Genomic DNA, 57,671 nt, shown 5'->3' with positions numbered 1-57,671 from the left:
TAAATTCGAACCCGGCACACCAAATATCAGTGGCGTGTTAGGGCTAAGCGCTGCCGTCGATTTTATTAAGGCGCAAGATAATAGCGCGATGCACAGCTATGAGAATGAGCTGACTAGCTATTTAGCCAGTGAGCTAAGAAAAATCGAAGAAATAACCATTATCGGCGATGTTAGCGACAAGTTATCCGTCATTAGCTTTATTGTCGAAGACGAACATCCATCGGATATCGCCACTTTACTCAATCAACACAACATAGCCGTACGCTCTGGCCATCACTGTGCAATGCCATTGATGGAACACCTCAACATCGACGGCACCATTCGCATCTCACTAGCGCCTTACAATACGCTTGAGGAAGTGGATAATTTACTTGAGGCAATTAAGAAAACTCTAACCTTCTTGATCTAACTGACTGTAATTTAGCCACCTTTCATTAATTTTATATTCAGATTAATACCAATAGACTCTTCCCATGCGCTAATTATTAATTTAAATTAGCGCCCTGATAGCAAGGATATAAATTTCAGGGATTGAAGTTTGACTTTTCCAACTCTTCCAAAGATTTACGTTTCTTACTTCTCTATCGTTTTAAATGCACATTGAGCCGCCCTATCAATCTGCATTTCTTTTAAGTTTGGGCAAGGAAATTTCACATGAAAAAATTATTATTAGGTTCAGCGCTACTACTGGCATTCTCACAAGTTTCAGCAAATGAAGGTCCTAAATGGGATTCTCTTACTGTTGCATATCAAGATGTTGACCTAGCTGGCATCGATGTATCAGGCTTTTCTTTTTCTGGTTCAAAACTAGTCAATGATAACGTATTTGTATTCGGTAATTTATCGATGAATTCTGACACTATTGGTGGCGTTGACTTTGATCTCGACACTACCTCATTAGGATTAGGCTACCGTCACGGTTTTAGTGCACAAACAGACTTTTTCGGTACACTTAGCTATGAAAAAATCGAAACTGAAGTTTCTGGTCGCGGCTTATCGGAAAGTGCTGATGGCAATGGTTACGGTTTATCGGTTGGTGTTCGTTCAATGGTCACAGATAAAGTGGAACTATTGGGCTCTATTGGTTACCTAGATATTGAAGATGATTCAGAAGGCGAATTTACATTAGGTGCTTCGTACCACTTCACCGATAACTTCTCAATGGGCTTACATTACAATAAAATCGATGAAATGAAGACCACATCTTTATCTGCAAGCTGGAATTTCTAAGCTGCCATATAAAAAAGGAACTCAATCGAGTTCCTTTTTTGTTTTATACTAAGCCTTCTTAACAAAAGCCGCCGTAATCATCATGTCGCCAGTGCCGTCGACCTTGCAATCAAGCTGGTGATCTTTACCTTCCACCATCCGCTTGATAACAGCCTTAGTGCCAATCTTAAGCACCTGAGAACTGCCCTTAACTTTTAAGTCTTTGGCAAAGGTAATTTTATCGCCTTCACTAAGCAGCGTACCGTTGGCATCTTTGATATTGAGCTGACTCTCTTCAGCCAGCTCTTGCGGGCTCCATTCAAAAGCGCACTCTGGACAAATCAGTAAGTCTTGATCTTGATAGACGTATTCAGAATTACATTTCAAGCAAGCTGGCAATGACATCGCAATTACGCCTTTCGCACAAACTTAGATTTCAGCATCATGTTACCGTGACCATCAACTTTACAATCGATGTCATGATCCGCATCAACGAAACGCTTAATCACCGCTTTAGTACCCACTTTCAATACTAATGATGAACCTTTAACTTTCAGATCTTTTATTAAAGTGACTTTGTCATCTTCAGCTAGCAGATTACCTACTGCATCTTTTAAAACGATAGCATCAGGATCTTCAACAACTTCATTAGGATTCCATTCATGAGCACATTCAGGACAAATCAATAGCGGCTGATCTTCATAAACATATTCAGAATTACATTGTGGGCATGGAGGTAATGACATAGGAATTTACTTATTTTGACGAATACTGTGGCTATGGTAAATCGCGAGATGCATTTTGGCGAGTGATTTAGCGCAATAAGAAGAGAATTTAGCCTAAATAACCTTTGATTACGAACTATCACACAAAATTACTTAGAATAACCATTAACAACACGAAAATACTCAACCTTTGCGAAGGCGCAATCTAAGATAAGCCACCGAACTAAAATTGAACTAAATTTATGAAATTATTTATTAAAATAGTCTGCTTTGCTGTGCTGTATTTGATGACGCACTCGTCCTCTGCGACAAGTATCAACAATGGTTATGAGACAGTCGATGATTGGCCCAATTTTCCAGGACTTAAATCAACCAGTTTTCTTAGTCTAACGAATCAAGATGTATTTATCGGCGTAGCATCTGCTGCAGCTCTTTCCTACTATTTGTCTGAGTATGTATTTGAGGATGAGCAAGACATTACTTTCTACAACTTTCGCTCAGGATTTAGCCAAGGAAGCGGTAAACGTATTTATCTCAATAACTTTGGAATCGAAAAGAAGCTGTCATCTTGGTTTAGTGCAGGCATCGAGCTAAACAGTCAATATTGGAAAGATTACCAAACTGCAGCATCAGGCAACCGTGAAGGCATAGGTGGCGGCGCATTAGCTGTTTTGCGGTGGTACCCTTATCATTTTGGTAAAGCGAGTCTCTATGCAGAATATACAACTGGACTTTTTTACAGCGATAAAAGATTTCCGTTTGACGGAACAAAATTTACTTTCAATCACTCTTCGCACATTGGGATTGAATATCATATCAATGCCAAACAAAAACTGAGATTTGGTTATGGCAATTTCCATCAATCTAACAATAACTGGATTGACCCAAATCCAGGTTCAAATTCCAATGGATTTGCAATCTCATATTCGTGGCAAAGCGAATAACGCGCCCACAGGTCTGCAAAAGCAGACCTTATAAACCAATTAAGCATCGATTAATTTAACCACCTCTAAACTCTCTACTAACTTCTTTAAGCGCCGACAGATTTTGTCATTAAAGAAACAAAAGTGTGATTAAAGATAACAAAAGTTCGTGATAAGATTGAATCCTATTACGTGATTTAGTTACTAAACTCGCATCAACATTTGAGAAAACCATGACCTTAAAGACTTTAAAACTTGCAGTATTATTCATTGGCATCGCACTAAGCGCTCAAAGCTATGCGTTTGATATCAGTGAACGCAAGGCTTCTCAGCTAGTTCAAAGCAAATACAAAGCGAAGAAGCTGCTTAAAATAGAGTCTATTTCAAGCCGTGGTACCAAAGCTTTTAAGATTAAAATCTTACTCGATAGTGGGCGCTTAAAAACGGTTTATGTAAACAAGAAAAGCGGCAAAATCTCAGAACGTCAGCCGTAATTAAATTAAATCATCGCTTTACAAGGATTATCATGCGCATTTTAGTAATTGAAGACGAACCAATTTTACAAGAACAACTCGCCGCTATTCTCATCAAACAAGGCTACGCTGTCGATTGCGCTAGCGATGGTGAAGAAGGCCTTTATCAAGGTACAGAATATCCTTACGATCTAGCTATTATCGATTTAGGTTTACCAAAAATCGACGGTATCGAAGTGATTAAACGCCTGCGTAAAGACAACAAAAACTTCCCTATTTTAATTTTAACCGCCCGTGATCAATGGCAGGAAAAAGTTATCGGTTTAGATTCAGGTGCTGATGATTACCTAACAAAGCCGTTCGAAATGGATGAGCTGTTAGCTCGCGTTAAAGCACTACTACGCCGCAGCGTGGGTATGGCAAGTGCCACTCAAAGTTTTGGCCCATTAACACTAGATTTGAATGCGCAATCAATTGCCGTTGACGGCAGTGAAGTTGAACTAACAGCCTATGAGTATAAGGTGATGGAGTATTTACTCACCCATCCACACCAAGTCATTTCAAAATCTGTTTTAACCGAACACATTTACGATCAAGATTACGATCGCGATTCAAATGTTATCGAGGTTTTCGTGCGTCGTTTGCGTTTAAAGATCGATCCAGAGAACAAAATCTTGCCAATCGAGACGCTACGCGGCCGCGGCTATCGCATCAACCCAGCGATTGCCAACGGTTAGCATTTTAATAAAGTGAAAAACTACTCGCTTCGCACCCGAATTCTAATAATGGCCAGCTTTTTAATGCTGGTCTTTTTTAGTATTACAGGCGCCATTTTAGATTCAGCATTTTCTAACGCCGCCAAAACCGCGGCACAAGAAAAAATGCAGCTACAAATCCTCAGCCTCATTTCTAGCGCCGAGCAGCAAGGCCGTAATCTAGTCATTCCAAACTACCAATCTGATCCACAGTTTAATGAGGCCAGCTCAGGTTTATATGGTTATGTGTTAGATAGAGCAGGCAAAGAGTTGTGGCGCTCTCGTTCGGCAGTCTTGATTTCGCCTCGTACCGCAAGACCAACGCTGCCGGGTAAGCAAACGTTCGGCGTCGACGATACCAATCCCAACACAGAGCTTTTTGTTGCAACCTACGGCACTATTGAAGAAAGTCAGGGTAAAGATTATCAATACACATTTGTGGTGATGCAAGACAATCACAGCTATCGTCAATCTATAATCAGCTACCGTGAAAGTTTATGGTTATGGCTCACCGTTGTTGCGCTATTGCTACTAGCAACACAACATTTATTACTCAGTCGCGGCTTGCGTCCACTGCACGACTTAGCACATCACCTAAAAGAAATTGAGAACGGCGATGCCCAGTCACTTAGCGGCAATTACCCCCAAGAGTTAAGTCGCTTAACAGGTAATCTCAACCGCCTTATTGATAGTGAGCGCCAACAGCGTGAACGCTATCACCAACGTCTTGGCGATCTCGCTCACTCACTAAAAACGCCGCTAGCAGTGATCAGCAATGCAGCTAGTGAACCAACCGATGAACTGCGCGATATCGTCAAAGAACAGAGTAGCCGCATGGATCAAATCGTTCGCTATCAGCTACAACGTGCAGTGGTTAGTCAGCAAGTGACTAGCATCACCAAGGTCAATATTCTTGAGCAAGCCAAACAAATAAAAAGCGCGCTGGATAAAGTCTATAAAGCCAAAGCGGTGATGTGCGATATTCGTATTCCGCAAGCAAGCGTTTTCCAAGGTGACCAAGGTGACTTATTAGAAATGCTGGGTAACTTCATGGATAACGCCTACAAATACGGCGCGGGTGAAGTGCGAGTCACCGTTGAAGACAATAACGAATCCATTAGCTTTATTGTCGAAGATAACGGCGTTGGCATCGACGAATCACAACGCGAAGAAATCACTCGCCGCGGCGCACGCCTCGATACTCAAGAACACGGCCAAGGTATTGGCATGGCAGTAGTGGTTGATATCGTTAAAGGCTATAAAGGTACTATTGAGATCAGCGATTCCGACTTATTAGGCGCAAAATTCACTGCCACCTTCCCAAAACATCATTATTAACGCCCTCGCTCTGTGGGTGATAAGACCAGTAAAATGCTGCCAAAATCGGCGATTTGTATATACTATGTCGCGATAAGGTAATCTTTGCGACTTGTGCGCCTTGGACAAGCTAGCTAAACTAGATTTTTACGAAACTTTTCCAAAACTGTGCAAGTTTAAAGATTTACTAAGAGGATCACTGCAAGATGAGCGAAAATAAACAGATTTTATTGGTTAATGGTCCCAACTTGAATATGTTAGGTCGACGTGAACCTGGTCATTACGGTGCGAATACACTGCCAGAAATCGTCGAACTACTAACAAATCAAGCTAGCGAATTAGGCATCACGTTAGATCACATTCAATCTAACGCAGAACACGAACTAATCGATGCTATTCACCAAACCAATGCTGATTTTATTATCATCAATCCAGCCGCCTTTACCCACACCAGTGTGGCATTGCGCGACGCAATATTAGCAGTGGATATTCCTTTTATTGAAGTTCATTTGTCAAACGTTCATAAACGCGAAGCATTTCGCCATCACTCATATTTCTCCGACGTAGCCGTTGGCGTAATTTGTGGGCTAGGTGCAAGTGGCTATGAATACGCATTACAAGCGGCAGCGAAATCGCTGGCGTCTTCTTAAGTCTTAAAAATTACATAGAGAACAGTTATGGATATTCGTAAAATCAAAAAACTAATCGAGCTTGTTGAAGAATCAGGCATTACCGAATTAGAAATTTCTGAAGGTGAAGAATCTGTACGCATCAACCGTACTTCTGGCGTTGTTGCTACAGCTCCAGTTGCAGTAGCAGCTCCTGTTGCTGCACCAGTTGCGGCTCCTGCTCCAGCTGCAGCACCTGCGGCGGCCCCAGCTGAAGCGGCTCCAGCTGTAGTTTCTGGTCACCACGTAAAATCTCCAATGGTTGGTACTTTCTACCGCGCTTCTTCACCAGATGCTAAACCATTTGTTGAAGTAGGCAGCAAAGTTAATGTTGGCGACACTTTATGTATCGTTGAAGCCATGAAAATGATGAACCAAATTGAAGCTGATAAAGCGGGTACTGTTGTTGCAATCGAAATCGACGATGCACAACCAGTTGAGTTTGACCAAACTCTTGTAATCATCGAATAAAGGCCACTTACTTATGTTAGATAAAGTAGTTATCGCCAACCGTGGTGAAATTGCCTTACGCGTATTACGTGCCTGTAAAGAGATGGGCATCAAAACCGTAGCAATTCATTCAACGGCAGATCGCGACTTAAAACACGTGTTGCTAGCAGACGAAAGCCTGTGTATCGGCCCAGCGCCAGCGACACAAAGTTACCTAAATATTCCTGCGATTATTAGCGCGGCTGAAATCACGGGTGCAGTAGCTATTCACCCGGGTTACGGTTTCCTAGCGGAAAATGCTGACTTTGCAGAGCAAATCGAACAATCTGGTTTTACTTTCATCGGTCCTAAAGCTGACACAATTCGCCTAATGGGTGACAAAGTATCTGCTATCGAAGCAATGCGTAAAGCTGGCGTACCTACAGTACCAGGTAGTGACGGCGTATTAGGCGATGATGATGCGACAAACATCAAAATTGCTAAGCGCATTGGTTACCCAGTTATCGTTAAAGCTTCTGGCGGCGGCGGTGGTCGTGGTATGCGTGTTGTTCGCAGCGAAGAAGAATTAGTTGAAACAATTAAGCTAACGCGTGCAGAAGCGATTGCTTGTTTCAACAACGGTGATTTATACATGGAGAAGTTCTTAGAGAACCCTCGCCATATCGAAATCCAAGTATTAGCTGACGGCCAAGGCCATGCTATCCACTTAGGTGAGCGTGATTGTTCTATGCAACGTCGCCACCAAAAAGTTGTTGAAGAAGCTCCAGCACCAGGTATTACCGAAGAAATTCGTCGTTTCATCGGTGAGCGTTGTGCCAAAGCTTGTATCGACATCGATTACCGCGGTGCAGGTACTTTCGAGTTCTTATACGAAAACGGCGAGTTCTACTTCATCGAAATGAACACCCGTATTCAGGTTGAGCACTGTGTGACTGAAATGGTAACTGGCGTTGATTTAATCAAAGAGCAATTACGCGTTGCAGCTGGCCAACCATTATCTATCACGCAAGATGAAGTACAAATTCGTGGCCATGCCATCGAGTGTCGTATCAATGCTGAAGATCCTGTGACATTCATTCCATCACCGGGTGAAATCAAGCGTTTCCACGCGCCGGGTGGCTTAGGCATTCGTTGGGATTCTCACATTTATGCTGGCTACAAAGTGCCACCACATTACGATTCAATGATTGGTAAATTGATTACTTACGGTGAAAACCGTGGTATTGCCATTGCTCGTATGCGTAATGCACTTAGCGAAATGATTGTTGAAGGTATTAAAACGTCAACAGCGCTTCAAGAAAGCATTATGGAAGATGAAAACTTCCAAAACGGCGGAACCAACATTCATTACCTAGAGAAAAAACTAGATATGTAATATGAGTTTTTCCTGCTAAAAAATCCCACAGCTGTGGGATTTTTTGTTTTTGGGATTCAAAAATATTTATTTCATGGCATCAACAACGGCTAATAATTTACGCATCGATTGCTTGCTCCTTTAATTGGTTAATCACTTGGTCGAGATGCGCTTGCCACGCACTAGCATTGTTGTAATAACGAGTATGCGCTAGGCGCTGTAACTTGCCTCGATATTCGATAATAAAGGTTGGAAATCCTTGCACCTGCCACTGATTCATCAAGCCGTGTGATTGCGCGATATGCTGCTTGATGTCGACACTTGCATCAAATAAGCTGCTTTCATCACTTTCTTGCACCAACTGCTGCGCTACTTGCGCTAACACCTGCGGCTGACTGACATCTAGCCCGAGATAAAAATGCGCCTGTTGCACCGCTTTAAGCATCGCAATTCCCTGCCCGTAACGCTGCTGCATATTCGTAATGGCGTGCGCAGTTACGTAAGAATCTAGCGTGATTTCTGACTCATTGCGTAGGCGAGCATTATAAGCTTCTGAGAACACCTGCCCTGTCATCGCCGCTATCTTGGCATCGTGCTCCTGTGCCATGGCTTTAAATGACTCACTCATGGCTCGGCGCTCAATCATGCCACCAGCGTGCATCGTCAGTTCGATATCAGGATGCGTCGCTAACACTTCCACTAATGGGGTGGCGCCGTAGCACCAGCCGCACATTGGATCGTAAAAGTAATGTACCTTTACCATTTCATTTCTCCCATGTGAACTTTAGAGCCAATGCCTAATGCCAATGGAAATATCGCTTGCGGGAAAGCTTTGTTCATCGCATCCGCTAGTTCCTTCGCATTTTTCGCGCTTTGTTTTTCTTTAGCGAATCGCTGTAAGTAATTCTTGGTAAACTCAATGCTTTGCGCCGTTAATGGTAATTCTGGCTTCATGTGTCCTGGTACAACAATTTGTGGGTTTAGCGCCGCCATTTGATCTAATTGTTCAAGCCATAATTGCCATTGCTTTGTATCTTGCACATCGGCCGTCCACGCGTGCAACTCGCCGTAGATACCAACGTTACCAACCACAGCTTTTACAGACGGGATCCATAAATACGGACGATGCGCGAGTGGGCCAGTAGTGCCTTTAACTTCGATACGCTTGCCATCAACGGTGAAGTAATCTTGCTGATAAGCTTCTGGCAATGTCAGCGAATCTGGTGCATTCGCTCCCATCTTAGGGCCCCAGAAAGCAATCTTGTGTGCCATCTTCTTCTTAATCACCTTTAAGACTTCAGGCGTCGCTATTACCTTCGCATTTGGGAAAATTTCCTTAAGCTCAGTAACACCAAAGTAATAATCAGGATCCGCTTGGCTCACGAAGATGGTCGTTAGTTGCTTGCCGCTATCTAGCACATTCGCCGCGATGCGCAGCGCGTCTGCTTTAGTAAAGCCTGCGTCGATAACAACAGCTTCTTTATCGCCATAAACTAGCGTCGAGTTAACATGGAAGCTAGCTTCGTTGGCGTTGTAAACCTTTACATTTAACGGCGCTTGTTCGGCGGCAGAGCTAGCGCTGCTCATGGCGCTAGTAACAGATAATAGTGCTGCAAGTAGTGCAAATTTCTTCATTGTTTTGTCCTCGGTATTTTTAATCCTCCCCATAATAGAAAATTGATCTGCGCAGATATATCCACAATAATAAGCATCATTATTTCTTATTTCGGACAAATAGAATGGATAGAGTGACGGCAGCTCAAGTATTTGTAGATATCGCACGTTCAGGAAGTTTTACCGCCACAGCTGACAGACTCTCGATGTCACGCTCGATGGTGACTCGCTATATTGAAGCGATAGAGCAATGGTTCGACGCGCGATTACTACATCGAACCACTCGCAAAGTCAGTCTGACCAGCGCTGGCGAGCAGTGCTTAGCGGATATTGAGCCGTGGCTAGAGCAAGCGCAGCAATTTGTCGCCGATATTAATCCCAGTAATGAACTATCTGGCAGTATCCGCCTATCCACCAGCATGTCATTTGCACACGCCCAGTTAATGAAAGCTATTCACCAATTTATGCAGCAGCATCCCAAGGTAAGTGTCGATATCGATTTGGGCGATCAAGCGGTCGATTTAGTGAAAAGCCGCATCGATTTAGCCATTCGCATCGCCACTAATCCCGATCCTGCGCTCATCGGTAAGCCCATTGCACTGTGTCGTTCCGTGTTAGTTGCCAGCCCTGACTATCTCACAAATGCACCAATTATCCATCACCCAAGCGATTTAAGTCAGCATCACTGCCTAGGCTATAACAACTTTGGCAATCCCGTGTGGCATTTTCAGCAAGGAGATACACACGCTTCGGCCGAAGTGAGCTGTCGTTTAACTGCAAACGAAGCGACAGCATTATTACAGGCAACTATTTGCGGTGCGGGTATTTCGATGCAACCTACTTATATGGCCAATCAATACATTGCTCAAGGCGAGTTAGAAGCCATACTTCCAGAATGGCAACTGCAAGATATGAAGATCTATGCCCTTTACTCATCGCGTAAGTTTTTGTCGCCAACAGTGCGTGCGCTTATCGACTTTTTAGTGCAATACTTTGAGCAACATCCGTGGGATGTCGCCAAATCATAGGTAAGTATTGGTGCAATGGGTTATAATCGCCGCAAATTTTCTAATAATGGTATGAGCTATGCCTTGGATCCAACTAAAAATTAACGCAACTGATAAAAACGCTGAGGCCCTTGGCGATGTATTATCAGACAGCGGCGCGGTATCAGTGACTTTTATCGATGCCAAAGACAACCCTGTATTCGAGCCAATGCCAGGTGAAACATTGTTATGGGGCGAAACTGACGTTGTTGCTTTATATGAAGGCGAAACCGACATGGTACAAGTGATGGCCTACCTTAACGATCAGTTCGGCAACGACTTTAGATACAAGCTAGAGCCACTAGAAGATAAAGACTGGGTGCGTGAATGGATGGATCAATTCCACCCGATGCAATTTGGCAAGCGCCTATGGATTTGCCCAAGCTGGCGCGAAGCTCCAGATCCTGATGCCGTGAATGTCATGCTAGATCCAGGGCTGGCGTTCGGTACTGGTACTCACCCAACGACGGCGCTGTGTTTACAGTGGTTAGACAGCCAAGATTTAACAGGCAAGACCGTAGTTGATTTCGGCTGTGGCTCAGGCATTTTAGCCATTGCCGCATTAAAACTTGGCGCTGCCCGCGTTGTTGGTGTCGATATCGACCCACAAGCAATTCAAGCCAGTAAAGAAAACGCTAAGCGCAATGGCGTCGAAGACAAAATCGAACTGTACCTACCACAAGATCAACCACAAGATTTAGTGGGAGACGTATTAGTCGCCAATATCTTAGCCGGTCCATTAGAAGAACTTGCTCCACTGATGCAAGGCTTAGTAAAAAGCGGCGGCCCATTAGCATTATCTGGCTTATTACCATCACAAGCGGAAAAACTACGCGAAGTTTACGGCCAATGGTTCGAGATGGAACCAGCCACCGAACAAGACGAGTGGATCCGTTTGAACGGGATTAAGCGCTAATCAACCTAAACAAACCTCATGCGATAAAGGACAATTCTTTTATCGCATTTTTACCAGTTGTTGTTTTTTAACCACATATATATTTTTATTTGTCATTTTTATAGAACAATCTCTCAACAAAACCGTGACAAATTTCACTCAATAAAGCGCTAAAAAAGCATGACAAGGCGATTTTTAGTGAAATTCACACTTCCAAAACTGTCATAAATCACATTTTTCTACAGTCAAGTTTTTTAATTGAATTTTGATTAAATATTGAGCTTTGCAATCTGATAAAAAATGAGTAATATACGCTCCCCTGACGAAATAGAGGTAAATATCGTATGAAGATTGGTCAGTACCAATTAGCCAATCCAATCATTTTAGCCCCGATGGCCGGTATTACTGATAAACCATTTCGCGAGCTGTGTTTTAAACTCGGCGCCGGAATGACCGTCTCGGAAATGTGTTCTTCGAACCCTAAGGTTTGGGCCAGCAGCAAATCAACGCATCGCATGACTCACACCGACGAAGCAGGTATCCGCAGCGTGCAAATTGCAGGTAGCGATCCCAGCGAGATGGCAGCCGCCGCTCAATTTAATGTTGAGCAAGGTGCGCAGATAATCGATATCAATATGGGTTGTCCCGCCAAAAAGGTGAACAAGAAACTCGCTGGTAGCGCGTTATTACAATATCCCGACGTTGTGGAAAGTATTCTCGATGCCGTGGTAAACGCTGTTGAAGTTCCAGTGACACTAAAAATTCGTACTGGTTGGGATCCTGAAAACCGCAATGGCGTAGACATTGCGAAGCTGGCACAAGATGCCGGCATTCAGTCACTCGCCGTACACGGTAGAACCCGTAAGTGTATGTACAAGGGTTTTGCCGAATACGACACCATTAAAGCCATCAAGCAGGCGATTTCGATTCCTGTGGTTGCCAATGGTGACATAACAACACCGGAGAAGGCCCGTGAAGTATTAGATTACACCGGTGCTGACGCCGTTATGGTTGGTCGTGGTGCCCAAGGTAACCCTTGGATATTCCGGGAGATCAATCATTACCTAACAACGGGAGAGAAACTCGCCCCAGTAGCTGCTACTGAAGTGAGTGAGACATTACTCAACCATGTGCGCGCGTTGCACGAGTTTTACGGCGACTATCAAGGCGTTCGTATAGCTCGCAAACACATAGGTTGGTATCTCAAGGAGCAGCGTAACGAGTTACGCCAAGAGCTATTTAAGATAGAAACTGCCGACGAACAATTGGCAGTGTTAAATCGCATTTTTACAGATAATATTTAATTAAGAAGAGCAAATTTCACATGTTTGATCAACACAACAACGCTACCACTGACAATCCATTAACAGTTGAACCAATCCAACTAGCCAACGGTACAGTACGTCCACAATTATTACGTGACTCAGTAAAGCGTGCAGTTAGCAACTTTTTTGCTCAATTAGACGGCGAAGAACCAACTGAAGTTTACGAAATGGTTTTATGTGAAATGGAACGTCCACTATTAGACCTAACTATGCAATTTACTCGCGGTAACCAAACTCGCGCAGCTAACTTACTAGGTATCAACCGTGGTACTTTACGTAAGAAATTAAAGAAATACGGCATGAACTAAGCACTGCTTAGCCATTGCAACAAAAAGCCCATTTAGTTTTGCTAAATGGGCTTTTTCTTTAGCGTTATAAAATACAACTTATAACTACTAGGTTCGACCATCATTTCATATTAGTATGCTCAGTAAGCTAATTGACTGATAATATAACATTTTCAATGCAATCTTATTCTAATTCCCAACAATTCAACCGTGGTGTTATCGATTCGATTCCCTTGGTATTAGGCGGTCTGCCCTTTGGCGTAATTTTCGGAACGCTAGCGATGAATGCGGGTTTTGATATTTGGCAGACTATAGGCATGTCGAGTATTGTCTTTGCTGGTTCGGCGCAATTTGTGGCAGTGGGAATGCTCGCCGCAGGTACATCAATGGGCTTTATCGTCGGTGCGACTATTATTATCAACCTGCGCCATCTCATATACGCTGCTAGCATGTTGCCTCACGTTAAGCATTTACCACAGAAATGGCGTATTCCTTTAGGTTTCCTATTGGTCGACGAAGTATTTGCCGCCACCTATCCGCGCTATTTACAAAACCCTCAAGCCGATAATAATCATTGGCATTACCTCGGTGTTGGCGTGTCATTTTTTGTCAGCTGGAATATCGCGACCGTCGTAGGTATTTTCTTTGGTGCCAATGTCGAAGGAATTGGTAATTGGGGCTTAGATTTCGCTATGTCGGCGACTTTTATTGGTATGGTGATGCCGCATTTGGTCAACAAGCCAATGGTCGCGGGAGTACTAACCAGTGCCATTGTAGCTGTTGTTACTTATTCACTGCCTCATAAACTCGGCTTAGTCATCGCATCAATCAGCGGTATGGCAGTCGGATATCTGCTTGATTCTCGCCGAGTACAGGAGGCGAACTAATGAATATTTGGCTGTTAATCGCCTTAATGGCATTGGTCACTTTTAGTATTCGCTATGCGCTTTATGCTAAGGCAAACAACATCGCGCTACCAACCAAACTAGAGCGTGCATTAAAGTTTAGCGCGCCTTGTGTGCTCACTGCGATCTGGGTGCCCAGTGTTGTGATGCCAACTGGTGAGCTAGATATATCGCTTAATAATCCCTATTTTGTCGGCGGTTTGATTGCGGTGATTATTGGTCTGTGGAAGAAAAACACCTTGCTAACCATTGTTGTCAGCATGGCGTGCTTCTTCAGTTACAAGTGGTTTATTGGCTAAGCATATATTCGTAAATGTCTCCTTGGATCGGTAAGCGCTTCACCCAATAGATACTTTTTTGATCAGGCGATATTGTGTATTGATGGACGAATTCCGCAGTTGTTGCCATCATCATCTCTTCCGTACCAGAATTTAAATTGCTGCGCCAAATTCCCGATTTAGGCCGATAAAAGTACAGGTTATCACCGACAATACGCCAGTTGAGCCAGTTAATACGATCAAAATCCTTAATTATTAACTCTTCATTACTGCCTTTGCCATCAAGCCGTTTACGCCACAAGCCATCAACGGCGAATTTGGAATAGTAAAGATATTCTTGCCAAATCCAGCCACTATAACCACCTTGTTCGGTAAGCTGAGTGTGATCTTGTCTAGTTCGGTCAAAGCGCCAAAGTTGCCACTGTCCCGTATGATTACTGCTATAAATAACACTTCTTTCATCACTGCTAACATCATAGTTAACGACATAGCTCGATTGCGGCGACGCAAATAATTTGTGTAGCTGTTTAGAATCCAGATCTATTTCGTAAATCGAACCTTGTTTACTAAAGACTAAGTACTTACCGTCTGACGAGAGCTCATAACGCACGAACTGTAAATTGAAAGGCAAATTTATGTCTAAAAGCTGAGCCTGTTGTTCTGATACTTGCCACCATTGATGGTTATTAAAGCGTGTAGACAACACTAGCTTTCTATCTTTTTGTACACGAGGAAGAAGCTCAATTTGCCCACTTTCTTGCCACACTCTTTGCTGCTTGGAGTCAATGTCAAACTTAACGATTTCGCTATTTACTAGCGCCGAGCTAAGCAAAAGATGATTCTGGTTAGCCCCCTGATAGATAGCAAGGGAGTTAATATTGGTGGTTAACTCTTTAAGTAGTTGTAACTCATTATCGACTTGAAAAAGCGCATGATCATTCGCCACCATCAGTTTTTCAGAATTTGGTATCCAAGCGAGATGCTTAAGGCGCTTGGCAAAACTACGACGTTTTAGTAATTGCTGTTGTTTAAAGACCAATAGCTCTGTTTCTTCTTCACTTACATAACGCAGTACAGCAATCAAATCACTATCAAGTTGCGCCGCCACCTTAAAGTCGCCACGGGTATTGTTATCACTCGTTGGGTTGGTAATTTGCTGCAAACGTGAGGTATCAAGCTGATAGTTATAAACTTGATAGGGATGAGATTTACTAAATCGCTTGTTGAAATAAATCGTATTGTTACCGCCCCAAACCAATGTACTTGGCAATTCGCTGCAAGATGCAATGGTTTTAGATTCCCGCGTAGCTAAATCCATCACGTAGATTTCACACTGCTTACTATCTTTCGCGTACACAACCTGTTGGCCATCCGGTGAAAGTGCAGCCAAAGCGTTTTCTAGAATAATCTGTTTAGTGTGGGAGCGCGTATTATACAAATACACCCGTTGCCGATGTTCAGCATCGAGATGATGAAATAATAAAAATGCGCCATCCAGACTTGTCGAAATTTTGTATTCCCAGCCTTTAAGCCCGATCAAAGGGCCGTGTTTTAGCGTCAATTGAGGGATTTCAGTGCGTGGCGAATATTGTTTAACAGCAAATACACCGCCAATAATTACTGCGATTAAGATTAAAGCCAATGCAAAAATCCAATTGGCAGGCCGTTTTGAACTAGCAGCGTCAATAACTACGTCAGATTGAGGTTGCAATGCTTCAACTGATGCCACCAATCGATAACCTTGAGTCGGCACCGTTTCCACAACATCTCGATCTGTCAATGCTGAAAAATGTCCTCGCAACAAAGACACAGTTCGATTAATGGCACTTTCCCCCACCACTCGATTATTCCAAACATCAACAATCAACTGTTCACGGGTGACGATTTGTCCTTCTGCCTCAATTAACGTTGATAACAAGGCAAAAACTTTAGGCTCAAGATGACGAGTTTCATCGTCCTTTTTCAAAAAACGCTGTGTAGAATCAAAGATAACACCTGCAATAACACAGCTCATAATAATACGTATTCCATTGAATTTATTAAACTTTTAAAAACATAACACAAACATAATAAAAACATAAGCTCAAACTATGTCACCTAATACTCTCTCGTGATGCTATGAGTATCACCACAATAACTAACAACAACTATCAACAAAAAGAGAGAGATTATGCGTCGACATACCTACTTATTAAGCGCCCTGCTCGCCACTTCTTGGCTTATTTCAGGATGCAATGGCTCGGTGAAAACTTCAAGCACCTCTAGCAACGCAACCTTACCGCCAAACCTTGAATCAGTCGCTATTCAAGATAGAAAATATTACATTGCAAAATCCGAAGCGGGATTGAACCCCAACAAATCTTATAAACTACTACTCGCTTTGCATGGTTCAATGCAAGGAGCCATTAGCATGCAAGAAATGGCCATTTTGGAGAGTGAAGCAAACAACTATTTAGTTGTCTATCCTCAATCAAAAGTAGAAGAATGGAACGAAGGTTGTAACTGCAACAAGCCACATCGATTGGGCGTCGATGATCTCGGATATATTGAAAATATCGTCAAAGACATCAAAGAAGATTACAACATTCTCGAAGATGAACTCTACGCGGTTGGCTTCTCCCAAGGTGGACTCTTTGCACAAAACCTCATGTGTAATAGCCAGTTGCAATTTAAGGCCATCGCAACTATCGCTGCGCCAATGTCTAAGCAGCTATCTGAAAGCTGCCAGATTGAAAACGATACTAACTACCTTATCGTTCAGGGTAAAAAAGACACAGTGCTTCCTTATCAAGGCCAACCCAATGGCAACTTCGCGCTTATTAGTAGCGAACAAGCTATCGACCTTATCGCCAAGCAAAACAATATTGAAACCGAAGCTGAGCTAACTAGCACGGATAAAATGGAGCAGCGTGTTTATCAAAATGACGAGCACATCAATAAACTTGTGGCGATTGAAGATGGTCAACACAGCTGGTCGTTTGTCGACTACAACACCACAAAGGAAGTGATTGCATTTTTTGACTCTGTCAGTAGCAAAGCAATGGATGCGCAATCGAGTCTTTATCGAGTAGATACAGATGAAGGTAGTAAAGAAGTTCACGTGCGCAGTATGGGGCTTAACCATCAGGGGCCGGCGGTAATTCTACTCTCAGGCTTTAACAAGAATTATCACGCCGACAGCGCCTGGTTTGCCTTGTTGCAACCGCTAATCGCCAAAACCCACCGCGTTCATGTTATTGAGCGCTTAGGCAATGGATTTAGTAGCCTGAGCGACAAACCATCTTATACCTCTTTTGCCCCACTGCTAGAGCAGACCCTCAAGCATCTTGGCGAGCAAGAAATTATTATGGTGAGTTACGCCAGTAGCAATCTGTTATCACAGGCGTGGTACAACTTACCCGATACATCTACAACAGCAGTAAAAGGCATGGTTTGGATCGACCCTGATGTACTGTTACCTCACTCAATCGCCCACTATCAAGATTATCCTGTTTCTTGGTTCCGACAAGTTGAAGAGCACCTTATTCCGCACATAGAGGCTGGAAAATGGACTGAGCGAACGTTGGGAAAACTCGAAGCAGAGCGCACAGAACATCAAGCCTTGGTAAGTGATAAATACACAAATGATGTTGATTGGAGTTACTACGATGCCATCAGTCAAAGTCGCGCTTCAATCGATAAACAAATAATCCGTGCAAGAGAGGTTATAAATTACCACGACGATCTAAACACTGTATCTGAGTTTGAAATCACGGACGCTGTGCCTATCACCATCATCGACACCGATTTTGAACTCAAAGAAATCGAAAACGCTGAGCCAGAATACGTGGAAGGCCTGACTAAATGGCATCAAGAAGGAACTCAGTGGAGCCAGATGATAGCTAAACGTACTCATGGTCAGTACATTCCCTTGGAAAATAGCAGCCACATGGTGACATTCCAACATCCAGAGGTAATTATCGAGGCGATAACCCACCTACTAAAATAGCCAATAAGTTCCGTGTCCCTTTTGCGTCACAAGGCAACTTGTGGCGCCTTTTTGCTAACTTACTGTTTCAAAAATAAAGTGCTGTCTCAAAACAAAGATGCAAAGGTAAGGAGCTAAAACAACGTCACCTCATCGCTGTCTTCTAATTTGCTCGATGCGATAGCCGCTTTTCCCGTGAGCTGTTGATACGCCATTCGCTCATCTTCGGTGGTATAAGTCGCCGAGTTAATATGTAAGAACTCATCGATATCGATGGGATAATGACTTTCACACTTAAAGCTAAGCTCAGTCATCGAGGCGCTCATGTGCGACATGATTTGCGAAACTCGATCTTGAAATTGAATAGATTCAATCCCTTGTTCGGCGTTATGGACAATTTGATTTGAAATAAGCTCGAATTCCCCTTCCATCAACTGACCGTGCGACAGCTGCCCTCCAGCTTTTAAATGTTCGATGGTGTTAGTGAAATACTGACAAACTCGATTGATCTCGCGGGTAGATAAATCAATGCAATCTTGAATGTGCTGTGACCACAATGGAAACACTTTACGGCCAAACTGCGGCACCGAATTGGCAAGTTCTTCGGCTTTTTTCTTGTCTTTTGTCAGTTGAACTACCTGTTTTTGAAGATGATGGTTCTTAGCTAAGAGCGAGTTCATTGCTTGCTGCTTGATATAACCAAGTACGATGTCGGCAAATACTAAACAAACCGCAATCACCACCAGAATCAATGGGGGACTATAGCTAGCTAATAGCACTGCGATTAAACTCAATACACCAGTAGGTAATTTTAGAATGTATTGCTCAACACTTTTCATGATTCAGTCCCTTTTTGACCGCAGTATTAAATTCGCTCCCGAATTCACCAACATAAAGCATGAGATTTTGATATGCAATCATTCGCAAAAACTCTCAAAAATAAGCTGTTAGCCTAGAAATCCACTTTAATTGACGAAAACACGAATTTTTTTGCCAAATAGATCACGTTTTCTTGTAAAATGAGCGCCGAATTTTTGAGGTGACTCACAAAGTGTCATCAGATAGAGCTTTTATGATTAGCATCTTCTACATAAGATACTGAATGATAAAAACTTTTAATCAACTTACTCAACGAGGCTTCATCCTAATGTCAGCATCAAGACCTATCAAACGCGCATTACTGAGCGTTTCAGATAAAACTGGTATCGTCGAATTCGCTAAATCGCTTAGCGATCGTGGCGTAGAAATTCTTTCTACCGGCGGTACGGCCAAATTGCTGGAAGCAAACGGAATCACCACCATCGAAGTATCTGACTACACAGGTCATCCAGAAATCATGGACGGCCGTGTTAAAACGCTACACCCTAAAGTTCACGGCGGCATCTTGGCACGTCGCGGTACTGACGAAGCAGTTATGGAAGCCAATAACATCAACCCTATCGACATGGTTGTTGTTAACCTTTACCCATTTGCTGATACTGTTGCCAAAGAAGGCTGCACATTAGAAGACGCTATCGAAAACATCGATATCGGCGGCCCAACTATGGTTCGTTCAACGGCGAAGAACCACAAAGACACTACTATCATCGTTAACGCTAGCGATTACGATCGCGTCATTGCGGAAATGAACGAAAATGACGGTGCAACAACTTACGAGACGCGCTTTGACTTAGCTATCGCTGCATTCGAGCACACTGCGGCATACGATGGCATGATTGCGAACTACTTCGGTACTATGGTGCCATCACACCGTGAAGCAAGCAGCGAAGATTCTAAATTCGCACGCACTTTCAACACGCAATTAATCAAGCAACAAGATTTACGCTACGGTGAAAACAGCCACCAACAAGCTGCTTTCTACGTTGAAGCCAATCCGACTGAAGCATCAGTATCGACCGCTAAGCAGCTACAAGGTAAAGCGCTATCGTTTAACAACATCGCTGACACAGACGCTGCACTAGAGTGTGTTAAAGAATTTAGCGAACCAGCCTGTGTTATCGTTAAGCACGCTAACCCATGTGGCGTTGCTATTGGCGACGACATCCTAGGTGCTTACGATCGCGCGTTTAAGACTGACCCGACATCAGCATTTGGCGGTATCATCGCCTTTAACCGCGAGCTAGATGCTAAAACAGCGCAAGCAATCGTTGATCGTCAATTTGTTGAAGTGATTATCGCACCTACCGTTAGCGATGAAGCAGTGGCCATTGTCGCGGCGAAGAAAAACGTTCGCTTACTCGCCTGTGGTGAGTTCAGCACTAAAGACGCTGGCCTTGACTACAAGCGCGTTAACGGAGGCATGTTAGTACAAGACAAAGATCTTGGCATGGTGACCGAAAGCGACTTAAAAGTTGTTTCAAAACGTCAACCAAGCGAGCAAGAATTAAAAGACTTAATGTTCTGTTGGAAAGTAGCTAAGTTCGTTAAATCAAACGCTATCGTTTACGCCAAAGACGGCATGACAGTTGGTGTTGGCGCTGGCCAAATGAGCCGCGTTTACTCAGCTAAAATCGCAGGCATCAAGGCAGAAGACGAAGGCTTAACAGTACCGGGTAGCGTAATGGCATCAGATGCATTCTTCCCATTCCGCGACGGTATCGACGCAGCAGCTGCTGCTGGCATCACTTGTGTGATTCAGCCAGGTGGTTCGATTCGCGATGAAGAGATTATTGAAGCGGCTGATGAGCATGGCATGACGATGATATTTACCGGCATGCGTCATTTCCGCCACTAGATTAATGTTTGGTTACAAACCCAACATTTAATAGCATTAGAAAGAATTTAAATTTAGGTAACTTTATGAATATTTTAGTTATTGGTAGTGGCGGCCGTGAGCACGCATTGGCGTGGAAAGCGGCACAATCTAATAAAGCAACACAGGTTTTTGTGGCTCCGGGTAACGCAGGTAGTGCGTTAGAAGATAAGATCACTAACGTTGATATCGATGTCTGTGATATCGACAAGCTTATTGCGTTTGCCAAAGACAACAACGTTGAAATGACCATTGTTGGTCCAGAAGCGCCGCTAGTTATTGGTGTAGTTGATGCTTTCGAAAAAGCAGGCTTAAACTGTTTCGGTCCACGTGAAGGCGCAGCACAACTTGAAGGCTCTAAAGCCTTCACTAAAGACTTCTTAGCCCGTCATGACATTCCAACGGCGTGGTATCAAAACTTTACTGAAATCGATCCAGCCATTGCTTATGTGCGTGAAAAAGGTGCGCCTATCGTGATTAAAGCCGACGGTTTAGCGGCTGGTAAAGGCGTTATCGTTGCCATGACATTAGAAGAAGCAGAAGAGGCTATCAAAGATATGCTCGCGGGCAATGCTTTTGGTGAAGCAGGCAGCCGCGTAGTTATCGAAGAATTCCTCGATGGCGAAGAAGCGTCGTTTATCGTGATGGTTGATGGCAACAATGTGCTACCTATGGCAACTAGCCAAGATCACAAGCGCGTTGGTAATGGTGATACGGGCCCTAACACTGGCGGCATGGGTGCATACTCTCCTGCGCCTGTAGTGACACCAGAACTGCACGATCGCATTATGGAGCAAGTCATCTACCCAACGGTTAATGGTATGAAAGCCGAAGGCAATACCTACACAGGTTTTCTCTACGCTGGCCTGATGATCATGAGCGATGGCACACCTAAGGTCATTGAATACAACTGCCGCTTTGGCGATCCAGAAACGCAACCTATTATGATGCGCCTCCAGTCTGATTTAGTTGAACTAGTACAAGCGTCATTCGACAAGCGCTTAGATCAAGTTGAAGCAAAATTTGACGAGCGCGCTGCGGTAGGTGTTGTCCTTGCAGCTGGTGGCTATCCAGCTAGCTACAACAAAGGCGATGTAATCACTGGCATTAGCGATGCAACCGACAACGCTAAGGTATTCCACGCTGGTACTAAGATGGTTGACGGTAATGTGGTTACTGCTGGTGGCCGCGTATTGTGTGCAACAGCATTAGGTAATAGCGTAACCGAAGCACAACAAAGTGCTTATGAGCTAACTAAAGCTATTGAATGGAAAGATGTTTTCTATCGCACCGATATCGCCCACCGCGCGATTGAGCGAGAGGCATAGGTTCCAATAGGCGCTTAATACATCTCTGTGTTAAGCGCTTTTTATCCCCTCACTAAAGCTATTGATTTCGACAGTAAAAACCACCCAAACCAGCTCAATGACCTATTGAGAATGCACTACAGAACGTGTATAAATTAGGTTAGATTTTGAATAGTTAGTTGTCCTGATTTACCCAATACCAACACCGCAATCGAGGCTCATCGAATATGAGTCATAGATAGCCATGCAACTAACAGAGCAGCACGGATAAAGGAATTCGATTTGGTACCTCACCCTAACGACTCGGGTCAACAACAAGAGAAATCACAGCCCAAGCGTTCACTGCGTGGAAAACTTACCATTTCCCTGATTTTAACCAGTATTATCATTTTACTACTGACCTTTGCTGGTTTTGTTTTTTACGACAAAACCACCCATAGAACCGATTACATCAACGATATAGACGCCATCAGTCAGGCAGTTTCTAACAACGCCGGTATAGCGCTCGCCGAAGACAATCATCAAATGGCAATTACGGTGTTAGAGTCGTTAAAATACCATCCCAATATTCGTTATGCCCGCTTATCAGACAACGACCACAATGAAATCGCCACCTATGTTAACAATTGGGATATCAGCAACTTAGGCGATAACAAACAGCCAGCAGTGATCATTAATGATGCGGCAATAGAAATATTTAAAGACATTGTCGTCAACGACTTTGTGATTGGCTATTTACATGTTGTTGCCGATACTGACGAGCTGCATATGCGTCAGTTTGAGTTTATTTATATCGGCGGCGCTTTGCTGTTACTAGCGATTCTAATAAGTGCAGTCTTGTCATCTAACATCGTAAAATCCTTTACTAAACCCGTTTACAAACTGGCCAACTTTTCCCGTCAGATTAGTCGCGATAAAGACTACAGCAAACGCGCTCCCACCAGTGAAATTCGTGAAATTGATACCCTAGTAAGCAGTATCAACGGCATGCTTGGTGCAATTTCAGGTGCACAAAATGCACTTAATGAGAGTAAAGAGCGCTTGTCATTAGCTCTTAAAGGCGCAGGCGAAGGTTTGTGGGATCTCGATTTAAACACCCAAAAAATATTCCTCGATAAACACAGTACTGCTGTACTGGCGATGGGCGATGAAGATGTGTTGCTAAGTCCGCGTCAACTCATCGAAAAAATACATCCCGCAGACAGAGCCCGCTTTAAGGAATACAGCAACTCGTTTATTAATAATAATCAAAAACACTTTAACATTGAGTTTCGCGCCAGCGCCGACGTTGACTGGGTTTGGCTACGCCTGACAGGCGAGATTTCGCGCTGGAATGATAATCAAGTACCGCAGCGCTTAACAGGCACGCTGCTCGACATCACCAAACAGCGTGAAACCCAAGCCCAAGTTAGGCTCTACGCTTCTGTATTTGATAACACCAGCGACGCTATCGCTATTTTAGATGCACACCTAAATGTGGTGGCGGTGAATATGGCCTTTACCGATATCACCCAATATTCAGCGCTTGAGATGAAAGGCAAGCCACTGCCAGTGCTGAGCCAACTGATGAGCAAAGAGCACATCGAAGAGCAACTAAAAACCTGTGGGCACTGGCAAGGAGAAGTCTCCGATCATCGTAAAGACGGTTTTCAATACGTGCTAGAACTAGCGCTCAATACTGTTAAGCCTTCTGACGAGCAAGATTACAACTATGTCGTCGCCGTGTTTTCTGATATTACCCAGCGTAAAAAAACGCAAGACGAGCTGTTCTTTATGGCCAACTACGATCCACTGACCAAGCTCGCCAATCGCGCCATGTTCCAAAACTCATTTGCCAATGCCATTAATAACGCACAGCGCCACGAACAAACCTTGGCAATTCTATTTATCGATCTCGATAAATTTAAATTAGTTAACGATACCTTAGGCCACGATGCTGGTGATGAGCTACTGATTCAAGCAGCCAAACGCTTGCAAAGCCATGTTCGCCAAACCGACATTGTGTCTCGCTTATCTGGTGATGAATTCACCATCATTTTAGATAACATTAATGATGTTAGTCAGGTGCAAACTATCGCCACCAAAATCCAGCAAGATTTTCAGCGCGACTTCAAACTCCAAGATCAGTTGACCAATATCGGTACCAGCATCGGTATTGCCATTTATCCAAGCGACGGCACCGATGTCGACACCTTGCTTAAAAATGCCGATACGGCAATGTATTACGCTAAAACCAATGGCCGTAACAACTTCCATTTCTTTAGCAGCTCAATGAATGAACTAGCTGAGCGCCGCAACCTTGTAGAAGTGGAACTGCGCGAAGCTATCAAGCGCAAAGAAATAGAAGTACTTTATCAGCCCAAAATACAGGCTGACACCGAAGCTGTTTACGGTTTTGAAGCCTTGGTACGTTGGCACCATCCAACCATGGGGCTAGTCTCTCCGGATGAATTTATTCCGGTGGCAGAAGAAGTGGGAATCATCCGCGAATTGGGACAATACATCTTCCGCACGGCGACTAATCAACTCATTCACTGGCATTCTATGGGCTATACCAATGTTCATATGGCGGTTAACGTGTCAGCACGAGAATTCCAACTCTCTGATTATCCGTTAGAGCTTGCTAAGTTAATAAATGAATTCGATATAGCATCCCATTTCATCGAGTTAGAACTTACCGAAAGCATTGTAATGGACGATCCTGAGAAAATGACCCTAATGCTCGATGTCATAAAAAACCTCGGTTTTACACTGTCTATCGACGATTTTGGCACTGGATATTCATCGTTGAGTTACTTGCAGAAATTGCCAGTAGATGTGTTAAAAGTGGATCAGTCTTTCGTGCGGGATATCGAACACAATCCAAATAGCAGCGCCATTGCTAAAGCGATAGTATCAATGGCTCACAGCCTCAATTTAAAAGTTGTTGCAGAAGGGGTAGAAACCGAAGCGCAGCTCGACTTCTTCAAGCAAAACGGCACCGAATTAATTCAAGGCTATTACTTTAGTAAACCCTTAACTAAAGACGAAGCGCGTCGCTTCTTACACGAGCACTCCGCGCCTCAAAATCATTAATAACTGCTACTCTTAATACTTTGTAGAAGAGCGCTTAGCGCTCTTCCCCTGCCTCATCAACTTCCACGATTTCTGTTTCTAATAACGCTGCTTCAACCCACTGTTTAACAGCTTCATTATTCATTACAGTATCGCGATACTGAGCATTAGAAGGCAGCAATGAAATGCCATAAGTTTCAAACCGCATTATCACCGGAATATACATACAATCGGCAATTGAAAAGTCACCGAACAACCACGGCCCGCCGCTATTTTGTAATAAGCGATGCCATAGCAGTTGCATTTGATTGATTTCGGATTTGGCCTCAGGCGACAACTCAACGCGACGCTTAGCGCGAATATTCATTGGCATCTCATTACGAATAGCACCAAAGCCACTGTGCATTTGTGCGCTAACACTGCGAGCAACAGCTCGCTGTGCCGGATCTTTTGGCCAACCACGCCCTGCGAGACAGGTTTCATTAACGTATTCACAAATCGCTAATGAGTCCCACACATTAAGCTCTTTATTTACCAGTACTGGCACTTTTTTACTGTCGGAATACTGCGCCAAACGCTCAGATAGCCCATCAGGCGTTAATGATTCCAATTGCTCGGTAAAATTAACATTAAAGTGGGTCATTAATAGCCAAGGTCGCATCGACCAGGTCGAATAATTTTTATTGCCAATAACCAGTTTCATAAAAAGTCTTTCCCCTTTTAACAATTCGTCGCCGCTCCCAACCATCCATGGTTTCGCGGCATACGGTTCGTCCTGAACGTAAAAAAGCCGTTTATCAAAGATAAACGGCTTTTATGACAAATCAATGACCAATTAGTTTAGGGTCACTATATTTACTTAATTACTTGTGGAACGGACGCGATAACTCGTTCACTGCTTTAATAAAGGTACCAGCATTCTCTGGTGGCACATCTAAGTGAATACCGTGGCCTAGGTTGAATACGTGACCAGTATTATCGTGACCGTATTGCTCGAGAATGTGCTGAACTTCTTGTTGAATACGCTCTGGAGAAGCGTAAAGCATTGATGGATCCATATTGCCTTGTAGTGCAACTTTATCGCCAACGCGCGCTTTAGCGTCGCTGATATCGATAGTCCAATCTAAACCTACAGCATCACAGCCTGTTGCAGCGATTTCTTCAATCCACTGACCGCCATTTTTAGTAAACAGTGTCACAGGAACGCGACGGCCTTCGTTTTCACGAGTCAAACCATCAACGATTTTTGCCATGTAACGCAATGAGAATTCACGGTAGTCGCGTGGTGATAAGATACCGCCCCACGTGTCGAAAATCATTAGTGATTGCGCACCTGCTGCAACTTGCGCGTTTAGGTATGAGATTACTGAATCAGCTAACTTGTCTAATAGCAAGTGCAATGTTTGTGGCTCAGCAAACGCCATCTTCTTGATCTTAGTAAACGCTTTAGACGTGCCGCCTTCAACCATGTAAGTCGCTAGTGTCCACGGGCTACCAGAAAAACCGATTAATGGAACATCGCCATTTAAGCCTTTGCGGATAGTGCGAACAGCATTCATTACATAACCTAGCTCGTCTTCTGGATCAGGAATACCGATCTTTTCTACGTCGCGTAAACACGTGATAGGACGGTCAAATACCGGACCTTCACCTGTTTCAAAACGCAAGCCTAAGCCCATCGCATCAGGAATAGTTAAAATATCTGAGAATAGAATTGCCGCATCTAAGTCATAACGACGCAATGGTTGCAGTGTTACTTCACACGCGAAATCAGCATCGCGACACAGCGACATAAAATCACCAGCCTTCGCACGTAATTCGCGATATTCTGGTAAATAGCGCCCTGCTTGACGCATCATCCATACTGGAGTTTGATCAACCGGTTGCTTTAACAACGCACGTAAATAACGATCATTCTTTAACTCAGCCATTAACACTAGCCCTTCGATAATAAAATTGCGCGCTATTGTATCACCGACTTAGGCTAAAAAACTAACCTAGATCAAATGATTTGTGCTCAACAGCAATGAAAACAATCTGATATTTATTCTACAAAAGGAACATGGTAGTTTAATAATAATTTAATCAAAATAATTAACTTAACCATTAATCTGTGCAAATAAAGGATGAAAGCATGTTAAAAGTTGTTAGTTTGTTGTGTGGTTTTATTTATTTAAGTAATCAGGCAGTAGCTAATAATATAAATTACAAGCTTTATGTAGATGCAGATTTTTCAAATACGCCACAATCCAGCCAAGCGATAAGTCAAGGAATTAAAACAGCATTAGTAGATGCGAACTTACGACAGAATATTAGCTTTGAAGTTGAGCACAAAGACCACAAAGGAGTCGCTCGCCTTAGCCACCTGAATATGCTGGAGTATAATAAAACACCTTCTGTCCTAGCAGTATTTACTGGCCTACATTCGGTACCAGTATTAAAAGCAAAACACCTCATAAATCAGTCTAAAATACTTACCTTGGATCCTTGGGCGGCTGCCGGCCCAATCACACGGCCTGAAACAAGTGATAACTGGATATTTCGTCTTTCAATTGATGATACAAACGCGGGGACTTTTATTAGTGATTCATCTACAAATGAAGGGTTTAAGAAGCCACATTTATTACTAGAGCGGACATTGTGGGGACGTTCGAATCAAAAAACGATGACTGCTGCGCTGTCTAAGTACAACATAAAACCACAAACATCATGGTTTAATTTGAACCTGACCTTACCTCAAGCGACTCGCATTCTTAAGAAAATAAAAAGTAATGGGCACGACTCTATATTTCTTGTGGCAAACACTCCCGAAGGAGTTACGATAGCTAAAGCCATGGCAAATTTGCCACCAACTCAGCGCCTTCCAATTCGCAGCCATTGGGGCATTACAGGCGGAAATTTCACGAATCAGGTGCCACATAGTCAACGTAAGAAGCTTGATCTTACTTTTATCCAAACTAAATTCTCAATGTATCAACCACAACACAAGCAGCGGGTAAAATCATTGATGACCCGTATTCAACAAGCAAATCCCGAGATTAAGAACATTAGTGATATTCCATCACAAACTGGCTTTATACACGCTTATGACTTAACAAAACTATTTCTACAAGCAGTGAATCAATGTTATATCACTGGCGATCGAAAAAATGATAAACAATGTATTCATTCAGCCTTAGAAAACCTTACAGCTCCTGTGCATGGTTTAATCAAAACATATCGCCAACCCTTTTCTGTATACACCACTGACTCACCTCAGGCTCATGAAGCACTGCGAATAGAAGATTATGCGATGGGCTACTTTGCCGAAGATGGACTAATTCGCTTAATCGACTGAGGACTAATCGCCTTATCGATTCAGTACAGCGTCAATCAATTGCCTTGCAATAGTATGAGTGCCGGGGATTTCCGGTAACTCATCTTTGCTAAACCAATCGGCGGCCATTAGCTCGTGCTCGTCGATTTTTATCTCACCACTGTCATAATCGGCGATGTAACCGATCATCATATTATGAGGAAATGGCCACGGCTGAGAGCCAAAATAACGCACGTTTTTCACCGTAATATTGGTTTCTTCTTTAACCTCGCGCACAACTGTTTGCTCTAGCGTTTCTCCCACTTCGACAAATCCAGCCAATACCGAATAAACCTGACCGCGATTGCGTTTGTTTTTCGCTAGCAAAACCTTGTCATCTTTAACCACCGCCATAATCACCGCCGGCGAAATCCGCGGATAGGCGCGATGGCCACAATCGCGGCATTGCGCAGCCACTTCCCAATTAATAGACAACATGCGGTTCCCACATTGGCCGCAAAACTGATGAGTGCGTACAAAATTAGCCACTTGCCATGCTCGTCCTGCCATTAAGGCGAGCTCTTCGCTAGCATCCAACATTAATTCTCGCAGTCCAAGCCACTGTCCTTGCGGTAAATCAATAGTTTGATGTTGTAAATCCACTAAGATGCACGGCAGAGATTGGTGATAACCCATTAAGAATTTGGGCGCCGATTGATCAAAATCGAGAGCAAGTGACTCCAAGGTTTGACGCGGCAATTGACCGCTGTCTAATACCCAAAACGTCTCCTGAAAACAAAAGAACCACAAGGCTGGTCGCGACGGATTTAAACGTTTAATTTTTTTCATAGTTCTCTTTTGATAACTCGATTCAACACAACATAAAAAATGCGCGGATAATGATTGCTTTCACAAGCTGCATATCTTAACTTTAATACTTAAGGAAATCACACAGGAGACGTTTCATGTTAGAAAAAGTAAAACAAGCACGTCAACAATGGGGCGGTTCTAATCTTTTAATTGATACTTGGCTCACCAAGCGCCAAGAGCTAATTGTTACCTACTGCCAAATTGCCGGCATTCCTCCGTATGAGGAAAACGCCCACCAGCTGCCCAAGGATGAAGACATCAGCGAGTTTTGCACCCGATTAGTAGACTATGTATCAACAGGACATTTCGAAGTCTATCGCGAAGTGGTTTCCGCCTGTGAAGTGCACGGTGAGAGTAGCATTCTACACATCGATGAGTTAATTCCTCAAATTAGTGTCTCCACTGAAATGGCACTTGAGTTTACTGACAAGTACGCCGAAAACGAACACACATTCGACCGCTTTGATGCCCACCTATCAACATTGATTGAAGGATTAGAACAGCGCTTCGAGTTAGAAGATCAACTCTTATCTAATCTGCACGAAAAACACAGTTCGACTGTTTCTTAATTCCACGATAGAGCCGCTCATTCAGCGGCTTTTTTTATTCATGAATAAAAAATACTTCCATAATCATCTAGCCCTACCTGTGCCCTTGCTTGGCTGCCTTTTGGTTACTGCTTGCACTCAGCAAGTTGAACATGACAGCACCGCAACCGAGTTCAAGATTGGTAATACTCCAGCCAAAGTTACGCATGTTAATAAATATATCTCTAACAAAGGTATTTTGAGCGGTCATGATTATGGTTCTAGCTACAGCTTTGCCTATCAGCTAACTGTGCCAGATCTAAAAATTGATTGGCAAAGCCGCGACGAACCTAAAGAAGCGAAGTTGTGCCAGTCCTCTTTACTGATGCTTAAATCCATTGGTAAACACACCAGTTATACTGATGAAGAAACAGTGACCAAAATAACAACCCGCTATGCGAAATTTGTCGATAATAGGTTTTTGTTTAAACTCTTTGGTGATGCTTATTGGACGTATATCTCACAAGAAGATTATTTAAAGAAAACTACCGAATGTGTTGTCGCGGCAATACCGAACGAAAGGCATTATGAGTAATGTTGGATATAAAAAAGCCGCTATAGCAGCGGCTTTCAAGTCAAAGAAATAAGTTATTTACTCACTTTCTTAATTTTCTTTTTAAAACGCTTCACTTCATCTTCCAAATCATCATCGTCGCTGTCATCCACCAGCTTCAATGTTGCGCTGGCTTTAGTCACATTGCCATCGGCGAAATAAAGTTGGGCTAAGCGCATGTTGCCCCATTGCTGGTAGCGATGACCTTCGATTGCCATTAACTGGCTTACCTGCTCGATAGCTTGCTTTACGTTTTCCCCTGATTTAACAGCCACTTTGCCGAGTTGGTAAAGTGCATTGCTCTTTTCCATCTCATCTTGTGCACTTGCAAGGGCATCTAGTAAGTCTTTATGAGCAAGGTTCCACTCTTCATCACCAATGTGTTTCATGGCGCGAATAAACAACAGACGACTGCTTTGCGGATAATCATTGATCCCCTGATTAAGCTCTTTTAGGGCGAGATCTTTTTTATCCATCGACTGATACACGCCCACTAAACTTGCAACGCCCGCCGCGCCGTCAATAGTTTTGAGGTGTTTAGCATGTTCCAGCGCTTTATCGATATCGCCACCCGCTATTCCCGGTGCAAAACGATGAAAACCTATTAGGCCGTTAAGGGTATCTTTGTGGTTAGGATCGAGTTTTAACGCGGCTTCCCATGCTTTAACGCCATCTTTGGCATAACCCATTTTTGAAAAGATACTCGCCTTTTGCGCCATAATCATCGCGCTTTGGCCAAAGCGAAATTGTAGATCGGCATTGTTGGGATTTTTCTCTACCAAGGGCTCCATTAGCTCAAAGGCTTCTTCCGTGTCATTTTGCGCCAATAAAATACGCGCCCACAGTAGCTGCCCTTCAAGCGACTTTGTCGCCATGCCATCAAGTTTTTTATAAGCCGCAACTGCAGCATCTAACTTGCCTGCTTTTAACGCTTCATCAACGCTGGTTTGTGAGGCCCAAGCAGAATGAATGCTTGTTATTACCAAACCCGTGCCAATTAAAATCTTCTTAAATCCCGCCATGTTTTTATATCTTCCTGTAATTTTCTATCCCAACACAGACCGTGAAATAATCAGAAAGTTTCTAGGGCCTGTTGATCTTTCGAGGATGAATTTTGTGCAATTGACAAGGCTTTTTCGCAAGGCATGAGGAGCGACGCCTAGTTTACCTAGGTGAGCGACGAAAAACGCCGCGAAAATGTCTTGTCATTGCATCCGAAGGACAGCGTTTGTTCGTGATTTCTACGGCGTTATCGCCTGCTAGCATAGCCCGTTAAGCGTCGCAGGCTCTGCCTTGTATAAAATCCGAACAATTCGCTGCAAAAGCCTTCACCAAAGGTCAACAGGCCCTAATGATTCGTCGTGCCAGTCACCACAGCGCAGTTGCGTTGTTTCTTCGCTTGATACAAGGCTTTGTCAGCTTCGACATAGAGCGCCTGCGGATCGCACATTTGTGGCGGCATCAACACATAGCCACCGATAGAAATCGTTAAGTAATCACTGATCAGGCTCTCGCTATGCTTGATGTGTAGAAACTCTATGCTCGTCCGAAGTTTATCTAAGAACAGCTGACTTTCAGCGATCGTGGCGCGCGAGAAGATAAGCGCAAACTCTTCTCCGCCAATACGGAACACATAATCACTCGGACGCTTGAGACACTCCATCAGCTTTGTCGCGACTCGTTGCAGTGCAATATCACCTTGTGGATGGCCATAGTGATCGTTGTATTTCTTAAAGAAATCGATATCGATAATCGCCAAGGTAATGTTGTAATCATGACGTTTGGCCAACCGCAATTCCTTGTTGAGTAAATCGTCATAACTGCGGCGATTTGGTAGCGCTGTTAATTTGTCCACCACCGACAATTTCTTGTTAGTCACATCGTTGAGAATATTGGTGTAATTGACGATGCGGTAACTCTCATCGAAGTTAGGCAACACTGAAGAATGGGCCCAAAATGTTTGATGCTCTGATGTTGAGTGTTGGATTTCCCCCGTCCATTCCATGCCAGTTGAAACAACGCGCAGAATATCTTTGGTTAGCTGCTCGCTTTGCGCTGAGTTATCAAAGAAATGACTCGGCTTACCAATAAGATCAGACTTCATACAGCCCAAGAAGCGACATAGTGCATTGCTGGCATCTATCACTTTACCTGACTTATCGAGTGTCGCCATCATGATTTGTTGGTCAATGAGATGATTACGACGAATACGATCCTTATTGGCAGCGCGTAGACTGCGCACCACATAAATGGAGAACAAAATCACCATAATCACCGCTAGCGTGGAAAACCCAGCGTTAATAAACAGAGCATGCTCTTTACTCTGCTGGGCACTGCTGTGAAATTGCTGCGCCTTGTTATAAGCAAACTCCACCAGCGCTTCAACTTCAAGATTCAGCTTGGCGACATGAGAGGCGCCCTTGCCCACCGTAATCGCCGAAGCTTGCTGTTGCTTACCTTCTCGCATTAACGCAATCACCTCATTGCGAATAGGCTGCCAATCAACAAAGCTTTGATAGGTTTCTTTAATTTGAGATTTTTCACCAAGGAAACGTTCAAAGATGATGTCAAAATCTGCTAGCGCGGCCTGTTCGTGCACTGCCACTCGAGACACAGCCCATTCCATTTGCTCCTGGTTTTGCGATAGCACCACATCTTTCATATGACGGTGCATAGATACCAAATGAAAATTGATATTTTTGGCGGCATTGGAAACGGTGAAGGGATGCTTGTACAAACTGTCCATGTCATCTGCGATATCGTTAAGCTGCTTTTGCGAGCCAAAAGCTAGCGCGATAACAATTATTACAATGGCAGAAAAACCAACTGAAATCTTCTTGTAGACCATGAGCTTTATAATCCTGAGTTACTACTCTAAATTATAAATTGTCTGGCTAACGACACTTTGTTTTAGATCAATTGTAATCTCGGCTTTACTGCGAGACCATAGACAAAAAAGCCCTCGCATTCGAGGGCTCTTTTATTAGGGTTCGTTAACGTTTAATGACTAACGTTTGAACTCTGATTTCTCGCTCCATTGTGGCCACACGCTTTCTTTCGATAACTCATAACCAACTTCGAAGAAAGCCTGCATGTCTTCAACAGCGCCTGATAAATCCCATTGCTCGCTGTATTCATCACATAAACCGTGGTAACACTTAGCTAATTTAGGACCTAATTCAGCGCGCAGTTTAGCCGTTGCCTCATCGACTGGCTTCTTACCACTTTTCGCATAAAGCGCTGGAATGCCTACGTTAGCAAATGCGAAGTGATCTGAGCGGTAGTAGATGCCAGCTGCTGGGCGCGGATCGCCTGAAATGACACGACCTTGTTTTTTCACAGCGGCTTCTAGGTAATTGTCTAGTTCAGATTGTCCTAAACCGTAAACAGCAACATCAGCGCTGCGACCAACAACATCTAGTGCATCCATATTAATATCTGCCACTGTTTTAGCTGGCGCAATAATTGGGTTTGCAGCATAGAACTTCGAGCCTAACAAGCCCTGCTCTTCAGCCGTTACCGCTAGCATGGTAATTGAACGTTCTGGACGCACTGGCAGTTTAGCGAAGGCTTCGGCTACTTCGATTAACGCCGCAGTACCCGTTGCGTTGTCTACTGCGCCATTGTATATCTGATCGCCAGTTAGACTCTTGTCTGTACCTAGATGATCCCAGTGCGCCGTATAGATGATATGCTCATCGGCTTTAGTGCGACCCGGAAGTGTCGCGATAAAGTTGTTAGATACCGACGTTTTAATGGTGTTTTTCACATCAACAGATGCAGTCAAGTCACCCATCGCCACATGATAAGCGCCTTTAGCGGCTTCTTTTTTCGCAGCTTCAAAATCTAAACCAGCTTTAGCAAATAGCTCTTTAGCTACATCGCTGTTAATCCAGCCTTCTACTTTCACGCGATCTTTGTTTTTATCATCGCGTTGGAAACCAAATTGCTCACCTGACCATGAGTTTTTAACCACGTTCCAACCGTATGATGCTGGTGCAGTTTCATGAACAATAATCGCGCCTGCTGCTCCTTGACGGCTCGCTTCTTCGTATTTGTAAGTCCAACGACCGTAGTACGTCATGGCTTCACCAGTAAACTGCTTAGGATCTTTATTGGCATAGCCCGGATCGTTAACCAAGATAACAACCGTCTTACCTTTAACATCGATGCCTTCGTAATCGTTCCAGTTATATTCTGGCGCATTAACACCGTAACCCACGAACACTAATGGCGAATCTTTGATGCCAATTTCTTCAACGATTTGGCTAGACCCCATTACCATGTCTGTGCCGTATTGGTAATCTTTGCCACCAATCGATAACGTCATATCTGGCGACGCTTCAATAGACACTAGGGGTACTTCTTGGAAGTAGCTATCGCCGTTACCCGGCTCAAAGCCCAGCGCTTTAAACTCTTTGGTTAGGTAATCTAAAGTAAGCTTCTCGCCTTCTGTTGATGGCGAACGACCGCCAAACTCATCAGACGCTAGCACTTTAACGTGCTCAGCAAGTTGCTGTGCATTAATGCTGTTGTAACTTGCAGCAATCGCCGCAGCATCATTAACAGCCACTTCTTTTTGTGCTTGTGGCTTAGAATCATTACAGCCAGCTAAAACGGCGACGGAAACCATCGCTAAACTCAGTATTTTTTTCATTGTTTTTGTTCTTAATTTGAAAGGACGCCGACAGTATAGCCCGAAGCACAGATTAAGCAAAAGGTAGCGTTAAAACTGCCATCAACCTATACTGCCAGCTCATATAAATAGGCGTTCTACTGTCATGACAAAACCACACTCACAGGCTTGCGATAATAACAAACAACCAATTTTAGATAAGTTGCTACCGCTGCTTAGCGATAGGCACGCAGTGTTAGAAATAGGTTCTGGCACGGGGCAACATGCAGTGCATTTTGCAGCGGCGATGCCCCACTTAACATGGCAAACGAGTGATTTAGCTGTGAATCACGACGGTATTAGACAATGGATTAGTGAAAGTGGACTAACTAATGTTAAGCCACCACTGTCACTGGATTTAAATCAGCCGTGGCCAGTAACAAATATTGATGTGCTTTACACTGCCAACACACTACACATTGTAAGTAAGTCTTTAGTGAAAGTCCTATTTAACCAAATTAAACAAAACTTAGCAGACCAAGGGTTGGTGATTATTTACGGCCCATTTAATTACGCAGGCAAGTTCACCAGTGACAGTAATGCATCATTTGATGCTTGGCTTAAAGAACGCGATAATCAAAGTGGTATTCGCGATATTGAGTGGATTATTGAGCTCGCTAAGGAAGCCAATCTGCAACTGCTCAATGATGATGAAATGCCTGCTAATAATCGCTTGCTGTCATTTATAAAAGTTCAATAAATTAATCCCTCTGCTTACCGCTTTACCTTAATCGCCCAATGTAAGGAAATGTAAGCATGTGCAAAGTATTGAAAACTTCAAAGCAAATTTGAAACCTATCTATAAAATCCCGCTCTATTGCTGCGCTAATCGATTACGCCGTTATAAAAACTTTCAGTTTTGCCTTTGCAAAACGACGCACAATACTTGGAGCACTACATGCCATCAAACAATCCATTATTTTCACTTAAGACGCTCGTGATCCCAGCGCTTATGGTTACAGGACTTAGTGCCTGTGGCGGAAGCAGCGATAGTTCGGGGGAAGGCTATGTTACATTTTACAATGCCTCAGCCAACGCACCTGCTATTTTCCTAACTCTCGATGAAAATCTCGATGAAGACGGTACTGATTATTTCGAACAAACCTATAACAGCGTCAGTTTCGGCCAAACCGGCGGTGACAAACTATTAGAAACCAACAACTATGCCATGGAGCTGGCATGGCAAAGTGATGACAGCATTGCCCGTGATGATCTGACCAAGGTTTACGAAAGCTCGATCGAGATAACGAGCGACAACATTCAGTTTGTGGTACTTACCCAAGATATAACAAATCCAGAAGTATTAACTTACACCATTCCTGTTATCGACGATGAAACGGATACCGACGATGATCTATTTAACATGCGATTGTTAAACCTGCATCAAAGTCAAGCCAATATCGATATTTACCTATCAAAGTCTGATGAAACCTTTAACGAAGCGACATTAATCGGCCAAACAGCCTATGGCCAACTCACCGACAATGCCAAGTTCGAACAAGACGACTACATCTTCTACATTACCAACAGCGGCAGTGATGAAGTACTTTACACCTCTGACGAAGTGAATTATTCGTTCGCCTCACAATACGTGATGGTAGTGCGTGAAAACCAAGGTGTTGGCAGTTCACCATTTGTTATCGATCGCGTAAGCAGCGCTAGTGCCATCGAATACGCCAATGACGGCGCGCAAGCCAAACTCACTGTATTTAACGGCATCGAGCAACACGATCTGATCAGCGATTATCAAGGTACACTAGACGTTCACTTAGATGGTTATAACCAAACACCTGATTTTGCCAACCTAGCACAGGGTCAATTTAGTGAATCTATTATCACAGATCGCGGCGATTACAGCCTTGAACTCACTCTGCCGGGTACACAAGAGTTTTTGCTAAAAAACCACTTGGTGACACTCAAAGAAAATGTCGACAGAACCGTGTTCTTCTACCTCGAGGAAGAAAATGTCGATCACGATGGCGACGGTAATGTCGATGAGAATAACGATGGCATCGTTGATGAAATAGAAATTACCATTAACTCGCTTGTCGTAGACAACAGTACTCATCAAGGCATCTACGAGCACGGCGTCAATATCATTAACTTTGTTGACGACGAAGACTTTAGCACCGTGAATTTTTATTTTGTGCGCAGTGATGAAATCATCGATACCGCAGCTAACAAAAAATCAGTCGATTTTGGCGAGCCGCAAAATATCTTGCTACTCAACAATACCTACACCATCTATGCCGTTGCTAAACGCGATTCGAGCGACATTTTACTTATCTCTCAAGAGTTAGTGCTCGATGAAGAAAGTGAAGAACAATTCCTTATTCTGGAAGAAGACGCTGCATCAGCATCTGGCTATAAATTAACACTGGCTAATCAAACTCGATAATGAACTACGCCAGTGGGTGACATCATTCACTGGCGCTTTTTATAACAGAAAAAGTAAACTCGATATGAATAATCAAGTATTAGTCATTAACCTAGATGGTGAAGATAGCTTTCCGTTTAGTCAATCGTTGGCGGACTGCGATCTCACCGTAAAACAATGCGACTCAACACTAGAATGTTTTTATTTATTACAGCGCCAACAATACGCGTTAGTCATCCTCAACATTAGCAAGCCCAATTTCAACGAATTTAGTGTGTTGATCAATTTGAGGAATGCCTGCAATGCGCCTATTTTCATGTTTTCACCAACCGTTGAGCAATTCGATTTAATTCATGCCCTTGAGTTGGGAGCCAATGATTATTTCGGTTATCAAACCCATCCGCGGGAATTGGTAGCGCGCATAAAAGCCCAACTCAGACCTTTAAATACCCACAATGACAACAGCCAGTCCATTGCACTTAATGGCGTGGAGTTGTGCAACGTAAAACGTCAGGTCACCTATTGCGGACAGCACATCGCATTAACCGGTGTCGAATTTGAATTAATGCAATTTTTAATGACCAATGCAGGACAAATTATTTCGCGAGAAATATTGGGGAAAGTGTTATTTAATCGCAGTATTTCTAGCGCCGATCGCAGCTTGGATGTGCACGTTTCCAATGTACGTAAAAAGCTCGCTGCCATTAACGATTCACCGCATATTCAAACGGTGCGCGGCAGCGGCTATGTGTTTTTAACACAGCAGGAACCAGAACTAGCCGTAAGCTAATGACTAGTTCTGCGCGCTGGCACTAAGAAGAACAACTACTACAAGACGAGCAACTGCTGCACGATGAACCGCTATCAGACGAGCCACTATCTGAACTAAAGTCCCCCATATCACTCAGCCAACTGCTTGCCGCTGTAGTGTCGTCATCTAACGTCGATGACTCACTAAAAGACGAGCTTTCCAATGCATCATCCAGCGCGATATCTTCATTGAGTAACGGCTCTGCAGCATCAACCTCCGCACCTTCAGCAATGACACCTAATTCTTCACCATCAGGCGCTTCAATAGTGACATCAGACGGCGTAATGCTGTGATTATCCATCAGTGACAACCACATTAATGGGTAAATCACATCACCACAGTTACTGTGACGATAATGACGACGACGCACTCGTGACGAGTCATCCCACGCACGTGCTTTATTCTCAGGCCTTACGATAACATTGCTGGTTTCCACCGGTGCTTCTTTAACTCGGAGCTGTGCATTGAGGGCAAAATTAAGCCCAGAAACAAAAGAGTCAAATTGGCTGCGATAACGACGCACCATTTCATCGTATTTCTCTTGCGACGAGAAATGACTGCCAATACGCGCTTTTAAGGCTTCTTCAGATTCATCACTCGCTTTTTTAAAGGCATCTATATAGCCATAAATCTTAATATGGATAGGCGCATCGTTTGGCTTGTGAATTCGCGAAATATCGATTTCAATAAAGTACTCAATGTCATCTTGCGGATGGGACAAGGTTAGCGCCATGTGTTCAAACTCAGGCGCAGTAATGTGATCCCGTTTAAGCGTTATATTCATCATGCCTTCGGCAAGATCATTGTCTTTATTGTCGAGATCTTCGTAATAAACAACCTCATCAACTTCTAACAGCTGTAAATTAGTGATGCCCTTTTTCATCATCACCTTATTGAGCTCTTGCATTATAGCGACCGCCGTAAAGAGCTGTTGTTCTTTGAGCTCTCCATAATTACCACTGGTAAGTGCATACAAGAATTTTGCAAAAATCTTGGTTGGTTTTTTACGCGCCAATTCACTGTCGCGCTGAAGGTGTAAATCAATCTTTGATTCAAAAATCATAATAACTCCCTTTTCAGATCTAAAAACAGGTTAGGTTTCGCAACTGCTACATTGCCCAGCAATATTGAGCACTGCATCAGTTGGCCAAAACTGTGAATTTAACGTTCCAAATTCCCGCTGCAATGCATAAAGCGTACTACGCAATTGCGCAGCATTTTCCTCGTCATCGCCACCAGGATGATGATGAATAAAATGGCCATAAAACGCGTGGCAAAATTCACTATAAGTTTTGGTATGTAAAATTAATCCGTGCCACACCTCATCGATTATCAAACTTGGTGTAAAGCGCTCTCGCGTGTCAGTATCGCCAGCGCGTCCTGCGATAAACAAAAACTTTAAGGCTTCTTTTAGCAGCATATCTACCGCAGGCAATTCACTAAACCGAATCGACAAATCAGTGCTTAGCTTGTTAAGCAATGCAGGCTCTTTGTCACACCACCATAGGTATTGCGACTCAATAATGTCATCATTTGTCATTGTCTATTACGGCTTCTCACGCACTTTGTTGGTTGAATATAGCACTGGCAATCTCGGCTATAACAACCTGCAATTGTAATAAAATGTAATGTTTGTTTTTTATTATCAGCAATCGCTTTATGATTGATTTTTTTGATCAATTTAGCGATACGCAGCGTATCACTAATCGCCTTTCATCACAGGAAACCACCATGAAGCGATTAACACTAATTTCCGCCTTAATCATCTCATCGCTAACGACGAGCTTTGCTTACGCCAAAGAACAAGACAAACGCGGTGACAATCGTCAGCGCATGGAGAAATTCGGTTTTATTTATGGTGCGGGTATCGGCATCGATAACGGCATTTATAAAGATCACGATCAACCTGTGATCCCCTTGCCGATTATTGGCTATCGCAGCGAAAAGTTTTCAGCATTCGGCCCCTTCGTTAGCTACCACGCGTGGCGTGACGAACACTTCAAGTTCTCGTTACAAGCCGCACCGCGCTTTGGTGGGTTTGAAGCGGATGATGCTGATATCTTCGATGGTATGGATGAGCGCAAACTGTCGCTAGACGCGGGAATAGGACTAACCTATCAGCATAACGATTGGAAAATCGATACATCAATTATGCGTGACGTGCTGGGAAAATCAGACGGCCTAGAAGTCAAATCTACCTTTGGTAAGATGATGCGCTTTGGCCCTGTGTTTGTGGAGCCAAGTGTTGGTTTAAGCTATGTCGATAGCAATCATGTGGATTATTACTACGGCGTCGCAGCACATGAAGCCACTGCAAACCGCATGCAGTACACTGGCGATAGCGCGCTCAATAAAACATTAGGCGTTTCCGTCATGACACCAATCTTCTTTGGCGGCATTACCTCTATAAATATAGAAAACACATGGTTTGACAGCAATATTAGCGACAGTCCATTAACCGACGGCGATTCAAGCTTAGCGATTCGCTTGATGTTTTCTAAGTTTTTCTAGGGCAAAAACAGCTGGCGATATTGCGATGGCGTCAGCTCCGTCCACTGCTTGAATACTCGCGAAAAGGCTCGAGCTTCACTGTAATCCAACTGGCTAGCGATATCCTCAATGGTATTTTGAGGATTGCGCAACAAACGCATCGCCTGCTCTTGGCGAAATTCTGTCTTAAGTTGAGAAAAGCTCGTTTCTAGATTTCCCAATTGACGTCTCAAGGTGGCACTACTCATATTCAGTGCATGAGCGATGTAATTAGCATCGGGTAAATTACTATGTTGAGTGAAATAGCGTTTGAGTAAACCGTAGACTCGTTGGTCTAAGGCGTTATCAGATTCAGGAAAGCGTAACACTATCAGCGGAAATTGTTCGATGACTTGATAGATACTTTCCGGCGCTTGCAACACAGGCCACAACAAGATCGATTCATCAAAATAGATCGCGTTTTGGGTTTGATTGGTGGCAGTCTGACAACGAAATAACAGCGCAAACTCCATTTGATAATCTGCCGGCTCATAGGCAACACTAGCACCGTTAAGCACTATGGTCTTATTGGCTAGCCAGCACAGTAACCGGTGGACAAACACCATCAAATATTCTTGCAAAAAATGCGCGGGATCGTCGTGCTGATGCGATAGCGATAAACACACCTGTTTCTCTTCACAACGCATTTCAAGTTGGCATCCAGCCAACGCTAAAGCAGTTTGTAGCGTGGTTATCGCCTGCTCAACGGTTTTCGCCATAACAACACCACTAAGCAACAACTGATAAAACTTCGGCGGCACCGCTTGTTTCGAAAAACCGAAAAAAGCGTCTTGCGTATGTTCGATCAAATAATTGAGTAACGTCGCCATGCAATGATCTGTCACCCGCTGTTTTTTAGCAATACTACTTGGCGCAATACCAGCCATCATCATAAGCGCTTTAGTGTCTACGCCCTTAAAAGCCGCTGCACTAATACATGATTTTATATAGTAATGTCCAATGGTCGCCATCGCGCCTCCCGATCAATTGAGCGATATTGTGACTTATTTTGTTTCAACAAAAAAGGCCGTCAACAGACGGCCTTTGTTATTATTTACAAGTATTAAAACTTGTAAGTAGCTCGCGCATACACGAAACGACCATCAGCACCGTATGCTGAGAAGCCCGAGTATGGGAACACTTGGTTAAAGGTACTGTAACCAACGTTGCTCACCGTATCTTGCGGGTATTGGTCAAACAAGTTGTTTACACCAATTGCAAGGTTAATTGACTCTGTGATTTGGTAACTAGCATCGATATCAGTAATCCATTTCGGTGCTAATACCTCGTGATTATCTGGGTTGCTCGATGCATCAACCACTTCACCATAACGCGTTGCACGTAGATTGACTTTAAGATCTTCGTAAGTCCACATTGCCGCTAGGTTGTACTTGTTCTTAGGCGTACCTAACTCAAAACGAGTGATTTCACGATCAGAGAACACTTGATAGCTGTCGCCAAGCGCAGATAACTCAGATGGGTTGTCTTTAATGCCTGTCACTTCTGTATCGTTGAAGTTCAAAGCAGCACTTAAACGCAAGCTACCGTAGTCATCCATATCCATATCGTAAGTAGCTACGATATCTAGACCTTTAGTTGTCGTATCGATGGCGTTAGTAAAGTAACGCGCACGAGTTGTGTTTAATTCACCAGCCGACTTTAAGATATCAACTACCGCATCTCCCGAAAGGTTTTCAGACAGTACGATACGATCATCAATAGTGATGTGGTATGCATCAACGGTTAGGTTGAAATCGTCATACTCGTAAACAAAACCAAAGGTTGAGTTAACAGATTCTTCCGCTTCTAGTTGTTTCGCACCTAGTGCAACTGCAGCAGGCTCGTCAACTGGGAATAAACCTACTTCATTTGGCACGCCATCGACAAACACTGTTGCGATAGATTTATAACTGGTTTGCGCTAGTGACGGCGCTCTGAAACCAGTACTGATAGCGCCGCGGAATGATAGTTCATCGTTTACCGAGAAACGACCCGCTAGTTTATTAGTAAAGGTTGAACCAAAATCAGAGTAGTCTTCGAAACGACCAGCGTAAGCAATGTTAAAACGATCATTTACATCAGTATCTAACTCAACGTATACCGCATAGTTGTGACGACTATCATCAACGGCGCTCGATGGTGAGAAGCCTGGTAATACTTGCGCACCACCAGCAGCAATAGGGTCGCCTTCGCCATCTAGTTTAGTAACATAAGAGGCTTCTTCACCTGGCTTAATTTGGTAGTTTTCTTGACGGTATTCGAAACCTAACGCCACGAATACTTCGTTCTCTAGACCCCAATCTTGCATGGTGTTAGCTGACGCATTAGTTACGATTTGCTCGTACACTAAGTTACCGTTATCAAATTCCGTTGGGCTGTCTTTACCCAAAGAGGTATTGAGTGAGTTTTCTACGCCGAAGCCAAAATCGTTTTTACCGATGTTAGCGCTTAAATCCCAGTTCCAATCGTTAGTTTCACCTTTAATACCAACATTAAACGCGGTGTCTGTGACATCTGATGAAATATGAGGTAGGAAACCATTTGGGTAAATGTCTAACACGTTACGGCTGTCTTTAGCACGACGGTAGAAACCCGCCGATAAACCTTCACGCTCAGAGAAGCTACCAAATGCATAAATCTCTGTCGTTTCAGACAGGTTGTAACCCATGTTGAAGAATAGACTTAGATCTTCAACTTTCGCCTTACCCCATTTGTGGTTGTAGCGATCGAAGCTTAACTCACGCGGATCAAGTGCGCCGTTTTCACTGCCATCATCGATACGAGCGTATTGCTCACGAGGATCAAAACCAGAACGAATTGAAGGATCGCGTTGACGTGATTCAAAGGCAACGTTAAAGAAACCCGCTTCGCCGATTTCAGTGCCCCAGTCACCAGCAATGGTCGTAATGCCACCGTCGGTACGAGTGCGATCGCCACCCGTTTCAAACGCGAGGTTACCATCTGCCCCCACTGACACGCTTTCTAGCTGAGGTACGCCAGCCATCGTTGTGTTGTATTCGCCGTAGGTTGCACTAATGCTACCGCCAGTTTCATCTTTTAGAATAATGTTAATTACACCAGCAATAGCGTCTGAGCCATATTGTGCTGCCGCGCCATCGCGCAGAACTTCAATTGATTTGATGGCAGATGTAGGAATGGTGTTGAGATCAACCGCGGTAGAACCACGACCTACAGTACCATTAAGGTTTAATAGCGCAGAGCTGTGACGACGCTTACCATTGATAAGAACCAGGGTGTGATCCGGTGCCAAGCCACGCAATACTGCAGGGCGCGAGTGGTCAGTACCATCGGCAATTGATGGATTTGGGTAGTTAAAGCTTGGAATCAGTGTCGTTAACACTTGGCTCACTTCTAACTGACCTGTTGTTACCATATCTTCGATGTTAATGATGTCAACTGGTACACTACTTTCTGAAACAGTACGGTCGTTACGACGCGAGCCTGTTACGAGAATGTGTTCGATATCTTTCTTCGCTTCTTTGTCAGCTGCTATCGCTGTGGTTGATGCAAATGCGCCCGATGCGGCAAGAATAGATAGGGGTAAGATCTTACGACTAAACAACGCAGAGACATGACTCGCGATAGCCGTTTTACTGGTTCTTTTCATTGTGGTTCCTTAACAAATACTCAAAAACATGTTGATGTGAAATCCGCGCTCAGAGACGCTTTTGTGGAGCGAACTGTATATTTTTCACTCGACTAGCATCCCACATCAAATAAACTGTGTCATGCACTAATTGTAACTTTTCATGAATCGCCACCTTAAACCTTATAAGCATATGATATTCAAATCACTTACTCTTTAGTTTTAGAGACTTAAGTCACATTTTTAACGCCAGTAACCAAGAAACCCGACCCACAAAGCTATCGCGCCCGTTTTTCGTTTATGAGCGAAAATGTGATCTCATTGCTAATTGATGTCCTGTTAAATGCACGTCATTTAAACAACAATGATCGAAAATTATTATTACAAGGAACATCCCATGCAATTCGAGTTTTCTGAAGAAGAACAAATGATCCGCGAAACGGCGAGTCAGTTCGCTGAAAATCAATTAAAGCCAAACGCGCAAAAGCTAGACGAAGGCGATCACGAGCTATACCTCGCGCAAATTAAAGAGCTGGCTGAGCTTGGTTTCATGGGAATGACCGTTAAAGAGCAATACGGTGGTATTGGCGGTAGCACAGTTGCATTCTCCCTAGCTGTAACAGAAATCGCACGTGGTTGTGCTTCTACGGCAACGGCAACCTCAGTAACCAACATGGTGGCAGAAGTGATTCAAGCGGTTGGTAGCGAAGAGCAAAAAAATCACTATTTACCAAAGTTTTGTAATGGCGAATTCTTGGCGGGTGCCTTCTGTTTAACTGAGCCAAGTGCAGGGTCAGATCCTTCTGCAATGCGCACGACCGCGGTGGCAGATGGTGACAACTTCGTATTAAACGGCAGCAAAATCTACATTACTTCGGCTAAATTTGCAGGTGTTTTTGTCGTATGGGCAGTCACAGACCCAAGCGCACCACGTGGCAAAGGCATTAGCTGTTTCTTAATCGATGCTGACACGCCTGGAATGACTATCGCTAAACCGGAAGACAAAATGGGACAGCGCGCTTCTTCAACCTGTGAAGTGAGCTTTAATGACTGTGTAATCCCTAAATCAGCATTAATGGGCGAGTTAAACAAAGGCTTTAAAATTGCCATCGGTGAGTTAGCAGGTGGCCGCATTGGTATTGGCTCATTGGCACTAGGTATTGGCTTAGAAGCGATGGATTACGCCAGCGACTACATTAAAGAGCGCAAACAATTTGGCCAAGAGTTATCAAAATTCCAAGGTCTACAATTTATGGTAAGCGATCGTTATACCGAATTAGAAGCAGCGCGTTTATTATTAATGCAAGCGGCATATAACAAAGACCAAGGTCTGCCATTTGGCACATCGGCATCTATGGCGAAATTATTTGCATCAGAAAAAGCCAACGATGCTTGTTACACTGCACTACAATGTTTAGGCGGCGCTGGTTACATTAAAGAATACCCAGTAGAGCGCTTTGTACGCGACGTTCGTCTAACCGCGATTTACGAAGGAACTAGTGAGATACAGCGAGTGATTATCGCCCGTGACAAGCTATTAAGCTAAGCGCAATACGTCAATTTACCGAAAAAAATTAGAGAATTAATATGCAAACAGATAACAAAATTGCCGTAGTAACCGGCGGCGCTTCAGGCCTTGGCCGCGCAACAACCGACGAATTAGTTAAAGCAGGGATCAAAGTTGCGATCTTAGATGTTAATGAGCAAGCAGGAGCTGAAGCCGTAGCTGCTCTTGGCGAAGAGAACGCGTTATTTGTTACTACAGATGTGACCAGCGATGCTTCAGTTGAAGCTGCATTTGACCAAGTGATAGCTAAGTTCAATCGCGTTGATATTTGTATTAACTGCGCAGGTATCGCCCCCGCGAAAAAAGTTTTGGATCGCGAAGGTCAAGCACAGCCATTAGACGCCTTTGCTAAAACTATCAATATCAACTTAATTGGCTCATTTAATGTGGCACGTGTTGCTGCACAAATGATGGCAAAAAATGAAGCCGAAGGTGATAGCGGCGAGCGCGGCATCATCATTAATACCGCTTCAGTTGCAGCCTATGAAGGCCAAATGGGCCAAGCGGCTTATGCCGCAAGTAAAGGCGGCATTGTTGGTATGACACTGCCTATGGCACGTGATTTAGCCCGTACAGGCGTTCGTGTAAACACCATAGCACCGGGCATCATGGGCACGCCAATGTTATTAGGCATGCCGGATAACGTGCAAGAGTCACTAGTAGCTAATATTCAATTTCCAAAGCGCATGGGTTATCCAAGCGAATTTGGCCGCTTAGCCATTCATATGATTGAGAATAGCTACATCAATGGCGAAACCATTCGTTTAGATGCAGCGATCCGTATGCCTGCGAAGTAATCTGAACTCGCGTCATTCACCAAATAAAAAGCGCCGCTATCAATTGATAGCGGCGCTTTTGTATTAAGGCTTTAAACTGTTAGAAGTTGTAAGTCGCCTTCATGTAGTAGTAACCACCGTTAATACCAATTGGTGAAGTCGTTGGGTAAAGTGAACCCGCGATTTCATTGTCGTATGGCGTAATTTCATCCGGTGTTTCATCAAACAAGTTGGTTGCACCGACTGTTAGCTTCCAATTGTCATCAACGGTATAAGCCACTTCAGCATCAAATACCACTTCAGAGCCCACGTTAAACGGTAGACCTGAATCTAGATGATCTTCGTAGATTGAACCCGCATAACGCACGCGAGTCAGTACGCGCCAATCGCCATTGGTGTGATTAGCCGTTAGGTTGTAACGCAGTGCTGGTAAGTTATCTTCTAACATCTTAATACGTTCAGCAGAGATATTGTCTGATGCGCGGTCAACCACGGTTTGTGTCCAGTTGTATGCGAACGAGAATGTCGTTTCACCGCCAAACATATCCATATCGTAACTCGCTACGATATCAACACCCTGTGTTGTGGTATCAAAGTCATTGGTAAAGTACGAGATTTCAGTAAAGCTCGATGCATCGGTAACGCCTGAAGCGACTAATTCAGCACGATCTTGATCCGTTAACTTAATCCCCGAGGTTGTTGAAATACGATCTGTCACTTCAATGTTGAAGTAGTCGATAGTTAAGAAAATACCATTTTCAAACTCACCAACTAAACCAACACTAAAGTTAGTCGACTCTTCAGGTGTTAGCGTAGTACCGCCTTTTTTCTGAGAAATTGGATGGGTTGGTGGCAGAGTCGCACGGTCAATAAGTGCGCCATCTGTACCAAATGCTGTCGTTACGTTACGGACAGTTGCTTGACCAATAGTTGGTGCTTTAAAGCCTGTGCTTATTGCGCCACGCAGTGCCCAATCTTCTACAAACTCCCAACGTGCAGATAGCTTACCTTTGGTCGTGTTACCAAAGTCAGAGAAATCTTCGAAACGAATCGCCGCGCCCACCATAAATTCATCGGTGAAGTAAGTCTCAGTATCTACATACAGGGCAACGCTGTTACGACTAGTCTTACCCGCACTTCGCGCCGACAGTCCTGGGAAGCCGTTAGAGCCGATACCAAAACCTTGCGCAGCTAATGGACCAATTTCCCAAGATTCTTGATCGCCGGCGATAGATTCGTATGACTCGTTGCGGTATTCAATACCACCCGCCACATTCATTGGCTCGTCGAAACCAACATCAACCGCTTTAGAGAAGTCCACGTTGAGCATATCTTCTTGTTGAATATAAGTACCAGGACTGAACTCTGTTGGTGTATCTGGACCTAACGATGGGTTAATCGAGCCACTTAGCTTGTAATCAACTTCATTGCGGCCATGAGAGAAACTCACATCGTAAAATACTTCATCGCCAAACTCGCCCTTAGTACCAAAGACTAGTGAAGTATCAGTCACATTACCGCCGAATTTAGGTGTGAAACCACCCGGGAACATTTCATTAAAAGAGAAACAGTTCGGGTTATTTTGGACACCATCGATGTAGTTTTGCTGCGTTAATACATTACCCGTTGTAATAGGAATGACTGGACAGCTAATGCCATCATCTGGAGTTAAATCACCCACTAACAATGTTTTACCATCATCGTTAGAATAAGCACCGCCACGTGTGTGTGGATTACGGTAGTAGAAGCCCCCCTCAACATCACGCTTAGCAATGTTACCGAATAAATAAGCTTCAGCACCATCACCTAAATCAAGGCCAGCATTAACAAATACTTTAATATCTTCTTTAAATTCAGGAGCCCCCCAAATTTGCGCAGGAGAGGCTACGTGAGTATTTCCAGCATCGATCAGTCCTTGCGCATCGTCACGCTGTACACTTCGACTCGTAGGATCTGACTGTTTCCATTCAAACGAGGTATTGATAAAACCGTTTTCAGTTAACGGTAAACCAATGTTACCCGACACCTGAACACCGTCACCATCGCCCTCATAAAACTCACCATATTTGACTTCAAACATGCCACCTTCGCTAGCATTTTTGAGGGTGAAGTTCATCACACCAGCAAGTGCATCTGAACCATATTGAGCTGCCGCACCATCACGCAGAACATCAACTTGCTTGATGGCAGCTGATGGAATTACTGATAAGTCAGGGCCTTGCGCACCATCTGATAAACCGCCACCTAAGAAGGTAATTACGGCGCTGCGATGGCGACGCTTACCGTTGACAAGAATCAAAGTATGATCCGACGCCAAACCGCGTAAATTCGCCGGACGAACTAGGGTTGAACCGTCGTTAATTGGTTGGTCATTTACGTTGAATGATGGCACGACATTTTGCAGCAATGAAACCATGTCCGACGGACCTTGGTTAGCAATTTCACCACCATCGATAATGTCGACTGGTACTGCTGAGTCACTGGCAGAGCGCGGCGCTGCACGGGTACCTATAACAGAAATTTTCTCTGCATTTTTAACGGCGTCTTTTGTTGACTTTTCATCTTCTGCCGCCATTAAAGGCGCTGAGGTAATCGCGGTTGATACGAAAAGTGCGATAGCACTTCGCTGGTAGTTGTTTGACATACGTTGTTCCTTGTTATTCTCAAGTGAGAAATAAAAATAAAGTTCGGTGTATATTCACCTTTTAACAACATCATGCTACATAACATTTAGTTAACATATAAACAGTTGTTTTGTTATATGCTAGAAAAAATCATATATTTGCATGGAAATACTAATAAAAGACGATGATTTCCGGCGAAATAGCCAATGCATATATAAACTTGTACGTTAAAAAAATGTTAAATTCAACAGTAAAAACGAAAATTAATCGCTAAACAACAACGTCCCAATAAATTTCAGAGCCAGCTTTTTGGCTAAGTTTTTTATTAAATTCGGCAAAGCGCTCGAGCGCAATATCTTCGCCAGTCAGCCAACGCCACGTATGTCGGTAACAATTTGCTTTGAGTAAATCGTAATTGTAAAAGTTAAAAATATCTTGTGATGCGCTGTCTATCATTCGACTAAAGGTTAAGGGAATGCCTTGTCGATCACAGGCGGCAAAAATATGACTACCACTGCGATCTGCCAAGAAGCGTTTTTTCGACACAGCCCTTATCAAACCACTGCCATGAAGCTCTACAATGGTCTCATCATCGATCACCACGCCAGTGTGAATAAAGGCTTCATATACCTCGCAACAAACTATACTGCCTGGAACCAATGCGACGTGTTTTGGACTCGGTAGCACCTCTGAAGGCTCTCGTCCGAGATCGGGCCTTAATGGATTACGACGATCGTTATCGAGGGATCGCAAAAAGGACTTCTGATTATCATGGGCAAGCACGGCACCGACAACGGCGCCTGCGAGTATCACGGGCAATGGCATAAGATTGCGCTCCATAAACGAGGAATATATTTTAAGCTAGCGAGTTTTTACAAAAAGCCCAAGTGTTGTCCTGTTACAATTTGTGTTGAGCAATTATCTATAATTCAATTACTATAGATTTAACAAATCATAAATTCGATTTAAATAGTGAGTAACGATGATAAAACTACGCGATCTTGAATACCTCGATGCCATAGAGCAACACAGACATTTTGGTAAAGCCGCCAGTGCATGCTATGTCAGCCAACCGACGCTTAGTGGTCAACTCATGAAGCTAGAAGAACAACTTGGATTGCAGTTAGTAGAGCGCCATCGTCACAATGTGATGTTAACGCCTGCGGGTGAAAAGTTGGTGATTGATGCACGCAAAGTGTTGAATGCGGCTCAAGATTTTGAGCGCCAAGCCAAAGATTTACTCGATCCTCTCGCCGGCGATATACACATGGGTTTGATCCCAACACTAGCGCCTTATTTGCTCCCCCACATCATGCCTGCGCTATCGAGTGAGCTGCCAAAAGTGCAATTCTTATTACACGAAAATCAAACCAAGGTTTTGCTGCAAAAACTCGATGAGGGCAAGCTCGATGTGTTAGTGCTACCGTATCTAGAAGAAATGGATAAATTTGAATGTTACGACTTGTTTGACGAGCCGTTAGTGTTGGCCGCTCCGAGCGAGCACCCGTTGACGACGCAACAAGATTTATCATTACATCACTTGCACGAGTATAAAATACTGACGTTAGAAGATGGGCATTGTTTGAAAGATCAAGCGATGGGATATTGTTTCTCAGCGGGCGCTAAAGAAGATACCAGTTTTCAAGCAACAAGTTTAGAAACACTGCGCCACATGGTCGCCAGTGGCGCAGGCATCACGCTGTTACCAGCGTTAGCCACAACACAAATAAACACCAATAATACGATTGCTTATTTGCCATTTAGCGAGCCACAACCGACTCGCAAAATTTCATTAGTCATTAGACCAAATTATTCGCGAATGCACTGCGTAAGAAAAATCGTCAGTGTCATTCGTGAAGCGGCTAAGCCTTTATTTCCATGATTTCATTTTGTGGCCTTTTAAGGCGTAGAACAAAATGAATAGATAACAAGGTAAGCCAACCCAATAAGCGACTTGAGTATCATTCATCACATGCGCTACTTTGCCGAAAACCAGCGGTAAAATAGCGCCACCTGAAATCCCCATAATCAATAACGCTGACGCTTGTGAGGTGAACTTACCCATACCATCAAGTGCCAGTGGCCAAACCGATGGCCAGACCAAGGCATGCGCCAAGCCCATCAATGCAACAAAGGTTACCGAATCAGGCACTACACTTATTCCAGTCCAACCCCAAAGTACATCGGCAATAGCGGTTGATGTTTGTGAGCCAAAGACAACGCCAACAATACACAGTGAACCCGCGATTGCAGAACCTATAAGCGCTTGTTGCTGCGAGATAAATCGCGGAATACAAGTAACACCGATAATATAACCAAACACCATAAACATCATGGTGTAAGAAGTTAATGCTGCAAAGTTTGCAACACCTAACCCAGAACCATAAAGACCTATGGTATCGCCAGCAATGACTTCAACGCCCACATAAGCAAATAGTGCAATAGCCCCCAATACCACTTGTGGGAAAGCAAATACGCTGCCTTTTTCATCGCTGTCACTCGCTTCAGACTCTAAATCTAATTCAGGTAACGAGGAAAATTTCACTAATGCAATCAAAAATGCTAACGCAATTGCCATGTAAATATATGGCACTACTAGCTTGTTCGACAATTCAGTAATCGTCGCTTGACGCTGCTCTTCTGCCATAGCGGCAACAGCTTGCTCCGAAACATCTCCCATGTCAGCTAAAATCAGCACAGTAAAAACCGCCGGCACAACAACGCCTGCGGTTTTGTTAATTATACCCATAATTGAAATACGCATCGCTGCGCTTTCTTCAGGACCAATTTTTACCAAGTAAGGATTTGAAGCAGTTTGTAGAATTGTTAGACCTGCTCCTAAAATAAACAATGCAATCAAAAAGATAGCGTAGTTAGCGCTTTGTGCCGCTGGGATAAAGGCGAGCGAACCAACCACCATAATACCTAAACCAATCGCCATACCGTTTTTATATCCGGTTTTATTAAGGATAAACGACATTGGAAACGCCATCACCGTATAGGCGATATAGAATGCAAAAGTAACAAATAGCGCTTGGAATTCGTTGAGTTCACATACAATTTTTAAAAACGGAATTAACGATCCGTTAAGCCAAGTTACAAAACCAAAAATAAAAAACAGCACACCAATAATAACCATCGGCATAACTGTCGATCGGTTAGGTTTGCTTGTCGATACCGCAGTATTCATGAAGCCTCCAAGACCTATAATTATTATAATTTATGTGGCTCTCCACCAATCCACAACTGAGTCACCTGCCAATTGTTATCAATGCCAATAATAACGGTAAGCGAAACAGCAACAAGGAAGTTGCCTCTTTTTACGTGAAAAAGTTGCGCTATTCAATTTATTAATGAATTTGTCCGATGCAACTAAAAATATTCGTCTACATTTAGGCTATTACTTTGATCTCAGAACACATTACAAAAACAAATGGAAGGGACGTTGGTGTCGGGTATAAAATTCAACAAGCGCTTATTGGCAACCAGTATAGCTTTAGCAATGGGCGGAATCTCCACTCCTGCGATTGCTGAAGAAGACAAAAGTAAAGAAGAAGCCGAAGCCAACATCGAAATTATTCAGGTCAGCGGTATTCGTGCAAGTAGTAAAGCAAGTATCAATACAAAACGCTTTGCAGCATCACAAGTAGACGGCATCACTGCTGAAGACATTGGTAAACTTCCTGATGTAACTATCGCCGATTCCCTGCAACGTATTACTGGTGTACAAGTTACTCGTACTGCTGGTGAAGGTGGTGTTATTGCGATCCGTGGTTTACCACAAGTAGACACAACCATGAATGGTGAAGTGTTCTTAAGTGCGACAACAATCGACTCATCTGGTGCTGACTACGGCAACCTTCCAGCACAACTTTTCTCAGGTGTAGACGTATTTAAATCAGCGCAAGCAAAACGCAGTGCCGCTGGTATTTCTGGTTCTATCGATCTAAAGACACGCCGTCCATTTGATATGGATAATGGTTACACTTTCGGTCTAGGTGGTGAACTAACTAAAGGTTCAATCAGCAAAGAAACCGATCCAACACTTAACGGTTTAGTAGCTTACAACGGCGAAAAATTCGGTGTTTTATTTTCAGCCGTAACATCAGAAGCTAACCTAGCCACTGACTACAACGGTTACTTCGATACGTCAGAAAACGGTGGTATCGGCGCAGCAAATAACAACCACACTTGGGGTGCTAACTCACGCGGCGAAGAAACTCGTCACGTTGTACCACAAGGTTTTTCAGCATTTAACAAAGAAGAAGAGCGTAATCGCGACGCTTTCCAATTGACACTACAAGGTGACTTAGGCGAAGGTTTCGAAGTTGTACTTGATGCTTTCTACACTGATCAAGAGCGCTTTAACCGTCGTCAAGGTTTGTCACAAAACAACCGCTGGAACAGCTTTAACGAATACGCTTATCCAAATGATGCAGGCTTTACAGGTGATTCATTCACCGATCCAGATGGTAACGTATGGGCTGGCATTAACTCATTCAAAATGCAGTCTTACCGTCTACAAACCTTTACTCAGGTTAACAACAACACTGAGACGTCTGAAAACTATAACCTTGAACTGAACTACAACAACGGTGGTGCTCTTACTGGTCAGGTTCGTATGACTCGCGCGAAAGCAACAGCTAGCATGCGTCACGGTTACGGTGAAGGCGATATCTTAAGTATCGACCGCGGCACATTAGTGACAGGCCCAGGTCAGTTCACTCAAGGTGCAAACTGTACTAATGGTGAAACTGTCGTTGGTGACAAGGGCGGCTGTTATGCTGACTTCTCACCAGGCGGCATCGAAGACATCTTTACCTTATCTTACGACGCGTCAGGTGAGCATCCAATCTTTAGCGGTTTCGATCAAATCGTTAATGGTTGCGCAGGCCCGCAAAGCGTTGCAGCTTACATGGCCGATATCAATTCATACCACATTGGCGCGTTCTCTTCAGAGGGCAACACCGATGACGAAGGTACTATCGATACATTCAGCACACGTTGGAATTACGCACTAGAAGATAACGATTACATCACTAGCATCGACTTTGGTGCACGTGTGATGGAGCGTAGCGTAGATCACGATCAGTTCACCTACACGTCAAACTTTGGTGACGGTTGTGATATCGCCCAGTGGAAAGCCGTGGATCAGTTCATGGATACTGCAGGCTGTGAAGGCAACCCAGCTGCTGGTGAATACCTCACAGAAGATGTTGGCGACCTTAAAGCTGGTGATTGGGTTCCTTACACAATATTAGGTCCAACTCGTCTTGATCAACACACTGACGTGTCATTCCAAACTAACTTTGGCGCAGTTACTGGCATCCCAGGTATGTGGGCAATCGACCCAAGCAACTTCGATGATCCTCGTCAGTTCCACTTAGATACCTTTGGTAACGTACAACGCACAGAAAACGGTGGCGCTTCATACGACGTTAAACTGCAAGAGACTACTTTCTTCACGCAAGTTAACTTCGAACACGGTATCGTTAGCGGTAACGCGGGTCTAAAAGTTGTAGAAACAGATCTATACGTTAAGCAGAACCTAGTGGGTGCTTCTCTACCACACAGTGGTTTAGGCCCTGACACGGGTGATGAAGTTACAGAGCGTAGCTACGCTGATTATCTACCATCGTTAAACATTGCTATTCAAGCAACTGACGAAGTAGTGCTACGTGGTGCTTACTCAAAAAATATGCAAGCGCTAAATCTTGCACAATGGGGAGGCGGTAAAACTATTGGCCGTGTAAATAACACAGACTGTGATTGCTTACGCGTTGTTAATGGTACTCTAACAGGAAATCCAAAACTAAAACCATGGCGCTCTAAAAATATATCACTGTCAGCCGAATGGTATCCACATGCAGAATCTGTATTTTTCTTATCGACTTTCAAGATCGACATCGAAAGCTTTACCGAGCGCGGGACTGTAATGATTGATGAGCCAGATGCCGATGGAATCCATCGTGGTCCATGGCCATTTACAACACAGGTTCAAGGTAATGGAGGCAGCGTACAAGGTTACGAAGTTGGTGGTAAATTAGCATTTTCTGACTTCATCGATGTACCAGTACTTAGCAACATGGGTCTAGACGTTAACTACACATACAACGATAGCAAGCAAGATGCTAAAGATGTTCACGGTAACGACTTACCATTCGTTGGTATGTCAGAAGATACATACAACTTAGTACTGTGGTACGAGCAAGAGCCATTTTCTACACGTCTAGCTTGGAACTCAATTAGCCCACGCCTGATTACACAAGGCACAGTTGGTGCAGTTGGTGGTCAATCACTATACCAAGACACTTACTCGCAACTTGACGTTAACTTTAGTTACAAAGTCGACGACGAGATTAGTGTGTACGTTAATGGCTCAAATATTCTTGAAGAATACCAACAAACCTATCTGGAGTTTAGGTCACAAAAAGCATTCCAAAACATCTATGAGGCGCGTTGGACACTAGGGGCTCGCATCAATTTCTAGCCAGCAATCTGCGTTTCGAACAAAGTCGACACTTCATCATATACTAACGAACATATATTGCCCCAATAAAAAAGGCCTTACAATGTAAGGCCTTTTCTTTATCACTTAAACTGGAAATTACGCTTCAGCACGTAACTTAGCTAGTTTGTTCGCATGATGTAATGAACCTAGGTGTGCAAAGATAGGACCTAAATAACCACGCTTACGTAATTCTAAATGATCTTCGTCTGACATCTCATTTAGTTTTTTCTCGTCGACTAATAACAAGCCGTTTAACTGAACTTTTTCACCGTTGATTTCTACAGTTAGCGTTTGCTCAACTAATAAATCTTTTTCAACTAGGTAATCACAAAATTCACGAGTGATCTGCATGCTACCGAAGTAATTAGACAGTGTTTCCATGCGTTTTTTAAGGTATTCAGATTGCTCTTCACCTTCAAACAATGCGTCACCTTCCTCTTCATTCACAAGAGGGCTGCTTTCGTTGATAAGCATTTGTAAGCGGTTTTCTTCACCTTGTGTAGGTACCATCGCAAATGGATGATGAGTAACTACCGCAGGTAGATAATCACCAACCCATTTACCTTCACTGTAAAATAAGTTTTCTTCTGGCTTCAAACCAAGAAGAGCTGCAGGCTGTACTACTTTTTTATCTTCTTCGCTTGGACGAATAAAGATAACTGGCATTGCAGAACCCGCTTTAGCGAATTCATGAACTAATAATGGTAGAACCTGTTGGTTTTTCGTGCCTTCAATGTGTAATTCTTTTTTAATTTTTACATTTTTGTGTTCAGTAGCATTCAATGCTTTCATTGGAGAAGTCATTTATTAAATTCCTAAATCTTTTATATTTATTGTGTATCTGAAAATAGATATGGGGGACATATTAAAGAACACAAGCCCTCAATACAATTTGTTTAACAAAAAGATTACAGGAAAGAAATGACAATAAAATAATGATTTTATTTCAACAACTTAAATAGACTATTCGAACTCATAAAAAGACAACATTAGCACTTTGGATGTTTTTTACACATAGCCAGAAACAAAAAAAGTGTTTGGCAATGACGTGTATTCGACTGAAGGGATTCAGGAGGTAGAGCAATCATGGAGACCATTACCGAGATGCACTAATACCGCGAACGCAGGTGCCTACAGGGATGTAGGTAGAATAACGCATGGAACAATTATCGAAATGCGAAAAAGCGGTGTCCTACTCTCTTGAGCCGCAGTCCGTCGAACAAGGTTCGACGCAACAAGCATCAAAGGCGATGTTAGTCCGTTGCACGCAGTGCATCGCAACAAACATAAGCTGTGTTGGGGAAGCCCTGCGTAGCAACGGGGGAACGTCGGGAGCAGGAACAGCGCGGTAGCGCTTTAGAGCAAAGCCTCCGCCCATACGATGATTTCAAATGTATCTAGATAATTAATTCACACGCAGAAACGAAAAAAGCCCCCGCAATCAATGCTGGGGCTTTCCTCTAAATAGGTGTTTGGCAATGTCCTACTCTCACATGGGGAAGCCCCACACTACCATCGGCGCTAAGTCGTTTCACTACTGAGTTCGGAATGGGATCAGGTGGGACCAACTTGCTATGGTTACCAA

General features: G+C 43.6%; 50 protein-coding genes and 1 rRNA gene (1 of these 51 running past the window's edge). 30 read left to right on the top strand and 21 right to left on the bottom strand.

What is annotated here, in order from left to right:
* Positions 1-409, top strand: partial view of a cysteine desulfurase gene (locus MHM98_RS17645; protein WP_239440719.1) — the end only. 800 nt of this gene lie to the left of the window's left edge; only the last 409 of its 1,209 coding nucleotides appear in the window; its start codon lies off the left edge, out of view; its stop codon occupies positions 407-409.
* A 245-nt stretch (positions 410-654) separates the two neighbouring features.
* Positions 655-1,230 (top strand): outer membrane beta-barrel protein, encoded by a 576-nt coding sequence (locus tag MHM98_RS17640; protein WP_239440718.1) that lies wholly within the window; start codon positions 655-657, stop codon positions 1,228-1,230.
* A gap of 48 nt (positions 1,231-1,278) precedes the next feature.
* On the opposite strand, the gene MHM98_RS17635 is transcribed toward MHM98_RS17640, so the two are convergent.
* On the bottom strand, positions 1,279-1,614 hold the full coding sequence (locus MHM98_RS17635) for a zinc ribbon domain-containing protein YjdM (protein WP_239440717.1): 336 nt from the start codon (positions 1,612-1,614) through the stop codon (positions 1,279-1,281).
* 5 nt (positions 1,615-1,619) lie between these two features.
* On the bottom strand, positions 1,620-1,955 hold the full coding sequence (locus MHM98_RS17630) for a zinc ribbon domain-containing protein YjdM (protein ID WP_239440716.1): 336 nt from the start codon (positions 1,953-1,955) through the stop codon (positions 1,620-1,622).
* A 221-nt stretch (positions 1,956-2,176) separates the two neighbouring features.
* Between MHM98_RS17630 and MHM98_RS17625 the strand changes: the two genes are divergently transcribed.
* From MHM98_RS17625 to accC, 7 genes are all read left to right on the top strand, one after another.
* Positions 2,177-2,878 carry an acyloxyacyl hydrolase gene (locus MHM98_RS17625; protein ID WP_239440715.1) on the top strand — a complete coding sequence of 234 codons (702 nt, stop codon included), beginning with the start codon at positions 2,177-2,179 and terminating at the stop codon, positions 2,876-2,878.
* 212 nt (positions 2,879-3,090) lie between these two features.
* On the top strand, positions 3,091-3,351 hold the full coding sequence (locus tag MHM98_RS17620) for a hypothetical protein (RefSeq protein ID WP_239440714.1): 261 nt from the start codon (positions 3,091-3,093) through the stop codon (positions 3,349-3,351).
* 32 nt (positions 3,352-3,383) lie between these two features.
* Entirely contained in the window at positions 3,384-4,067 is a 684-nt protein-coding gene (locus MHM98_RS17615; RefSeq protein ID WP_239440713.1) for a response regulator transcription factor, read from the top strand.
* A 48-nt stretch (positions 4,068-4,115) separates the two neighbouring features.
* Complete coding sequence (locus MHM98_RS17610) at positions 4,116-5,423, top strand: ATP-binding protein (RefSeq protein WP_239440712.1); 1,308 nt, start codon at positions 4,116-4,118, stop codon at positions 5,421-5,423.
* A gap of 185 nt (positions 5,424-5,608) precedes the next feature.
* Positions 5,609-6,052, top strand: coding sequence for a type II 3-dehydroquinate dehydratase (aroQ, locus tag MHM98_RS17605; protein ID WP_239440711.1), 444 nt, complete (start codon positions 5,609-5,611; stop codon positions 6,050-6,052).
* Between the two features lie 27 nt (positions 6,053-6,079).
* On the top strand, positions 6,080-6,541 hold the full coding sequence (accB, locus tag MHM98_RS17600) for an acetyl-CoA carboxylase biotin carboxyl carrier protein (RefSeq protein ID WP_239440710.1): 462 nt from the start codon (positions 6,080-6,082) through the stop codon (positions 6,539-6,541).
* A gap of 13 nt (positions 6,542-6,554) precedes the next feature.
* Positions 6,555-7,895 (top strand): acetyl-CoA carboxylase biotin carboxylase subunit, encoded by a 1,341-nt coding sequence (accC, locus tag MHM98_RS17595; protein WP_239440709.1) that lies wholly within the window; start codon positions 6,555-6,557, stop codon positions 7,893-7,895.
* Between the two features lie 97 nt (positions 7,896-7,992).
* Here accC and MHM98_RS17590 read toward each other — a convergent pair whose 3' ends face one another.
* Together MHM98_RS17590 and MHM98_RS17585 are read right to left on the bottom strand one after the other, a co-directional pair.
* Entirely contained in the window at positions 7,993-8,637 is a 645-nt protein-coding gene (locus MHM98_RS17590) for a DsbA family protein (RefSeq protein WP_239440708.1), read from the bottom strand.
* Positions 8,631-9,509 (bottom strand): MBL fold metallo-hydrolase, encoded by an 879-nt coding sequence (locus MHM98_RS17585; RefSeq protein ID WP_239440707.1) that lies wholly within the window; start codon positions 9,507-9,509, stop codon positions 8,631-8,633. The genes MHM98_RS17590 and MHM98_RS17585 overlap by 7 nt, the downstream gene beginning before the upstream one ends.
* A gap of 104 nt (positions 9,510-9,613) precedes the next feature.
* On the opposite strand from MHM98_RS17585, the gene MHM98_RS17580 reads away from it, so the two are divergent.
* From MHM98_RS17580 to MHM98_RS17555, 6 genes are all read left to right on the top strand, one after another.
* A complete protein-coding gene (locus tag MHM98_RS17580) occupies positions 9,614-10,516 on the top strand; it encodes a LysR family transcriptional regulator (RefSeq protein ID WP_239440706.1) in 903 nt (300 codons plus the stop codon).
* 58 nt (positions 10,517-10,574) lie between these two features.
* Positions 10,575-11,450 carry a 50S ribosomal protein L11 methyltransferase gene (gene prmA / locus MHM98_RS17575; protein WP_239440705.1) on the top strand — a complete coding sequence of 292 codons (876 nt, stop codon included), beginning with the start codon at positions 10,575-10,577 and terminating at the stop codon, positions 11,448-11,450.
* A 323-nt stretch (positions 11,451-11,773) separates the two neighbouring features.
* Positions 11,774-12,733 carry a tRNA dihydrouridine synthase DusB gene (dusB, locus tag MHM98_RS17570; protein ID WP_239440704.1) on the top strand — a complete coding sequence of 320 codons (960 nt, stop codon included), beginning with the start codon at positions 11,774-11,776 and terminating at the stop codon, positions 12,731-12,733.
* Between the two features lie 20 nt (positions 12,734-12,753).
* Positions 12,754-13,062 carry a DNA-binding transcriptional regulator Fis gene (fis, locus tag MHM98_RS17565; protein ID WP_239440703.1) on the top strand — a complete coding sequence of 103 codons (309 nt, stop codon included), beginning with the start codon at positions 12,754-12,756 and terminating at the stop codon, positions 13,060-13,062.
* Between the two features lie 155 nt (positions 13,063-13,217).
* Positions 13,218-13,928 carry an AzlC family ABC transporter permease gene (locus MHM98_RS17560; protein WP_239440702.1) on the top strand — a complete coding sequence of 237 codons (711 nt, stop codon included), beginning with the start codon at positions 13,218-13,220 and terminating at the stop codon, positions 13,926-13,928.
* Complete coding sequence (locus MHM98_RS17555; RefSeq protein WP_239440701.1) at positions 13,928-14,245, top strand: AzlD domain-containing protein; 318 nt, start codon at positions 13,928-13,930, stop codon at positions 14,243-14,245. Before MHM98_RS17560 ends, MHM98_RS17555 begins: the two co-directional genes overlap by 1 nt.
* Here MHM98_RS17555 and MHM98_RS17550 read toward each other — a convergent pair.
* Positions 14,235-16,238 (bottom strand): DUF5050 domain-containing protein, encoded by a 2,004-nt coding sequence (locus MHM98_RS17550; protein ID WP_239440700.1) that lies wholly within the window; start codon positions 16,236-16,238, stop codon positions 14,235-14,237. The two genes, MHM98_RS17555 and MHM98_RS17550, sit on opposite strands and share 11 nt — an antisense overlap.
* A gap of 156 nt (positions 16,239-16,394) precedes the next feature.
* Here MHM98_RS17550 and MHM98_RS17545 point away from each other — a divergent pair, with 156 nt between their 5' ends.
* Positions 16,395-18,212 carry an alpha/beta hydrolase gene (locus tag MHM98_RS17545; RefSeq protein ID WP_239440699.1) on the top strand — a complete coding sequence of 606 codons (1,818 nt, stop codon included), beginning with the start codon at positions 16,395-16,397 and terminating at the stop codon, positions 18,210-18,212.
* A gap of 113 nt (positions 18,213-18,325) precedes the next feature.
* On the opposite strand, the gene MHM98_RS17540 is transcribed toward MHM98_RS17545, so the two are convergent.
* On the bottom strand, positions 18,326-19,030 hold the full coding sequence (locus MHM98_RS17540; protein WP_239440698.1) for a hypothetical protein: 705 nt from the start codon (positions 19,028-19,030) through the stop codon (positions 18,326-18,328).
* Between the two features lie 308 nt (positions 19,031-19,338).
* Here MHM98_RS17540 and purH point away from each other — a divergent pair, with 308 nt between their 5' ends.
* The 3 genes from purH (at position 19,339) to MHM98_RS17525 (ending at position 25,325) form a co-directional block, all read left to right on the top strand.
* Positions 19,339-20,925, top strand: coding sequence for a bifunctional phosphoribosylaminoimidazolecarboxamide formyltransferase/IMP cyclohydrolase (gene purH / locus MHM98_RS17535; RefSeq protein ID WP_239440697.1), 1,587 nt, complete (start codon positions 19,339-19,341; stop codon positions 20,923-20,925).
* A gap of 65 nt (positions 20,926-20,990) precedes the next feature.
* Entirely contained in the window at positions 20,991-22,271 is a 1,281-nt protein-coding gene (gene purD, locus MHM98_RS17530) for a phosphoribosylamine--glycine ligase (RefSeq protein ID WP_239440696.1), read from the top strand.
* 261 nt (positions 22,272-22,532) lie between these two features.
* Positions 22,533-25,325, top strand: a complete 2,793-nt coding sequence (locus tag MHM98_RS17525) for an EAL domain-containing protein (RefSeq protein WP_239440695.1) — start codon at positions 22,533-22,535, stop codon at positions 25,323-25,325.
* Positions 25,326-25,359: 34 nt separating this feature from the next.
* On the opposite strand, the gene MHM98_RS17520 is transcribed toward MHM98_RS17525, so the two are convergent.
* Together MHM98_RS17520 and hemE are read right to left on the bottom strand one after the other, a co-directional pair.
* A complete protein-coding gene (locus MHM98_RS17520) occupies positions 25,360-26,007 on the bottom strand; it encodes a glutathione S-transferase family protein (protein WP_239440694.1) in 648 nt (215 codons plus the stop codon).
* Between the two features lie 160 nt (positions 26,008-26,167).
* Complete coding sequence (gene hemE / locus MHM98_RS17515) at positions 26,168-27,235, bottom strand: uroporphyrinogen decarboxylase (RefSeq protein ID WP_239440693.1); 1,068 nt, start codon at positions 27,233-27,235, stop codon at positions 26,168-26,170.
* Positions 27,236-27,438: 203 nt separating this feature from the next.
* Here hemE and MHM98_RS17510 point away from each other — a divergent pair, with 203 nt between their 5' ends.
* A complete protein-coding gene (locus MHM98_RS17510) occupies positions 27,439-28,641 on the top strand; it encodes an ABC transporter substrate-binding protein (RefSeq protein ID WP_239440692.1) in 1,203 nt (400 codons plus the stop codon).
* A gap of 12 nt (positions 28,642-28,653) precedes the next feature.
* Here the strand turns inward: MHM98_RS17510 and nudC are convergent, their stop codons facing one another.
* On the bottom strand, positions 28,654-29,448 hold the full coding sequence (gene nudC, locus MHM98_RS17505) for an NAD(+) diphosphatase (RefSeq protein ID WP_239440691.1): 795 nt from the start codon (positions 29,446-29,448) through the stop codon (positions 28,654-28,656).
* 116 nt (positions 29,449-29,564) lie between these two features.
* Between nudC and rsd the strand changes: the two genes are divergently transcribed.
* Both rsd and MHM98_RS17495 read left to right on the top strand, forming a co-directional pair.
* Positions 29,565-30,038, top strand: coding sequence for a sigma D regulator (rsd, locus tag MHM98_RS17500; RefSeq protein WP_239440690.1), 474 nt, complete (start codon positions 29,565-29,567; stop codon positions 30,036-30,038).
* A 40-nt stretch (positions 30,039-30,078) separates the two neighbouring features.
* Positions 30,079-30,591, top strand: coding sequence for a hypothetical protein (locus MHM98_RS17495; protein WP_239440689.1), 513 nt, complete (start codon positions 30,079-30,081; stop codon positions 30,589-30,591).
* A gap of 53 nt (positions 30,592-30,644) precedes the next feature.
* Here MHM98_RS17495 and MHM98_RS17490 read toward each other — a convergent pair whose 3' ends face one another.
* The 3 genes from MHM98_RS17490 to MHM98_RS17480 all read right to left on the bottom strand — a co-directional run bounded on the left by MHM98_RS17490 (position 30,645) and on the right by MHM98_RS17480 (position 35,266).
* Positions 30,645-31,631, bottom strand: coding sequence for a tetratricopeptide repeat protein (locus MHM98_RS17490; protein WP_239440688.1), 987 nt, complete (start codon positions 31,629-31,631; stop codon positions 30,645-30,647).
* 326 nt (positions 31,632-31,957) lie between these two features.
* Positions 31,958-33,457: a diguanylate cyclase gene (locus tag MHM98_RS17485; RefSeq protein WP_239440687.1), complete on the bottom strand. Its 1,500-nt coding sequence runs from the start codon at positions 33,455-33,457 to the stop codon at positions 31,958-31,960.
* Positions 33,458-33,616: 159 nt separating this feature from the next.
* Entirely contained in the window at positions 33,617-35,266 is a 1,650-nt protein-coding gene (locus MHM98_RS17480) for a M28 family metallopeptidase (protein WP_239440686.1), read from the bottom strand.
* A gap of 124 nt (positions 35,267-35,390) precedes the next feature.
* Between MHM98_RS17480 and MHM98_RS17475 the strand changes: the two genes are divergently transcribed.
* From MHM98_RS17475 to MHM98_RS17465, 3 genes are all read left to right on the top strand, one after another.
* Entirely contained in the window at positions 35,391-35,984 is a 594-nt protein-coding gene (locus MHM98_RS17475; protein WP_239440685.1) for a DUF938 domain-containing protein, read from the top strand.
* A 198-nt stretch (positions 35,985-36,182) separates the two neighbouring features.
* Positions 36,183-37,682 carry a hypothetical protein gene (locus tag MHM98_RS17470; protein ID WP_239440684.1) on the top strand — a complete coding sequence of 500 codons (1,500 nt, stop codon included), beginning with the start codon at positions 36,183-36,185 and terminating at the stop codon, positions 37,680-37,682.
* A 64-nt stretch (positions 37,683-37,746) separates the two neighbouring features.
* Positions 37,747-38,451: a response regulator transcription factor gene (locus MHM98_RS17465; protein ID WP_239440683.1), complete on the top strand. Its 705-nt coding sequence runs from the start codon at positions 37,747-37,749 to the stop codon at positions 38,449-38,451.
* Positions 38,452-38,473: 22 nt separating this feature from the next.
* Here the strand turns inward: MHM98_RS17465 and MHM98_RS17460 are convergent, their stop codons facing one another.
* Both MHM98_RS17460 and MHM98_RS17455 read right to left on the bottom strand, forming a co-directional pair.
* Positions 38,474-39,535, bottom strand: coding sequence for a hypothetical protein (locus MHM98_RS17460; RefSeq protein WP_239440682.1), 1,062 nt, complete (start codon positions 39,533-39,535; stop codon positions 38,474-38,476).
* A 30-nt stretch (positions 39,536-39,565) separates the two neighbouring features.
* Entirely contained in the window at positions 39,566-40,012 is a 447-nt protein-coding gene (locus tag MHM98_RS17455) for a hypothetical protein (protein ID WP_239440681.1), read from the bottom strand.
* A 119-nt stretch (positions 40,013-40,131) separates the two neighbouring features.
* Here MHM98_RS17455 and MHM98_RS17450 point away from each other — a divergent pair, with 119 nt between their 5' ends.
* Positions 40,132-40,983, top strand: coding sequence for a MipA/OmpV family protein (locus MHM98_RS17450; RefSeq protein ID WP_239440680.1), 852 nt, complete (start codon positions 40,132-40,134; stop codon positions 40,981-40,983).
* Here MHM98_RS17450 and MHM98_RS17445 read toward each other — a convergent pair.
* Both MHM98_RS17445 and MHM98_RS17440 read right to left on the bottom strand, forming a co-directional pair.
* A complete protein-coding gene (locus tag MHM98_RS17445) occupies positions 40,980-41,972 on the bottom strand; it encodes an AraC family transcriptional regulator (RefSeq protein ID WP_239440679.1) in 993 nt (330 codons plus the stop codon). The genes MHM98_RS17450 and MHM98_RS17445 overlap by 4 nt on opposite strands.
* A gap of 92 nt (positions 41,973-42,064) precedes the next feature.
* Positions 42,065-44,629: a TonB-dependent receptor gene (locus MHM98_RS17440; protein WP_239440678.1), complete on the bottom strand. Its 2,565-nt coding sequence runs from the start codon at positions 44,627-44,629 to the stop codon at positions 42,065-42,067.
* Between the two features lie 376 nt (positions 44,630-45,005).
* On the opposite strand from MHM98_RS17440, the gene MHM98_RS17435 reads away from it, so the two are divergent.
* Positions 45,006-46,154: an acyl-CoA dehydrogenase family protein gene (locus tag MHM98_RS17435; RefSeq protein ID WP_239440677.1), complete on the top strand. Its 1,149-nt coding sequence runs from the start codon at positions 45,006-45,008 to the stop codon at positions 46,152-46,154.
* Between the two features lie 41 nt (positions 46,155-46,195).
* Positions 46,196-46,972 (top strand): 3-hydroxyacyl-CoA dehydrogenase, encoded by a 777-nt coding sequence (locus tag MHM98_RS17430; protein WP_239440676.1) that lies wholly within the window; start codon positions 46,196-46,198, stop codon positions 46,970-46,972.
* Between the two features lie 79 nt (positions 46,973-47,051).
* On the opposite strand, the gene MHM98_RS17425 is transcribed toward MHM98_RS17430, so the two are convergent.
* On the bottom strand, positions 47,052-49,595 hold the full coding sequence (locus MHM98_RS17425; RefSeq protein WP_239440675.1) for a TonB-dependent receptor: 2,544 nt from the start codon (positions 49,593-49,595) through the stop codon (positions 47,052-47,054).
* A gap of 250 nt (positions 49,596-49,845) precedes the next feature.
* Positions 49,846-50,400 carry a hypothetical protein gene (locus tag MHM98_RS17420; RefSeq protein ID WP_239440674.1) on the bottom strand — a complete coding sequence of 185 codons (555 nt, stop codon included), beginning with the start codon at positions 50,398-50,400 and terminating at the stop codon, positions 49,846-49,848.
* Positions 50,401-50,557: 157 nt separating this feature from the next.
* On the opposite strand from MHM98_RS17420, the gene oxyR reads away from it, so the two are divergent.
* Positions 50,558-51,457, top strand: coding sequence for a DNA-binding transcriptional regulator OxyR (gene oxyR / locus MHM98_RS17415; RefSeq protein WP_239440673.1), 900 nt, complete (start codon positions 50,558-50,560; stop codon positions 51,455-51,457).
* On the opposite strand, the gene MHM98_RS17410 is transcribed toward oxyR, so the two are convergent.
* Positions 51,446-52,765, bottom strand: coding sequence for a sugar MFS transporter (locus tag MHM98_RS17410; protein WP_239440672.1), 1,320 nt, complete (start codon positions 52,763-52,765; stop codon positions 51,446-51,448). The genes oxyR and MHM98_RS17410 overlap by 12 nt on opposite strands.
* Before the next feature lie 258 nt (positions 52,766-53,023).
* On the opposite strand from MHM98_RS17410, the gene MHM98_RS17405 reads away from it, so the two are divergent.
* Complete coding sequence (locus MHM98_RS17405) at positions 53,024-56,065, top strand: TonB-dependent receptor (protein ID WP_239440671.1); 3,042 nt, start codon at positions 53,024-53,026, stop codon at positions 56,063-56,065.
* 117 nt (positions 56,066-56,182) lie between these two features.
* Here the strand turns inward: MHM98_RS17405 and MHM98_RS17400 are convergent, their stop codons facing one another.
* Together MHM98_RS17400 and rrf are read right to left on the bottom strand one after the other, a co-directional pair.
* Positions 56,183-56,890 (bottom strand): SapC family protein, encoded by a 708-nt coding sequence (locus tag MHM98_RS17400; protein ID WP_239440670.1) that lies wholly within the window; start codon positions 56,888-56,890, stop codon positions 56,183-56,185.
* A 666-nt stretch (positions 56,891-57,556) separates the two neighbouring features.
* Positions 57,557-57,671 (bottom strand): 5S ribosomal RNA (gene rrf / locus MHM98_RS17395).

Origin of the sequence: Psychrobium sp. MM17-31 (assembly GCF_022347785.1) — a bacterium.
GTDB lineage: Bacteria > Pseudomonadota > Gammaproteobacteria > Enterobacterales > Psychrobiaceae > Psychrobium.
The sequence above is the reverse complement of the archived record's forward strand: the minus strand, read 5'-3'. Positions and strand labels throughout refer to the sequence as shown.

Bases quoted from the DNA above. Each gene is read 5' to 3' on its own strand.
- oxyR (WP_239440673.1), top strand. From the start codon at position 50,558: ATGATAAAACTACGCGATCTTGAATACCTCGATGCCATAGAGCAACAC.
- MHM98_RS17480 (WP_239440686.1), bottom strand. From the start codon at position 35,266: ATGAAAAAAATACTGAGTTTAGCGATGGTTTCCGTCGCCGTTTTAGCT.
- prmA (WP_239440705.1), top strand. From the start codon at position 10,575: ATGCCTTGGATCCAACTAAAAATTAACGCAACTGATAAAAACGCTGAG.
- MHM98_RS17425 (WP_239440675.1), bottom strand. From the start codon at position 49,595: ATGTCAAACAACTACCAGCGAAGTGCTATCGCACTTTTCGTATCAACC.
- MHM98_RS17555 (WP_239440701.1), top strand. From the start codon at position 13,928: ATGAATATTTGGCTGTTAATCGCCTTAATGGCATTGGTCACTTTTAGT.
- MHM98_RS17450 (WP_239440680.1), top strand. From the start codon at position 40,132: ATGATTGATTTTTTTGATCAATTTAGCGATACGCAGCGTATCACTAAT.
- MHM98_RS17615 (WP_239440713.1), top strand. From the start codon at position 3,384: ATGCGCATTTTAGTAATTGAAGACGAACCAATTTTACAAGAACAACTC.
- purD (WP_239440696.1), top strand. From the start codon at position 20,991: ATGAATATTTTAGTTATTGGTAGTGGCGGCCGTGAGCACGCATTGGCG.
- MHM98_RS17410 (WP_239440672.1), bottom strand. From the start codon at position 52,765: ATGAATACTGCGGTATCGACAAGCAAACCTAACCGATCGACAGTTATG.
- MHM98_RS17590 (WP_239440708.1), bottom strand. From the start codon at position 8,637: ATGGTAAAGGTACATTACTTTTACGATCCAATGTGCGGCTGGTGCTAC.
- MHM98_RS17400 (WP_239440670.1), bottom strand. From the start codon at position 56,890: ATGACTTCTCCAATGAAAGCATTGAATGCTACTGAACACAAAAATGTA.
- MHM98_RS17485 (WP_239440687.1), bottom strand. From the start codon at position 33,457: ATGGTCTACAAGAAGATTTCAGTTGGTTTTTCTGCCATTGTAATAATT.
- MHM98_RS17635 (WP_239440717.1), bottom strand. From the start codon at position 1,614: ATGTCATTGCCAGCTTGCTTGAAATGTAATTCTGAATACGTCTATCAA.
- MHM98_RS17475 (WP_239440685.1), top strand. From the start codon at position 35,391: ATGACAAAACCACACTCACAGGCTTGCGATAATAACAAACAACCAATT.
- accB (WP_239440710.1), top strand. From the start codon at position 6,080: ATGGATATTCGTAAAATCAAAAAACTAATCGAGCTTGTTGAAGAATCA.
- MHM98_RS17460 (WP_239440682.1), bottom strand. From the start codon at position 39,535: ATGATTTTTGAATCAAAGATTGATTTACACCTTCAGCGCGACAGTGAA.
- dusB (WP_239440704.1), top strand. From the start codon at position 11,774: ATGAAGATTGGTCAGTACCAATTAGCCAATCCAATCATTTTAGCCCCG.
- MHM98_RS17465 (WP_239440683.1), top strand. From the start codon at position 37,747: ATGAATAATCAAGTATTAGTCATTAACCTAGATGGTGAAGATAGCTTT.
- MHM98_RS17620 (WP_239440714.1), top strand. From the start codon at position 3,091: ATGACCTTAAAGACTTTAAAACTTGCAGTATTATTCATTGGCATCGCA.
- MHM98_RS17435 (WP_239440677.1), top strand. From the start codon at position 45,006: ATGCAATTCGAGTTTTCTGAAGAAGAACAAATGATCCGCGAAACGGCG.
- purH (WP_239440697.1), top strand. From the start codon at position 19,339: ATGTCAGCATCAAGACCTATCAAACGCGCATTACTGAGCGTTTCAGAT.
- accC (WP_239440709.1), top strand. From the start codon at position 6,555: ATGTTAGATAAAGTAGTTATCGCCAACCGTGGTGAAATTGCCTTACGC.
- rsd (WP_239440690.1), top strand. From the start codon at position 29,565: ATGTTAGAAAAAGTAAAACAAGCACGTCAACAATGGGGCGGTTCTAAT.
- MHM98_RS17455 (WP_239440681.1), bottom strand. From the start codon at position 40,012: ATGACAAATGATGACATTATTGAGTCGCAATACCTATGGTGGTGTGAC.
- MHM98_RS17420 (WP_239440674.1), bottom strand. From the start codon at position 50,400: ATGCCATTGCCCGTGATACTCGCAGGCGCCGTTGTCGGTGCCGTGCTT.
- MHM98_RS17625 (WP_239440715.1), top strand. From the start codon at position 2,177: ATGAAATTATTTATTAAAATAGTCTGCTTTGCTGTGCTGTATTTGATG.
- MHM98_RS17610 (WP_239440712.1), top strand. From the start codon at position 4,116: ATGGCCAGCTTTTTAATGCTGGTCTTTTTTAGTATTACAGGCGCCATT.
- MHM98_RS17510 (WP_239440692.1), top strand. From the start codon at position 27,439: ATGTTAAAAGTTGTTAGTTTGTTGTGTGGTTTTATTTATTTAAGTAAT.
- MHM98_RS17520 (WP_239440694.1), bottom strand. From the start codon at position 26,007: ATGAAACTGGTTATTGGCAATAAAAATTATTCGACCTGGTCGATGCGA.
- MHM98_RS17490 (WP_239440688.1), bottom strand. From the start codon at position 31,631: ATGGCGGGATTTAAGAAGATTTTAATTGGCACGGGTTTGGTAATAACA.
- MHM98_RS17585 (WP_239440707.1), bottom strand. From the start codon at position 9,509: ATGAAGAAATTTGCACTACTTGCAGCACTATTATCTGTTACTAGCGCC.
- MHM98_RS17495 (WP_239440689.1), top strand. From the start codon at position 30,079: ATGAATAAAAAATACTTCCATAATCATCTAGCCCTACCTGTGCCCTTG.
- MHM98_RS17445 (WP_239440679.1), bottom strand. From the start codon at position 41,972: ATGGCGACCATTGGACATTACTATATAAAATCATGTATTAGTGCAGCG.
- MHM98_RS17550 (WP_239440700.1), bottom strand. From the start codon at position 16,238: ATGAGCTGTGTTATTGCAGGTGTTATCTTTGATTCTACACAGCGTTTT.
- hemE (WP_239440693.1), bottom strand. From the start codon at position 27,235: ATGGCTGAGTTAAAGAATGATCGTTATTTACGTGCGTTGTTAAAGCAA.
- aroQ (WP_239440711.1), top strand. From the start codon at position 5,609: ATGAGCGAAAATAAACAGATTTTATTGGTTAATGGTCCCAACTTGAAT.
- MHM98_RS17580 (WP_239440706.1), top strand. From the start codon at position 9,614: ATGGATAGAGTGACGGCAGCTCAAGTATTTGTAGATATCGCACGTTCA.
- MHM98_RS17430 (WP_239440676.1), top strand. From the start codon at position 46,196: ATGCAAACAGATAACAAAATTGCCGTAGTAACCGGCGGCGCTTCAGGC.
- MHM98_RS17545 (WP_239440699.1), top strand. From the start codon at position 16,395: ATGCGTCGACATACCTACTTATTAAGCGCCCTGCTCGCCACTTCTTGG.
- MHM98_RS17540 (WP_239440698.1), bottom strand. From the start codon at position 19,030: ATGAAAAGTGTTGAGCAATACATTCTAAAATTACCTACTGGTGTATTG.
- MHM98_RS17440 (WP_239440678.1), bottom strand. From the start codon at position 44,629: ATGAAAAGAACCAGTAAAACGGCTATCGCGAGTCATGTCTCTGCGTTG.
- MHM98_RS17630 (WP_239440716.1), bottom strand. From the start codon at position 1,955: ATGTCATTACCTCCATGCCCACAATGTAATTCTGAATATGTTTATGAA.
- MHM98_RS17640 (WP_239440718.1), top strand. From the start codon at position 655: ATGAAAAAATTATTATTAGGTTCAGCGCTACTACTGGCATTCTCACAA.
- MHM98_RS17560 (WP_239440702.1), top strand. From the start codon at position 13,218: ATGCAATCTTATTCTAATTCCCAACAATTCAACCGTGGTGTTATCGAT.
- fis (WP_239440703.1), top strand. From the start codon at position 12,754: ATGTTTGATCAACACAACAACGCTACCACTGACAATCCATTAACAGTT.
- MHM98_RS17470 (WP_239440684.1), top strand. From the start codon at position 36,183: ATGCCATCAAACAATCCATTATTTTCACTTAAGACGCTCGTGATCCCA.
- nudC (WP_239440691.1), bottom strand. From the start codon at position 29,448: ATGAAAAAAATTAAACGTTTAAATCCGTCGCGACCAGCCTTGTGGTTC.